The sequence below is a fragment of the Embleya sp. NPDC020886 genome, from assembly GCF_044333915.1.
GTDB lineage: Bacteria > Actinomycetota > Actinomycetes > Streptomycetales > Streptomycetaceae > Embleya.
Genome location: NZ_JBIRRX010000008.1, coordinates 226625 through 283814, shown reverse-complemented (window position 1 = coordinate 283814; position 57190 = coordinate 226625). Strand labels below are relative to the sequence as shown.

At 71.0% G+C, this 57190-nt stretch carries 53 protein-coding genes (2 of these 53 cut by a window edge); 15 read left to right on the top strand and 38 right to left on the bottom strand.

The window, feature by feature from the left end; all coding sequences use genetic code 11:
* Positions 1 to 13, bottom strand: the 5' portion of a protein-coding gene (locus ACH4U8_RS27470) for an AMP-binding protein (protein WP_360313176.1). The gene continues 1550 nt to the left of window position 1, outside the view; only the first 13 of its 1563 coding nucleotides appear in the window; it begins with the start codon at positions 11 to 13; its stop codon lies off the left edge, out of view.
* 199 nt (positions 14 to 212) lie between these two features.
* Between ACH4U8_RS27470 and ACH4U8_RS27465 the strand changes: the two genes are divergently transcribed.
* Entirely contained in the window at positions 213 to 587 is a 375-nt protein-coding gene (locus tag ACH4U8_RS27465) for a Rieske (2Fe-2S) protein (RefSeq protein ID WP_360313174.1), read from the top strand.
* A 2697-nt stretch (positions 588 to 3284) separates the two neighbouring features.
* Here the strand turns inward: ACH4U8_RS27465 and ACH4U8_RS27460 are convergent.
* From ACH4U8_RS27460 to ACH4U8_RS27450, 3 genes are all read right to left on the bottom strand, one after another.
* Complete coding sequence (locus ACH4U8_RS27460; protein ID WP_360313172.1) at positions 3285 to 3854, bottom strand: TetR/AcrR family transcriptional regulator; 570 nt, start codon at positions 3852 to 3854, stop codon at positions 3285 to 3287.
* Positions 3847 to 4284 (bottom strand): DUF4260 family protein, encoded by a 438-nt coding sequence (locus ACH4U8_RS27455; RefSeq protein WP_395780839.1) that lies wholly within the window; start codon positions 4282 to 4284, stop codon positions 3847 to 3849. Before ACH4U8_RS27455 ends, ACH4U8_RS27460 begins: the two co-directional genes overlap by 8 nt.
* 396 nt (positions 4285 to 4680) lie before the next feature.
* Positions 4681 to 5520 (bottom strand): alpha/beta fold hydrolase, encoded by an 840-nt coding sequence (locus ACH4U8_RS27450; protein WP_395780837.1) that lies wholly within the window; start codon positions 5518 to 5520, stop codon positions 4681 to 4683.
* A gap of 131 nt (positions 5521 to 5651) precedes the next feature.
* Here ACH4U8_RS27450 and ACH4U8_RS27445 point away from each other — a divergent pair, with 131 nt between their 5' ends.
* Positions 5652 to 6143, top strand: a complete 492-nt coding sequence (locus ACH4U8_RS27445) for a MarR family transcriptional regulator (RefSeq protein ID WP_395780835.1) — start codon at positions 5652 to 5654, stop codon at positions 6141 to 6143.
* 268 nt (positions 6144 to 6411) lie between these two features.
* Here the strand turns inward: ACH4U8_RS27445 and hemB are convergent, their stop codons facing one another.
* The 6 genes from hemB to ACH4U8_RS27415 form a co-directional block, all read right to left on the bottom strand.
* On the bottom strand, positions 6412 to 7410 hold the full coding sequence (gene hemB, locus ACH4U8_RS27440; RefSeq protein WP_360313164.1) for a porphobilinogen synthase: 999 nt from the start codon (positions 7408 to 7410) through the stop codon (positions 6412 to 6414).
* A 75-nt stretch (positions 7411 to 7485) separates the two neighbouring features.
* Positions 7486 to 9093: a bifunctional uroporphyrinogen-III C-methyltransferase/uroporphyrinogen-III synthase gene (locus ACH4U8_RS27435; RefSeq protein ID WP_360313162.1), complete on the bottom strand. Its 1608-nt coding sequence runs from the start codon at positions 9091 to 9093 to the stop codon at positions 7486 to 7488.
* A complete protein-coding gene (gene hemC, locus ACH4U8_RS27430) occupies positions 9090 to 10022 on the bottom strand; it encodes a hydroxymethylbilane synthase (RefSeq protein ID WP_360313160.1) in 933 nt (310 codons plus the stop codon). Before hemC ends, ACH4U8_RS27435 begins: the two co-directional genes overlap by 4 nt.
* On the bottom strand, positions 10019 to 11347 hold the full coding sequence (locus ACH4U8_RS27425; RefSeq protein ID WP_360313158.1) for a glutamyl-tRNA reductase: 1329 nt from the start codon (positions 11345 to 11347) through the stop codon (positions 10019 to 10021). Before ACH4U8_RS27425 ends, hemC begins: the two co-directional genes overlap by 4 nt.
* 58 nt (positions 11348 to 11405) lie before the next feature.
* Positions 11406 to 12149 carry a redox-sensing transcriptional repressor Rex gene (locus ACH4U8_RS27420; protein ID WP_355534206.1) on the bottom strand — a complete coding sequence of 248 codons (744 nt, stop codon included), beginning with the start codon at positions 12147 to 12149 and terminating at the stop codon, positions 11406 to 11408.
* Between the two features lie 291 nt (positions 12150 to 12440).
* Positions 12441 to 12710, bottom strand: coding sequence for a glutaredoxin family protein (locus tag ACH4U8_RS27415; protein WP_360313156.1), 270 nt, complete (start codon positions 12708 to 12710; stop codon positions 12441 to 12443).
* 163 nt (positions 12711 to 12873) lie between these two features.
* On the opposite strand from ACH4U8_RS27415, the gene ACH4U8_RS27410 reads away from it, so the two are divergent.
* The 3 genes from ACH4U8_RS27410 (at position 12874) to ACH4U8_RS27400 (ending at position 16251) form a co-directional block, all read left to right on the top strand.
* On the top strand, positions 12874 to 13779 hold the full coding sequence (locus tag ACH4U8_RS27410) for an HAD-IB family hydrolase (RefSeq protein ID WP_360313154.1): 906 nt from the start codon (positions 12874 to 12876) through the stop codon (positions 13777 to 13779).
* A gap of 311 nt (positions 13780 to 14090) precedes the next feature.
* Entirely contained in the window at positions 14091 to 14876 is a 786-nt protein-coding gene (locus tag ACH4U8_RS27405; protein WP_395780833.1) for an ECF subfamily RNA polymerase sigma factor, BldN family, read from the top strand.
* A 145-nt stretch (positions 14877 to 15021) separates the two neighbouring features.
* Positions 15022 to 16251 (top strand): DUF5667 domain-containing protein, encoded by a 1230-nt coding sequence (locus tag ACH4U8_RS27400; RefSeq protein WP_395780831.1) that lies wholly within the window; start codon positions 15022 to 15024, stop codon positions 16249 to 16251.
* Positions 16252 to 16356: 105 nt separating this feature from the next.
* On the opposite strand, the gene ACH4U8_RS27395 is transcribed toward ACH4U8_RS27400, so the two are convergent.
* The 15 genes from ACH4U8_RS27395 to ACH4U8_RS27325 all read right to left on the bottom strand — a co-directional run bounded on the left by ACH4U8_RS27395 (position 16357) and on the right by ACH4U8_RS27325 (position 30689).
* Positions 16357 to 17547 carry a lysophospholipid acyltransferase family protein gene (locus tag ACH4U8_RS27395; protein WP_395780829.1) on the bottom strand — a complete coding sequence of 397 codons (1191 nt, stop codon included), beginning with the start codon at positions 17545 to 17547 and terminating at the stop codon, positions 16357 to 16359.
* On the bottom strand, positions 17540 to 18574 hold the full coding sequence (locus tag ACH4U8_RS27390) for an NAD-dependent epimerase/dehydratase family protein (protein ID WP_360313146.1): 1035 nt from the start codon (positions 18572 to 18574) through the stop codon (positions 17540 to 17542). Before ACH4U8_RS27390 ends, ACH4U8_RS27395 begins: the two co-directional genes overlap by 8 nt.
* A 287-nt stretch (positions 18575 to 18861) precedes the next feature.
* Entirely contained in the window at positions 18862 to 18960 is a 99-nt protein-coding gene (locus ACH4U8_RS27385) for a 30S ribosomal protein bS22 (protein WP_012854759.1), read from the bottom strand.
* A 119-nt stretch (positions 18961 to 19079) separates the two neighbouring features.
* Positions 19080 to 19283: a helix-turn-helix domain-containing protein gene (locus ACH4U8_RS27380; RefSeq protein WP_020549639.1), complete on the bottom strand. Its 204-nt coding sequence runs from the start codon at positions 19281 to 19283 to the stop codon at positions 19080 to 19082.
* 146 nt (positions 19284 to 19429) lie between these two features.
* Positions 19430 to 20248 (bottom strand): phosphatase, encoded by an 819-nt coding sequence (locus ACH4U8_RS27375; RefSeq protein WP_360313143.1) that lies wholly within the window; start codon positions 20246 to 20248, stop codon positions 19430 to 19432.
* A 54-nt stretch (positions 20249 to 20302) separates the two neighbouring features.
* Positions 20303 to 21505 carry an acetoin utilization protein AcuC gene (locus ACH4U8_RS27370; protein ID WP_395780827.1) on the bottom strand — a complete coding sequence of 401 codons (1203 nt, stop codon included), beginning with the start codon at positions 21503 to 21505 and terminating at the stop codon, positions 20303 to 20305.
* Positions 21506 to 21537: 32 nt separating this feature from the next.
* Entirely contained in the window at positions 21538 to 22737 is a 1200-nt protein-coding gene (locus ACH4U8_RS27365; protein ID WP_395780825.1) for an MFS transporter, read from the bottom strand.
* Positions 22738 to 22802: 65 nt separating this feature from the next.
* Positions 22803 to 23486: an HAD family hydrolase gene (locus tag ACH4U8_RS27360; protein ID WP_360313137.1), complete on the bottom strand. Its 684-nt coding sequence runs from the start codon at positions 23484 to 23486 to the stop codon at positions 22803 to 22805.
* Complete coding sequence (gene proC / locus ACH4U8_RS27355; protein WP_360313135.1) at positions 23483 to 24292, bottom strand: pyrroline-5-carboxylate reductase; 810 nt, start codon at positions 24290 to 24292, stop codon at positions 23483 to 23485. The genes ACH4U8_RS27360 and proC overlap by 4 nt, the downstream gene beginning before the upstream one ends.
* Positions 24293 to 24376: 84 nt before the next feature.
* The gene (locus ACH4U8_RS27350; RefSeq protein WP_360313133.1) at positions 24377 to 25114 is read right to left on the bottom strand and encodes an ABC transporter permease; all 738 of its coding nucleotides are present in this window, start codon (positions 25112 to 25114) and stop codon (positions 24377 to 24379) included.
* Positions 25111 to 25869, bottom strand: coding sequence for an ABC transporter ATP-binding protein (locus ACH4U8_RS27345; RefSeq protein WP_395780823.1), 759 nt, complete (start codon positions 25867 to 25869; stop codon positions 25111 to 25113). Before ACH4U8_RS27345 ends, ACH4U8_RS27350 begins: the two co-directional genes overlap by 4 nt.
* A gap of 263 nt (positions 25870 to 26132) precedes the next feature.
* Positions 26133 to 27986: a dihydroxy-acid dehydratase gene (ilvD, locus tag ACH4U8_RS27340; protein ID WP_360313129.1), complete on the bottom strand. Its 1854-nt coding sequence runs from the start codon at positions 27984 to 27986 to the stop codon at positions 26133 to 26135.
* Positions 27987 to 28133: 147 nt separating this feature from the next.
* Positions 28134 to 28748 (bottom strand): TetR family transcriptional regulator, encoded by a 615-nt coding sequence (locus ACH4U8_RS27335; RefSeq protein ID WP_395780821.1) that lies wholly within the window; start codon positions 28746 to 28748, stop codon positions 28134 to 28136.
* Complete coding sequence (locus ACH4U8_RS27330; RefSeq protein WP_360313216.1) at positions 28741 to 29571, bottom strand: sugar phosphate isomerase/epimerase; 831 nt, start codon at positions 29569 to 29571, stop codon at positions 28741 to 28743. Before ACH4U8_RS27330 ends, ACH4U8_RS27335 begins: the two co-directional genes overlap by 8 nt.
* A 191-nt stretch (positions 29572 to 29762) precedes the next feature.
* On the bottom strand, positions 29763 to 30689 hold the full coding sequence (locus ACH4U8_RS27325) for a Ppx/GppA phosphatase family protein (protein WP_360313125.1): 927 nt from the start codon (positions 30687 to 30689) through the stop codon (positions 29763 to 29765).
* Between the two features lie 106 nt (positions 30690 to 30795).
* Between ACH4U8_RS27325 and ACH4U8_RS27320 the strand changes: the two genes are divergently transcribed.
* The gene (locus tag ACH4U8_RS27320) at positions 30796 to 31536 is read left to right on the top strand and encodes a hypothetical protein (RefSeq protein WP_395780819.1); all 741 of its coding nucleotides are present in this window, start codon (positions 30796 to 30798) and stop codon (positions 31534 to 31536) included.
* 38 nt (positions 31537 to 31574) lie between these two features.
* Here ACH4U8_RS27320 and ACH4U8_RS27315 read toward each other — a convergent pair whose 3' ends face one another.
* Together ACH4U8_RS27315 and ACH4U8_RS27310 are read right to left on the bottom strand one after the other, a co-directional pair.
* Positions 31575 to 33209, bottom strand: coding sequence for a hypothetical protein (locus ACH4U8_RS27315; RefSeq protein ID WP_395780817.1), 1635 nt, complete (start codon positions 33207 to 33209; stop codon positions 31575 to 31577).
* Positions 33210 to 33326: 117 nt separating this feature from the next.
* On the bottom strand, positions 33327 to 34814 hold the full coding sequence (locus ACH4U8_RS27310; protein WP_395780815.1) for a hypothetical protein: 1488 nt from the start codon (positions 34812 to 34814) through the stop codon (positions 33327 to 33329).
* Positions 34815 to 34947: 133 nt separating this feature from the next.
* Between ACH4U8_RS27310 and radA the strand changes: the two genes are divergently transcribed.
* Positions 34948 to 36339, top strand: coding sequence for a DNA repair protein RadA (radA, locus tag ACH4U8_RS27305; RefSeq protein ID WP_360313117.1), 1392 nt, complete (start codon positions 34948 to 34950; stop codon positions 36337 to 36339).
* 346 nt (positions 36340 to 36685) lie between these two features.
* Entirely contained in the window at positions 36686 to 37795 is a 1110-nt protein-coding gene (disA, locus tag ACH4U8_RS27300) for a DNA integrity scanning diadenylate cyclase DisA (protein WP_360313115.1), read from the top strand.
* Positions 37796 to 37871: 76 nt separating this feature from the next.
* Here disA and ACH4U8_RS27295 read toward each other — a convergent pair whose 3' ends face one another.
* A complete protein-coding gene (locus ACH4U8_RS27295; RefSeq protein ID WP_360313113.1) occupies positions 37872 to 38714 on the bottom strand; it encodes a hypothetical protein in 843 nt (280 codons plus the stop codon).
* 181 nt (positions 38715 to 38895) lie between these two features.
* Between ACH4U8_RS27295 and ACH4U8_RS27290 the strand changes: the two genes are divergently transcribed.
* Positions 38896 to 39849, top strand: a complete 954-nt coding sequence (locus ACH4U8_RS27290; RefSeq protein WP_360313111.1) for an A/G-specific adenine glycosylase — start codon at positions 38896 to 38898, stop codon at positions 39847 to 39849.
* Here the strand turns inward: ACH4U8_RS27290 and ACH4U8_RS27285 are convergent.
* Entirely contained in the window at positions 39773 to 41545 is a 1773-nt protein-coding gene (locus ACH4U8_RS27285; protein ID WP_360313109.1) for a hypothetical protein, read from the bottom strand. The genes ACH4U8_RS27290 and ACH4U8_RS27285 overlap by 77 nt on opposite strands.
* Before the next feature lie 489 nt (positions 41546 to 42034).
* Here ACH4U8_RS27285 and ACH4U8_RS27280 point away from each other — a divergent pair, with 489 nt between their 5' ends.
* Positions 42035 to 42271 (top strand): hypothetical protein, encoded by a 237-nt coding sequence (locus tag ACH4U8_RS27280; protein ID WP_360313108.1) that lies wholly within the window; start codon positions 42035 to 42037, stop codon positions 42269 to 42271.
* A gap of 4 nt (positions 42272 to 42275) precedes the next feature.
* Here the strand turns inward: ACH4U8_RS27280 and ACH4U8_RS27275 are convergent, their stop codons facing one another.
* On the bottom strand, positions 42276 to 42737 hold the full coding sequence (locus ACH4U8_RS27275; RefSeq protein ID WP_360313106.1) for a GNAT family N-acetyltransferase: 462 nt from the start codon (positions 42735 to 42737) through the stop codon (positions 42276 to 42278).
* A gap of 341 nt (positions 42738 to 43078) precedes the next feature.
* On the opposite strand from ACH4U8_RS27275, the gene ACH4U8_RS27270 reads away from it, so the two are divergent.
* The 3 genes from ACH4U8_RS27270 (at position 43079) to ACH4U8_RS27260 (ending at position 45919) form a co-directional block, all read left to right on the top strand.
* On the top strand, positions 43079 to 44209 hold the full coding sequence (locus ACH4U8_RS27270) for a DUF2382 domain-containing protein (protein ID WP_395780813.1): 1131 nt from the start codon (positions 43079 to 43081) through the stop codon (positions 44207 to 44209).
* Positions 44210 to 44387: 178 nt separating this feature from the next.
* Positions 44388 to 45248, top strand: a complete 861-nt coding sequence (locus ACH4U8_RS27265; protein ID WP_360313102.1) for a sterol desaturase family protein — start codon at positions 44388 to 44390, stop codon at positions 45246 to 45248.
* The gene (locus tag ACH4U8_RS27260; protein WP_395780811.1) at positions 45245 to 45919 is read left to right on the top strand and encodes a lysoplasmalogenase; all 675 of its coding nucleotides are present in this window, start codon (positions 45245 to 45247) and stop codon (positions 45917 to 45919) included. The genes ACH4U8_RS27265 and ACH4U8_RS27260 overlap by 4 nt, the downstream gene beginning before the upstream one ends.
* Positions 45920 to 45927: 8 nt before the next feature.
* Here the strand turns inward: ACH4U8_RS27260 and ACH4U8_RS27255 are convergent, their stop codons facing one another.
* The 4 genes from ACH4U8_RS27255 to ACH4U8_RS27240 form a co-directional block, all read right to left on the bottom strand.
* A complete protein-coding gene (locus ACH4U8_RS27255) occupies positions 45928 to 46278 on the bottom strand; it encodes a tetratricopeptide repeat protein (RefSeq protein ID WP_395780809.1) in 351 nt (116 codons plus the stop codon).
* A gap of 91 nt (positions 46279 to 46369) precedes the next feature.
* Positions 46370 to 47410 (bottom strand): NAD(P)-dependent alcohol dehydrogenase, encoded by a 1041-nt coding sequence (locus ACH4U8_RS27250; RefSeq protein ID WP_360313096.1) that lies wholly within the window; start codon positions 47408 to 47410, stop codon positions 46370 to 46372.
* Positions 47411 to 47551: 141 nt separating this feature from the next.
* A complete protein-coding gene (locus ACH4U8_RS27245) occupies positions 47552 to 48304 on the bottom strand; it encodes an SDR family NAD(P)-dependent oxidoreductase (protein ID WP_379988203.1) in 753 nt (250 codons plus the stop codon).
* Between the two features lie 74 nt (positions 48305 to 48378).
* Entirely contained in the window at positions 48379 to 49068 is a 690-nt protein-coding gene (locus ACH4U8_RS27240) for a TetR/AcrR family transcriptional regulator (RefSeq protein ID WP_360313092.1), read from the bottom strand.
* 143 nt (positions 49069 to 49211) lie between these two features.
* On the opposite strand from ACH4U8_RS27240, the gene ACH4U8_RS27235 reads away from it, so the two are divergent.
* Positions 49212 to 51389: an MMPL family transporter gene (locus tag ACH4U8_RS27235; RefSeq protein ID WP_395780807.1), complete on the top strand. Its 2178-nt coding sequence runs from the start codon at positions 49212 to 49214 to the stop codon at positions 51387 to 51389.
* A gap of 96 nt (positions 51390 to 51485) precedes the next feature.
* Here ACH4U8_RS27235 and ACH4U8_RS27230 read toward each other — a convergent pair whose 3' ends face one another.
* Complete coding sequence (locus ACH4U8_RS27230) at positions 51486 to 54008, bottom strand: ATP-dependent Clp protease ATP-binding subunit (protein WP_355542773.1); 2523 nt, start codon at positions 54006 to 54008, stop codon at positions 51486 to 51488.
* 460 nt (positions 54009 to 54468) lie between these two features.
* Between ACH4U8_RS27230 and ACH4U8_RS27225 the strand changes: the two genes are divergently transcribed.
* Positions 54469 to 55182: an SCO3374 family protein gene (locus tag ACH4U8_RS27225; RefSeq protein ID WP_360313088.1), complete on the top strand. Its 714-nt coding sequence runs from the start codon at positions 54469 to 54471 to the stop codon at positions 55180 to 55182.
* 112 nt (positions 55183 to 55294) lie between these two features.
* On the opposite strand, the gene ACH4U8_RS27220 is transcribed toward ACH4U8_RS27225, so the two are convergent.
* The 3 genes from ACH4U8_RS27220 to ACH4U8_RS27210 form a co-directional block, all read right to left on the bottom strand.
* Positions 55295 to 55636, bottom strand: a complete 342-nt coding sequence (locus ACH4U8_RS27220) for an Lsr2 family protein (protein ID WP_355542767.1) — start codon at positions 55634 to 55636, stop codon at positions 55295 to 55297.
* 230 nt (positions 55637 to 55866) lie between these two features.
* Complete coding sequence (locus tag ACH4U8_RS27215; RefSeq protein ID WP_360313086.1) at positions 55867 to 56376, bottom strand: amino-acid N-acetyltransferase; 510 nt, start codon at positions 56374 to 56376, stop codon at positions 55867 to 55869.
* Positions 56377 to 56630: 254 nt separating this feature from the next.
* Positions 56631 to 57190, bottom strand: the 3' portion of a protein-coding gene (locus tag ACH4U8_RS27210; protein ID WP_395780805.1) for a DUF11 domain-containing protein. Its footprint extends 166 nt past the window's final position; 560 of the gene's 726 nt are visible here — the last part of the coding sequence; the start codon falls outside the window, past its right edge; the stop codon is at positions 56631 to 56633.

The window sequence follows — 57190 nt, the reverse complement described above, 5'->3', positions numbered from 1 at the left end:
TCGGGTCAGACACGTGTCCTCCGCGCGGGAAGCCGGGGCCGGGGGTACGGCGCCGGGCATGGCAGAGCCAGAGCCTAGGCGCTGAACTGACGGTACGTCAGAAGCTTTGCGGGAAGAAAGACTTCCCGTGGTCACGCGCATCACAACCCGGTGCTGGCAAACCAAGGCAGTACTGCCTAACCTGAGGCGGTACCACCAACCCCGGGGGCCACATGTCGCCATTCCGCCGGGAGCGCCCACCGGTGTGCCTGGGTCCGCTCACGAGCTTCCCCGAGGACGTCCCGAAGCGAATCGCCACCAGCCCGCCGCTCGCCCTGCTGCGCCACGGCGACACGGTCCACATCTTCGAGGACCGCTGCCCCCACGCCGGCGCGATCCTCTCCCGAGGCACCCTCACCGGCGAACACCTGACCTGCCCCGCCCACGCAAGCACCTTCGAAATCGCCACCGGCCGCTCCCTGGGCCCCCTCACCTGCCGCCCCCTGCGCACCTACACCACCTGGCTACAAAACGACCTGGTCTACTACTCCCCCACCCCCCGCCCCACCCGAAAAGCCCAACGAACCCCCTGCCGACCGCCCACGTGACCCAGCGGGCAGCCGGCGACGGCGGAGCGGGTGGGTGGGTGGGTGGGTGGGTGGGTGGGTGGGTGGGTGGGTGCTTTCGTCGGATCCGCCGGGGAGCCTTTCCGGGTGGGTCGGGCGTTCGCGGCCGACGGTCGAGTGTTGGTCGGCAGCGGATGGCTTTGTGCTGAACGGTCGGCGTGGACCGGCGGAGATGGGCCCGGTCCCACGGTCACCGGCGGCCGGGAGCCTTTGGTTTCCGGCGAGAGGTGGGCGTTGCTCACCGCGAAAGGCGCTGGCAACGGCGCGGAGAGAGGGCAGCCCGGTGAGGTCCGCCGGGGAGCCTTCCCGAGTGGGCCGGGCCATTGCAGCTGGCGGTCGCGTCTTGGTGGGCAGCGGATGGCTCAGTGCTAAACGGTCGGCGTGGACCGGCGGAGATGGGCCCGGTCCCGGGGTCACCGGCGGCCGGGAGCCCTGAGTCCCCGGCGAGACCTGGGCGTTGCTTGCCAGAAAGGCGCTGGCAACGGCGCGGAGGGAGGGCGGTCCGGTCGGGTCCGCCGGGGAGCCTTTCCGAGTGGGCCGGGTGTTCGCGGCCGACGGTCGCGTCTTGGTCGGCAACGGGAGGCTCAGTGCTAAACGGTCGACGTGGGCTGGTGGAGATGGGCCCGGTCCCGGGGTCACCGGCGGCCGGGAGCCCTGGGTTCCCCGGCGAGACGCGGGTGTTGCTCGGCGGGAAAGGCGCTGGCAACGGCGCGGAAAGAGGGCGGCCCGGCAAGGTCCGCCGAGGAGCCTTCCCGAGTGGGCCGGGTGTTCGCGGCCGACGGTCGCGCCTTGGTCGGCGGCGGGTGGCTCAGTGCTAAACGGTCGACGTGGACCGGCGGAGATCAGCCCGGTCCCACCGTCACCGGCGGCCGGGAGCCCTGGGTCTCCCGGCGAGAGGTGGGTGTTGCTCGCCGGAAAGGCGCTGGCAACGGCGGAGCGGGAGGGCGGCCCGGTCAGGTCCGCCGGGGAGCCTTTCCGAGTGGGCCGGGCGTTCGCGGCCGACGGTCGCGTCTTGGTCGGCAGCGGGAGGCTCAGTGCTAAACGGTCGGCGTGGACCGGCGGAGATCGGCCCGGTCCCACGGTCGCCGGCGGTCGGGAGCCCTGGACTCCCCGGCGAGACCTGGGCGTTGCTCGGCGGGAAAGGCGCTGGCAACGGCGGAGCGGGAGGGTGCTTGCGTCGGGTCCGCCGGGGGACCTTTCCGAGTGGGTCGGGGCGTTTCGGCGGGCGGTGGGTGTGTGGTGGCGGAAGAGGAGAGAAAAGCGGGCCGGCAGTGGGCGGTTCCGGTCGCCGGAGTGCGCAACCCGGCCCCCGGCACGCGCTCTCGCCGCCCGGTCACGTAAAACCCCAGGTCGTTGGACCCCCGGGTCCGGGAAGCCGTCTCGGGATCCGGGTCGTGACTTTTCAGGCTCGCGGACGGCTCTCCGCCCGGCGGCTCCGACCCGAAACGCCCACCGAGAGTCACGACCCACGCGAAATCCGCCGCCGGAGTGCACAACCCCGCCTGCGGCACGCACTCCCGCCGCCCGGCCCCACAAAACCGCAGGTCAGCGAAACCCCAAGTGCGGGAAGCCGTCTCGGGATCCGGGTCGCGACCCTTCAGGGCTTGCGGACGGCCTTCCACCCGGCGGATCCGACCCGAAACGCCCACCGAGAGTCACTGCCCGCGTGGAATCCGCCGCCGGGGTGCACAACCCGGCCCCCGGCACGCGCTCGCGTCGGCCGGTCCCACCAAACCGCAGGTCAGCACGAAACAACGGACCCGAAGGCGTCCCGCGATCCGGATCGAGACCCGCCAAGCCCCCCGAAAGCCCTTCCACCTGCGCACCCACCCCGAAACCCCCGCCGAAACGCCCCGACCCACTCGGAAAGGTCCCCCGGGGGACCCGACGAAAGCACCCTCCCGCTCCGCCGTTGCCAGCGCCTTTCCCGGTGAGCAACACCCGCGTCTCGCCGGGAAACCCAAGGCTCCCGGCCGCCGGTGACCGTGGGACCGGGCCCATCTCCACCGGCCCACGCCGACCGTTTAGCACTGAGCCACCCGCCGCCGACCAAGACGCAACCGCCCGCCGCAAGCGCCCGGCCCACTCGGAAAGGCTCCCCGGCGAACCCGACGAAAGCACCCACCCGCTCCGCCGTTGCCAGCGCCTTTCCCGGTGAGCAACACCCACGTCTCGCCGGGAAACCCAAGGCTCCCGGCCGCCGGTGACCGTGGACCCGGGCCCATCTCCGCCGGTCCACGCCGACCGTTTAGCACAAAGCCACCCGCCGCCGACCAAGACGCGACCGCTCGCCGCGAACGCCCGGCCCACTCGAAAAGGCCCTCCGGCGGACCCGACGCAAGCACCCACCCACACCGCCGTTGCCAGCACCCTTCCAGCCGAGCAACACCCGCGTCTCGCCGGGAAACCCAGGACTTCCGCCATGCAAGGTCGGCAGTGACCATCAAGCTGCCCGCACCCCCACCGTCGCCCCGGCCCAGCCCAGCCCAGCCCGGCCCCACGCCGAGGTCGACTCGCCGCCCCCGGACACGTTCACGCGCTCCCGCCCGGGCCCGCCCGGCCCCGCCCGGCCGACCCGCGCCGGGCGGGGCTCTCGGGTCGATCCGTGTTCAGTCGCCCTCGTTCCGTCCGGCGCATAAACGCACCCGGCCCGCCCCCGCGCCTGAGCCACGCCACGGCTCAGTCCAGAGCCGGCTCCGCCGAGAAGGCCCCGCACCCCTTGGCCCACGCCCCCGACAGATCCGCCCCCGGCGGGAACCGCCCGGCCAACTCCAACACGACCATGCCGTGCGCGAACCCCCACACGGCCCGCGCCGCATCCGCATCCCCGCCCACGGCCCGCACCAGCGGGCCCGCAGCCCGGTCCTCCAGCCCCGCCGGCAGCGCCGCCCGATCCAAGGGCTGCCCACTCATCAGCCGATACAGGTCCGGATGCGCCAACGCATAAGCCCGATAAGCCCCCGCCAACACCGCAACACCCCCCGCGCGCCCCTCGCCCTCCGCACGCCCCGCCTCAGCCGCCTCCAACGCCGCCGCCAACTCGGCCATCCCCTCCGCGATCAGCGCGTTCTCCACCGCCGACTTGTCCGGAAAGTGCTTGTACAACGACGGCGCCTTGATCCCGATCCGATCCGCGATCCTCCGCATCGACACCGCTTCCGGCCCCTCCCCCTCCAGCAAGTCCCGTGCCGCAGCGACGATTTCACGGGCCCGGGCGCTGATCGGGGGAGGTGACGACACGTCAGACATGCTTGCGGAATCCTTCCGGAGTGCGCAGTCCGTACCCGGCGGCACGGTCCATCGCGATGTGGGTGAGCCAGCCGAGGCCGGCGGTGAACAGCGGCGGCCACACGACGGGCGAGACGGTGTACCCGACCAGGACGAACAACGGGACCCAGGCCCGATGCAGCGCGTTGTAGAACGGCACCGCCCGCGGCTGAAGCCGCCCCGGCTGATGCGAACCATCCCGCAGCGCGTCCTTGGCCCCGACGAACATCGTCAGATCGGGCAGGACAAAAAACAACAACGCCGCCGCCGACGTCGCGAGGCCGTACTTGACGCTCTCGAACACCGCGAAAGCCGCCAGGAACAACGTCAAAACGATCCACGCCGCACGTCGCATCCACCGGACCGCGGCCGAGCCGGCACCGCCGATTCCCGTCTGCGCGAAAGTGCTCATGCCGCCGCCCCCATCCGCCTGTGGCTAACCATGTTAGCCGCCTGCGTCCATCATCCGGCTAACACCGTTAGCCGTCAACCCCCGCAACCCCACCCCCGAGCCGATCGCAAGGTCGACCCAACACCGGGGGCTTGGGCACCGGCGGCTTGGGCGGCTTCGTCGTCGGCGGCCGAGGCGGTCGCGGATTGACCGGCTTGGTCGGCGGCTTCCCAGCACACCCACCCATCGAACACCGCACCGCAAATCGAGAGCCGACCATGGCGCAAGGCTGACGCCGCCCCACGACTCGCCCCGAAAGAACCCCCGGAATCCCCACCTTCGAGTGACCCGCGCCCCCGCCCGCACCTCGCCACCCGAACCCCGCTCCCCCAACCCCCACCCCATCGCCCGCCCCCGTCACGCGCCCCCCAGCACCTCACGAAGCCGCCGCGCGAACGCCCGAGGATGGGACAGATTGCCGTTGTGCCCCCCGGGAAATTCCGCCGCATCGACCCCCACCAACGCCTCCAACGCCACCGCGCACCGGCGAGTGAACACACGATGCAGCGTGGCGACCCCCCGCCCGGGAATGACGCGCGTCTCCGTGGCCCGCAGCGCCTCCAGCGGCAACACGTCACCGACCACCGCAGGGAACTCCCGCCCGATGAAGAAGTCGAAGTTGGCCATCCGTCGCCCGTTCATCGGCTGCGCCGTCAGCCCCGGCTCACGATCCTCGCTCCCCGGCTCGATGCCCAGGTGAGCCGCGATCGCGGGAAACGCGGCCGCCATTCCCTCCCGCGCGTGGATCCCCCGAATCGCCATCAACTCGGCACGATGCGCGTCGCCTTCGGCAGCGGTCAGCAGCCACGGCGCCACCGGCTCGTGCGCGATCAACGTCCGCAACGCCCCCGGGTGGGCCGCGGCCACATGCAGCCCGATCAACGCCCCCATGCTCATCCCGAGCATCGCCGCGGGCCGATCGCCGAGTTCGGCCAACAGTCGCGCCACATCGTCCGCGTGGTCCTCGATCGTCACCGGCGCGGCCGGGTCGGTCAACGTACTCCGGGAGAGCCCGCGCCGGTCGTACGTCACCACCGTGTAGTCCGCAACCAACCGCCCGACCAGGTCGACGCTGCGCCCCGCGTCGCCCTCCCCGCTCTCCCCGATCAGCAACAGCGGCCCGGAGCCCCGCACTTCGTAGTACAACTCGGCACCCGGCACGGACAACACAGCACCTGCGGCAAGACTCGCGACCATGACGCTCCCCCAAGAAGTCGTTCCGTGTCGTCCCGGGCCGGTCCGACAACCACAACCGTAATTCATCAAATCCGATACATCAATAACGATGCATCAGCAGAGATGCATCCATCTCGATGTACTATCCGCCCATGACGACCCCACCGCAGCCACCCATGACCCCGGTCGACCTCTTCCTCCTGGGCCGCACCCTCATGAAGATCGGCGAGGAAGCCCTCCCGGCCCCCCAAGCGCCCACGGACGGCACCGACCGCCACCCCGGCGGCACACGTTCCGTGCTGATCGCCCTGAGCGACATCGTCGCCCACCCCGACAGCGCCGTCGGCGAGATCGCCCGCCGTACCGGCCTGCCCCAGAGTCAGGTCTCCACCGCCGTGGCCCGGCTCAAGGAGACCGGCTCGATCGAAACCACCCAGGACCCCACCGACCGCCGCCGGCTACTGGTCCGCCCGGCCGCCGACCCGTCCCCAAGGGTCACCGAGGTCCGCGCCGCCGGCATCGAGGACGTATTGGCACGCGTGCTGGCCACCACCGACGAGCAGGTGGTCACCCGGGTCACCGAAGCACTGGCCCTGCTCGCCCGACACCTACCACCCACAGCCGTGGCGCGACTCGGGTCCTGACGCCCAATCAGCGAGCGGTGATCTCCGGCTCGATCGTGAAAGCCCTTGAGCGGTCCCACGTGCATGGAAACGGGCGTTCCCTGAGCAACCCGCGTCTCGGACGTGTAGTCACCTTTGGCGGGCTCGGGATCCGCAAGCACGGTCACCGTCGCAAAGCCGTCGAAGCCGTCGAAGCCGTCGAAGCCGTCGAAGCCGTTCCCGACGACCGCATGCCGCCCCCGGTCGAGCCGATCCGACTCGACCGCCCATCACCGGAACGAGTGATCCACTACCGCAACTTCCGCGCCACTTCGGTCGCCCAATACGTCAGAATCGACGACGCCCCCGCGCGCCGGATCGAGGTGAGCGTCTCCAGCACCACCCGGTCCCGGTCGATCCAGCCGTTCGCCGCCGCCGCCTCGACCATCGCGTACTCGCCGCTGACCTGGTAGGCCGCCACCGGCACATGCACCTCGTCGGCAATCCGCCGAATGATGTCCAGGTACGACATCGCGGGCTTGACCATCACCAGATCCGCGCCCTCGGCCACGTCCAACAGGACCTCGCGCACCGACTCCTCGGCGTTGGCCGGGTCCTGCTGGTAGGTCGTCCGGTCGCCCTGGAGCGTGGATTCGACCGCCTCGCGGAACGGGCCGAAGAAGCCCGACGCGTACTTCGCGCTGTACGCCAGGATCGACACGTCCAGATACCCGGCATCGTCCAACGCCCGCCGGATCGCCCCGACCTGACCGTCCATCATCCCGCTGGGCCCGACCATGTGTACGCCCGCGTCGGCCTGCACCACGGCCATCCGCGCATACGCGGCCAACGTCGCGTCGTTGTCGACCGAGCCGTCCGCGGCCAGCACACCGCAGTGCCCGTGGTCGGTGAACTCGTCCAGACACAGGTCGGACATCACCACCGCGTCGGCGCCCACCTCGGCCACCACGTCGCGGATGGCGACCTGGAGCACGCCCTCGGGGTCGAAGCCCGCCGAGCCGAGCGCGTCCTTGACCGTCGGGATGCCGAACAACATCAGCCCGCCGACCCCCGCCGCGACCGCGTCGTGCGCGGCCTTGCGCAGCGAGTCACGAGTGTGCTGCACGACGCCCGGCATCGAGGAGATCGGCACCGGTTCGCTCGCGCCCTCGCGCACGAACAGCGGCAGGATCAACTCGGCGGGATGCAGCCGGGTCTCCGCGACCAGGCGGCGCACCGCCGGGGACGTACGCAACCGCCGGGGGCGCTGCGTGGGAAACCCTGACGATGCGTCAGCCTGGTACGACATCAGAACTACTCGGCCTTCCTCATGGGCGGCCCGACACCCAATCGACCAAGCGTCGCGCCCGCCACTCCAGCAAACCTATTTGGCCTTCCGCCGCGACCCGGGCCGCCGTTCGCTCGGCCGAGTCACCGGGTCGCCTGCCTCGACCATAGCCGCGCGACGCGCCGTACCGAATTCCGCGAGTGCCTCGGCCAGCGCGGAGACCGACGGCTCGGGAGCCATCACGTCCACGCGTAGACCGTGCTCCTCGGCGGTCTTCGCGGTCGCCGAGCCGATACACGCGATCACCGTCACCGCGTGCGGCTTGCCCGCGATGCCGACCAGGTTGCGCACCGTCGAGGACGACGTGAACAGGACCGCGTCGAAGCCGCCGCCCTTGATCGCCTCGCGGGTGTCCGCCGGCGGCGGCGCCGCGCGCACCGTGCGGTACGCGGTGACGTCGTCGACCTCCCAGCCCAGCTCGACCAGCCCGGCCACCAGCGTCTCGGTGGCGATGTCGGCGCGCGGCAGGAACACCCGGTCGATCGGGTCGAAGACCGGGTCGTACGGCGGCCAGTCCTCCAGCAACCCGGCGGCGGACTGCTCGCCCGAGGGCACCAGGTCCGGCTTGACGCCGAACTCGACCAGCGCCCGCGCGGTCGCCTCACCCACCGCCGCGACCTTGATGCCCGCGAAGGCACGCGCGTCCAGGCCGTAGTCCTCGAACCGCTCGCGCACCGCGCGCACGGCGTTGACCGACGTGAACGCGATCCACTCGTAGCGGCCGGTGACCAGGCCCTTGATCGCCCGCTCCATCTGCTGCGGCGTGCGCGGGGGCTCGACCGCGATGGTCGGCACCTCGTGCGGCACCGCGCCGTACGAGCGCAGTTGCTCGGAGAGCGTGACCGCCTGCTCCTTGGTGCGCGGAACCAGCACCTTCCAGCCGAACAGGGGCTTGGTCTCGAACCACGACAGGGTGTCGCGCTGGGCGACCACCTCGCCGACGACCACGACGGCCGGCAGCGTGATCTTCGCGGACCGCACGTCGGAGGCCACCTGGGCGAGCGTGCTCACCAGGGTGCGCTGCTCGGTGGTGGTGCCGTTGACGGTGACCGCGACCGGCGTGGCCGGCTTGCGACCGCCGGCGACCAGTTCCTGGGCGATCTCGGCGATCGAGTCGAGCCCACCGCGCAGCACGAGCGTGCCGTCGACGGAGCCGACCGTGGCCCAGTCGATCGACGCTTCGGCCATGTCGAGGACACGCACGCCACCGCTGCCCTTGGCCGCGTGCAGCGGGATGCCCGCGTAGGTGGGCACGGCCGTGCTGACCGGGACGCCCGGCACGACCTCGAAGACGATCTTCGCCTTCGCCACCGCCGTGACCTCGTCGGTGACCGACTGGTCCACGCACGGGTCACCCGCCACCGCCCGGACGACCTGCCTGCCCGACCGCGCGGCGGCCACGACGACCTTGGCCCGGGCAACGGCGGACAGGAGTTCCCCGTCGTCACCGGTCACCGGGTCGAGGACCTCGACGCCGCTCTTGCAGTGGAACAGGACCTGGCGCAGTGTCGCCTCGTCGGCGACCACCACATCGGCCTCGGCCAGCACCTCGATGGCCCGCAGTGTGAGCAGTCGTGGGTCGCCGGGACCGGCACCCACAAAGGTCACGATGCCGCTGGGCTTCTTCTTCGCTCTGGGGCTCAAGGGACGCGCTCCCCCATCAAACCGGAGGCCCCTCGGGCGAGGAGTTCGGCCGCGAGTTCGCGCCCGATCTTCTCCGCCTCGTCGAGGGTTCCGGTGGCGGACAACCGTACGCTTTCGGTGCCGTCGACATTCGCGACTACGGCCCGCAGGTACAGCTCGGTGACCTGCTCGCCCTCGGCGACCTCACAGAGGGCGCCGACCGGAGCCGAACATCCGGCTTCCAACACGGCGAGCAGCGTGCGCTCGGCCAGTACGGCGGCTCGGGTGTCCGAGTCGTCCAAACCGGCGAGCAGTTCGACGAGGGCGACATCGTGTGCCGCACACTCGACGGCCAATGCCCCTTGACCGGGGGCAGGCAGCATGTGGAGCGGATCGAAGGTCTCGGTGACCTCCTCCGCACGGCCCAGGCGGCCGAGGCCGGCCTTGGCCAGGACGACGGCGTCGAGTTCGCCGGACGTCACGAAGCCGATCCGGGTGTCGACGTTGCCGCGGATCGGCACGATCTCGTGGCCGAGCCCGAGCAGCAACAACTGCGCGGCGCGGCGCGGCGATCCGGTTCCGATCCGGGAGCCGGCCGGCAACTCGGCGAGCGCGAGCCCGTCCCGGGCCACCAGCGCGTCGCGCGGATCGTGCCGCGGCGGGATCGCCACCAAGGCGACCCCTTCGGCGTCGCCGGTCGGCAGGTCCTTGAGCGAGTGCACGACGAAGTCGACCTCGCCGGCCAGCAGCGCGTCACGCAGGGCGTTGACGAAGACGCCGGTGCCGCCGATCTGGGTGAGCTGCTCGCGCGAGGTGTCGCCGTGGGTGGTGATCTCCACCAACTCCACGGCCCGGCCGGTCAGCCGCGTGACGGCGTCGGCGACGTGCCCCGACTGGGCCATCGCCAGTTTGCTGCGCCGGGTGCCCAGCCGCAACGGTGCTTCGGTCACGCCACACCTTCCACTGCGTCGGGGGCGTCCGCCCGGCGGACCACCTCGGGGGTGCCGGGGTCGAGGTCGAACAACATCCGCAGCGCTTCGGCGTACGACGAGCCGGCGGGCTCGCCGGCCAACTGCTTGACCCGCACCGTCGGCGCGTGCAGCAGCTTGTCCACCACGCGCCGCACGGTCTGCTCGACCTCGGCGCGCACCCGGTCGTCCATCTCCGGAACCCGACCGACCAGCCGGTCCAGCTCGGCCCTGACCACGTCCGAGCCCATGCTGCGCAGTGCGACCACGGTCGGCGCGACCTGCTGTGCCTGCTGGGCGGTCGCGAACGCCGCGACCTCCTCGCAGACGATCTTGCGCACCAGGTCCACGTCGGCCTCGCCGGCCGTGCCGGCGGAGACCTCGGCGAGCCGTTCCAGGTCGATGAGTACGACGCCGTCCAGCTCGCGCACGCTCGGGTCGATGTCGCGCGGCAGCGCCAGGTCGATCAACACGAGCGGCTGCTCGACGCCGCGCTCGCGGCGCACCGCGAGCACCGCCTCGATCTCGTCCCGGCCGATCACCAGACCGGCCGCGCCGGTGCAGGAGACCACCAGGTCGACCGAGGACAGCGCGTCCGGCAGTGCGGACATCGGCACGGCCCGGCCGGCCACCGACTCGGCCAGGTGTTCGGCCCGCTCGTAGGTGCGGTTCGCCACCACGATGTGCCCGACGCCCTCGCGGTGCAGCGTCTTGGCGGCCAGCGCGCTCATCGATCCCGCGCCCACCACGAGTGCCCGGCAACCCTCGACCGGGCCCATCGAGCGCTCGGCCTGGGTCAGCCCCACCGTCATCAGCGAGCGACCGGCCTGGTCGATGCCGGTCTCGGTGTGCGCCCGCTTGCCCACCCGCAGCGCCTGCTGGGTGAGTTCGTTGAGCACCCGACCGGCGGTGCCGTGGGTCTGCGCGAGCGCCAGCGCGGCCTTTATCTGGCCGAGGATCTGTCCCTCGCCGACGACCATCGAGTCGAGTCCGCAGGCGACCGAGAACAGGTGCTGGACGGCGCGGTCCTCGTAGTGCACGTACAGGCACGGGGTCAGCTCGGACACCGGCACGCCGGTGTGCCGCGACAACAGGTTGCCCAGCTCGGTGACACCGCCGTGGAAGCGATCCACGTCCGCGTAGACCTCGACCCGGTTGCAGGTCGACAGCAGCACGGCCTCGCCCACCGGTTCGGCCGCGATCAGGTCGTGCAGCAGCGCCTCCTGGGCCGTCCCGGAGACCGAGACGCGCTCCAGGAGACCGACCTCGGCCGTGCGGTGACTCAGACCGACCGCCAGGACACTCATGGTGTCTTCCTACCGTTGTTCGCCGTGTTCGCGGGCGCGACACCCACGCGACAGCCGGTCACGCGGGCATCACCTCGGGGAGATCGCCGCGTTCCCCCGGCTTCGAGGGTCGCGCCGGAACCGGTCCCGCGACGGGATCGAGACCGGACTTGCGCTGTTCGTGGAAGGCCAGGATCTGCAGTTCGATGGACAGATCCACCTTGCGCACGTCCACCCCCTCGGGAACCGAGAGCACGGTCGGCGCGAAGTTCAGGATGCTCGTGATCCCGGCGGCGACCAGTCGGTCGCACACCTCCTGCGCGGCCGGCGCGGGCGTGGTGATCACGCCGATCGACACGTGGTCCTCGCGCACGATCTGCTCGAGGTCGTCCATGTGCCGCACCGCCATGCCCGCGATCCGCTGACCGGTGACCGCCCGATCGGCGTCCAGGAGCGCCGCCACGCGGAACCCGCGCGAGGCGAATCCACCGTAGTTGGCCAGGGCGTGACCCAGATTTCCTATGCCGATGATGGCGACCGGCCAGTCTTGGGTGAGCCCGAGTTCACGCGAGATTTGGTACACGAGATACTCGACGTCGTAACCGACCCCACGGGTGCCGTAGGAGCCGAGATACGACAGGTCCTTGCGCAGCTTCGCTGAATTCACCCCGGCGGCAGCGGCGAGTTCCTCGGACGAGACCGTGGGAACACCCCGCTCCGACAGCGCACTGAGCGCCCGGAGGTACAGCGGAAGCCGCGCCACCGTCGCCTCGGGGATGCCACGTCCCCGTTGCGCCGGTCGCTCGGTACGCCCTGTAGCCACGCTGCTCCTGTGGGTGGGACCTGGGATTTCGATTGCCAGGTTAGGCTTTTGTGAACGTACGCACAAAGTAGGTGTCCGATTTGAGCGCCTGTCGTGATGCTCATCACGCCTTGGTTCCGAATCGGAGCGTGAACTCGGTCACACGAGGTGACGTCCGCGTGGTCCATGCGTAGTCGTGGTGGCCGATCGTGCACGACCCCCTACCGTACGTGTCGGCAAAATTTCCCTCCGGCGGCCCCCTGCGCCGCCCCGCCGCCGGCGTCGGGCCGAACGATTGGGGCGCGCGGACGGTCAGCCCCCCAGGGCCCGGCGCAACCGCCGCTCGTCCACTCGCCAGAAATCGTGCTGCCGGTCGTCCACCAACGTCACCGGGATCTGCTCCCAGTACTTGTGCTGGAGCTCCGGGTCCCCGGTGATGTCGACCTCCGTCCAGGTCACGCCCAGTTCCCCGGCCACCCGTTCGATGACGACACGGGCGTCGTCACACAGGTGACAACCGGGCTTGCTGAGCAGCGTCACGGTGTGGGTCGCGGCGTCGGCGCGGCGGCGGAAGAGATTCACGTCCTCGATTGTCACCCGTCGGGGGCGCCGGCCAGAAGGCCGCCCGCGCTCCGGGGCGCCGACGGCGCGGGCGAGTCGGCGCGGTCCCGGTTTCACCGACGCGGCGCGGCGCGGCAAGACAACCGCCACACAGTCGCAATACACGCCTACTACGCTCGACCACATGGTTCTCTTGCGCCGGCGATCGACGACCAAGAACACCAACGACAGCGCCGTGCGGGCGGGCGAGGCCGCTGCCGCCGCCGCGCACGCGAGCGCCCCGCCACGCGCCCCCGGCGAGGACGGCCTGCCCACCCCGATCGGCGCCGCGTTCTTCGACCTGGACAACACCGTGATGCGCGGCGCGTCGATCTTCCACCTGGCCCGGGGGCTGTACGCCCGCCGGTTCCTCGGCGCCCGCGACATCGCCCGGTTCGGCTGGCAGCAGGCCCGGTTCCGGCTCGGCGGCGAGCACATGGGCCACGTGGGTGACGCCCAGGAGGCCGCGCTGTCGTTCGCGAAGGGCCATACGGTCGAGGAGATCCGGGTGATCGGCGAGGAGATCTTCGACGAGTGCATGGCGGACAAGATCTGGCCGGGCACCAGGGGGCTGGCCCAGATGCACCTGGACGCGGGCCGACAGGTCTGGCTGGTCACCGCCGCACCGATCGAGATCGCCACCACGATCGCCGGCCGACTGGGCCTGACCGGCGCGCTGGGCACCGTCTCGGAGACGAGTGACGGCGTGTACACCGGTCGGCTGGTCGGCGAACTGCTGCACGGCGAGGCCAAGGCGGAGGCCGTGCGCGCGCTCGCGGACCGCGAGGGCCTGGACCTGACCGACTGTTCGGCCTACAGCGACTCGGCCAACGACATCCCGATGTTGACCCTGGTGGGCGATCCGTGCGCGGTCAATCCGGATCTGCGGTTGCGCCGCCACGCCCGGGCGTACGGGTGGCGCGTGAAGGACTACCGCACCGGTCGCAAGGCCGCCCGCATCGGGCTGCCGGCCGCCGCCGGCGTGGGTGCGGTCGCCGGCGCGCTGGTCGCCGGCACCGCCGTACGACGTCGGGTGCCCGGCCGCGTCTGAGCGGCCCACCGAAACCCCCGCGCACCCCCTGCGACCTGCGACGAGGGGGTTGTTTCGGGCTGCCCGGGGACGCCCGAACGGCGGCGAGTTGTCCGCATATAGCACACCTGACCCGGGACAACCCGGTAAACACGCAAAGAGCACACAACAGCGGTCGATCCCGGTAGCTTCACAACGCCGATGGGCACACTTGGTATCCCTTCCTTTACTAAGCGTTATTCTCGATCGGCGCACAGCGGTATCCAACTTCCCTACTATGGGTGATCGATTCCGCACCGAACGTAATTACCGCTGAAGCAACAGGGAGTCCCGTGCACCGAATCGTCCGGGTTGACGTGTCCGGGCTGGCGACACTGCGTGCGGCGGTGTGCGCGAGCTTTGCCCCTCCGTCCGTAGGCTTCGCCGCCACCGCCGGTTACGGAGCCGGGGTCTGTTACGCGACCTCGGGTCGGCCCGTGGGCTTCGCCCTCGCGGCGCGCGCCGGCACCACCGAACCGACCCGTCCGACCCGAGGCTCCGGATACACCCGGGGACCGGGTCCGGACGGCGAGGCCCGCCGCATCATGGCCCTCGTCGAACTCGCCCAGGACGGCGACGGCGATGCCTTCGCCCAGCTTTACGACAACTACTTCGACACCGTCTACCGGTACATCTACTACCGGGTCGGCGGCCGTGCCGTCGCCGAGGATCTGACCAGCGAGACCTTCCTGCGCGCGCTGCGCCGGATCGGCACCTTCACCTGGCAGGGCCGCGACTTCGGCGCTTGGTTGGTGACCATCGCGCGCAACCTGGTCGCCGACCACTTCAAGTCCAGCCGATTCCGCCTCGAAGTCACCACCGGGGAGATGCTCGACGCCAACGAGGTCGAGTCCAGCCCCGAGGACTGCGTCCTGGAATCGTTGTCCAACGCGGCCCTCCTGGACGCCGTGCACAAGCTCAACCCCCAACAGCAGGAGTGCGTGACCCTGCGCTTCCTGCAGGGACTCTCGGTCGCGGAGACCGCACAGATCATGGGTAAGAACGAGGGGGCGATCAAGACGTTGCAATACCGCGCCGTACGGACGCTCGCCAGGCTGCTGCCCGAGGACGTGCGGTGAATCACACTTCCGTAACCTTCGGGGCCGTCGGCTCGTTCTCCCGGATAGCGACCCCCTTCGGGGATCGTTGCGGCGGGGAGCCGCCCTGTGGCCCCCGACCCGGAGACTTCCCTGGACGGACATCCGGGGGGAGGAGGTGCGGCCAGTGAGCATTGCGGCCCTGGATCGGCGACCCGCGAACGCCTTCGCGCGGGCCCTCGACGAGAACGACCGCAACAACCGATCGGCAGATCCTCTGCCCGCGTTGGTTCCGCTGTTGCGGACCGCCGAGCTGCTGCGTGATCGGTCGGAGTCGGCGCCGGTGCCGAGCACGGACTTTCGAGCCGCGCTACGGCAACGTCTGCTGGACGAGGCCGCGGCACTGCCCGCGACCGAGGGCATGGCCACCGTGCCCGCTCCCCGCGGCGCCCATCGCCGCAAGGAGCCGACCGCCCCGCCGCGCACCGTGCGCTGGCGTCGGCGCGCGGCCATCGCGGGCGCGTTCGTGGTGGTCACCGGCGGCAGCCTCGGCGGGGTGGCCTATGCCAGCTCCGACGCGTTGCCCGGCGACATGACGTACGGCGTCAAGCGCACGGTCGAAGACTTCAAGATCTCGCTCGCCGACAACGATCACGAGCGCGGCGAGCGCTATCTCCAGCAGGCCGAGACCCGCATGGGCGAGGCCGAACAGTTGCTCCGGCGAGCCGGCCACACGCCCGCCGACAAGGCGACGGTGCGGCACCTGCGGCAGGTGCTCGACGACTGGCGCGACGAGGCCGACAAGGGTCGTGCGCTGCTCACCGACCACTTCCGCAAGAGCGGCAGCGACGGCTCGATGCGCAATCTGGCCGACTTCGCCCGCGCCGGCCACGAGCGCATGGATCGGATCGGCGACCGGCTCCCGCCGGAGTTGTCCTCCGAGCGCGACCGGGTCCGCACCCTGCTCACCGCGATCAACGAGCAGGTCGCCCCGATCGCGGGCACCGCCGGCAAGACCTCGGCCGAGCCCGCCGACGGTGGGCGCACCGACGGATCGCCGGCCGCTCCCGGCGCGAACCCGGGCGGCGCACCCGGCACCGGATCCCAACCGCTCGCCCAGCAGCCCCCGGGCGGCACCGCGGCGAACGACGCACCGCATCCGAACAGCTCGGCGGCGCCGGGCGGTTCCGCCCCCCGGCCACAACCGCAGCAGGACGGCGGCCTGCTGCCGGGGCTGAACATCCCGCTCCTGGGCGGCGCACCGGCGGAGAGTCCCGCCGCCCAATCCGGCGGCGCGGGCACCACCCCGACCCCGGCGAAGACGCCCAAGGGTCAGATCCTCCCGCCGCTGTTGCCCGGCCTGCCCGGCATCGGGCTCAACCTGCTCGGTCCCACCGAGGAGGATCCGCCCGGCTGAGTCGGCACCCCGGCTCGCCCCGGCGACAACGCGAGTGGCTCGTGGACGACGTCCACGAGCCACTCGCGTTGTACCGCGGAACGCTCCCGACCGTGCGGGACGAGCCTAGAAAAAGACCGACCGACGCTGCATCAGCAGCCGGTAGATGGTGTGCTGGATCGTCTCGCGCACCTCGTCGGTGAGGTTGAACACCACCATCGGGTCGTCCGCCGCCTCCTGCGCATACGCGTCGGTGCGAATCGGCTCGCCGAACTCGATCCGCCAGCGGGTCGGCAGCGGCACCAGACCGAGCGGGCCCAGCAGCGGGAAGGTCGGGGTGACCGGGAAGTAGGGCAGGTTCAGCAGGCGGGCGAGCGTGCGCACGTTGCCCACCATCGGGAAGATCTCCTCGGCGCCCACGATCGAGCACGGCACGATCGGCACCCCGGTGCGCAGCGCCGCCGAGACGAAACCGCCGCGGCCGAAGCGTTGCAGCTTGTACCGCTCGCTGAACGGCTTGCCCAGACCCTTGTAGCCCTCGGGCCACACGCCGACCAATTCACCCTTCGCGAGCAGGCGTTCGGCGTCCGCGTGGCAGGCGAGGGTGTGCCCGCTCTTGCGCGCCACCGACCCCACCAGCGGTAGCTGGAAGACCAGGTCGGCGGCGAGCAGTCGCAGATTGCGCTGGTCGGGGTGGTGGTCGTGCACCGCCACCTGGGTCATCAACGCGTCCACGGGCAGCGTGCCGGAGTGGTTCGCGACGATCAGCGCGCCGCCCTTGGCCGGGATGTTCTCCAGGCCGCTGACCTCGACCCGGAAGTACTGCTCGTACACCACCCGCAGCACGGCCATCAGCTTGTCGTTGAGCTCGGGGTCGAAACCGAACTCGTCCACCTCGTAGTCGCCGGTGATCCGCCGGCGGAGGAAGGCGAGCCCGTCCGCGGCCTTGTCCTCCCAGCCCGGCCCGGCCACCCCGTCCAACAACCCGGCGGCGGCACCGCCCACGACCCCGCCGACCGCGCCGGCGAGCGACCCGAGCAACGAACGCCCGGTCCCCGGTTCCCGTCCGCTCGCCGGTGCCCGCCTGGGCCCCGCACCGGCGTCCGCCCTCTCCTCGCCCGTGCTCTCCTCGCCCCGGCCGGCCGGCCGCTCCCGCGTCGGGCGCGCCTCGATCGACCGCACCGGCACCTCACCCTCGACCGGCTCGGGCACCCGGACCGCCCGAGCGGGTCGGGTGGGCCGTCGCCCCGACCGGGGCGCGGGGGTACGCGCGCCGGAGGTGGCACCGTCGAAGGGAATGATCCGGGCGTCACCCATCGGGGCTCCTCCTGGTGAGCAGCAACGTGGCGAGTCGATCGGGCACCTGTGCCAGGCGCCTGGGGTCGAGCAGGCCGGCCGAATGTCGACCCCCGGCATAGTCGGCGAACGTCTCGGCCGTGGTCCTGGCCGCGACGAAGCCCAATTTCTCCCGGGCACGCGTGGGGTCGACCACACGCCCGTGGGTGAGCAGCCGCACCTGCTCGGCGGACAGGTGCACCGAACCCGCGCGGCGCAAACCCTGATTGACCAGCCCGACCGCGGCGGCCGGGAAGGGCAGCACCGGTCGACCCAGCCGACGCGCGGCCTGGGACAGGAACAGCACCCCCTCGGCGGCGATGTTGTAGGTGCCGGGCCGATCGGCCGATACGGCGATCCGCAGCGCCTCCAACAGATCGTCCTCGTGCACGAACTGCAGGCGCGGGTCGTAGCCGAGCACCGTCGGCAACACCGGGAGCCCGAAGTAGGAGCCCATCGGCGAATCGGTCCGCGGCCCGAGCTGCGGCGCGAACCGCAGCACCGTGACCGCGACATCCGGCCGGCGCCGGGCGAAGCCGCGCACGTAGCCCTCGATCTCGACGGCGTCCTTGGCCCAGCCCCCGGTGGGCTGCACGCGCGGTTCGGTGTCCTCGGCGAACAGCGCGGGGTCGCGCGGCGAACCGCCGTAGACGGCGGTGGTCGAGCGCACCACCAGGCGGCGGATCGACGGGGCCTTCTGGCAGGCCGCGAGGAGCTGCATGGTGCCGATGACGTTGGTCTCCTTGATCGAGACCGCGCCGCCGTGGGTCGGCGGCACCTCGCTGGGGCTCAGGTGCACCACGGTGTCCACCGCGGCCGACGCGACCACCTTGGCGATCATCGGGTTGCGGATGTCGGCGAGCACGAAGTCCACCCCGTCGGGGGCGGACGCGGGTTCGACCAGGTCGACCCCGATCACGCGATCGACGCCGGGTTCGTCGCGGATCATCCGCACGAAATCGGCGCCCGGGTCGCCGGCCACGCCGGTGACCATGACGACACGTCCCATGTCGTGCCTCCCCCCGCCCATGTTTGCTCGCCAGGTGATCGCCGGGTGATCGGCATGCAGCCGAATGGTTACGGAACGCATACGCGAGACGACAAGTTCCAACGTATCCGTACCGACTACCCGCCGGGCGCGGGTTTACGAGGCGTTCACACGCGTTCCGCCCATCCGCGTGCCCGGGACATCCGCACGCAACACCCCGAAACGCACGACGACCGCCCGACGCGTCCCCCGAAGGGAACACGTCGGGCGGTCGCCCAAGGCTTCAGCGGCATACGCCGGTGGGATGCCTACTTCTTGTTGCGACGCTGCACACGCGTCTTCTTGAGAAGCTTGCGGTGCTTCTTCTTCGCCATGCGCTTGCGACGCTTCTTGATGACAGAGCCCACCGACAACCCTCGCTCACGTGACGTTCCTACCGCGCGGAGCCGGATCAGCCCGCACAACTGGGGGCCAGCCTACTCGCCGCCCCGGCCCACCTCTAAACGAGGCGGTCCGTAATGCCCCCCTACGCTGTTTCCACGTAGGAGTCTCGCAGGTAGTCGTGGACGGCCTGTTCCGGAACTCGGAAGGACCGACCAACCCTGATGGCCGGCATCTCGCCACTGTGGACCAGGCGATACACCGTCATCTTGGACACCCGCATCACCGCGGCCACCTCGGCCACAGTCAAGAAGTTGACCTCGTTGAGAGGCCTCTCTCCAGAAGCCATGACGCACCGAACCATTCAGCACGCGTCGGGCGCCGGCTTCCCCTCCGGCGACTGCCACACGCACGTGCGTCCCTCCAGAGTAGTGGCGTGTGGTACCAGTGGGGAAGAGGAGTAGTTATCCCACCTGAATCGCCCATCAGGCCGTTTTATGGATTGATTCCGGACAGTCCGGACCGATCGAGAACGTAGGCCATGAGCGGCTTGTACAGGTGCGGCGCGACGTTGTCGTCGAGCGGGACGACCACCTCGACCCGGCCCTCCTCGGCCGCCACGAACAACGCGGGATCGTTGCAGTCCGCGAAGCCGATCGCGGGAACACCCGCCTGACCTGCACCTCCGGCCCAGCCGTGGTCACCGATCAGCAGATCCGGCAGCGGTTCGCGGGCGGCGGCGAACTCGGCCAGCATCGCCCGGACGCCACGTGCGGAATGGGTGTGCCGGAAGTCTCCCTCGTCGTCGACGACCATCGCGACGTCGCCCCGATACCGGACCGTGCGGCTCTGCCCACCCTCGGCGGTCGGGGTGCGATAGGTCCATCCGGCGGCGGGGCGCAGGATCGTACAGCCGGCCTCGCGCAGCACCCGGGCCAGGGTGCGGTACCAATCCTGTAGTCCGTTCGGGTGACCGGTGGCCAGGATCACCCGCTCGCGGCGCTTGGCGGCCAGTGCCACCCGGTCCGCGTACGCGTCCAGGGCGGCGATGGTCAGATCCGGGTCGATGGTGTCCTGGCCGCTGCGGTGGGCCGGGTCGGCGACCACTCCGCACCGGCGCACCATCAGTGCCAACACCTCGTCCGGGTTCCACCGGCCGTCCGGTTCGAGGCCGAACAGATGGCCGGGGTGCCGCTCGCTCATCAGTCGGTAGTGCCGGAGGTTGTTCTCCCTCGTGGTCGCCACGTCGCCGGCGATCCGGCCGCGCACGAGGTGGGAGCGAAGCTCCGCGGGGGTGGGAACCGCAACGGTCACGCACAGCTCCTTGGGTCACGGGTCGAGGTCACGGCAGGCGTCGGGGGCGCCGGGTCACAGGTCGAACATCGGGTCGAGACCGTGCGCCGGGAAGACCGCACGTCGGGTGGCCAGAATTGATTGGTCGGTCCGGTCCGCCGGGTCGTAGCCCGCAGAGAATGGCCGAAAATCGCCGGTCCCGCCGTCGGTCATGCGTTGTGGTCCGGTTTCGCGGGTCAACATCCGCACCTCCTCGCGCCAGTCGAGCGGCACCTCCAGGGTGGGCTCGATCGGCGCTCCGGCCGCCTCGGCCACCAGGTGCGTCCAGGTGCGCGGGACCACGTCCACCGCCGCGTAGCCACCGCCGCCGGTGGCGATCCAGCGCCCGCCGGCGTGTTCGTGCGCGAGCGCGTGCAGTGCGGCGTGCGCCGTGCGCTGCGCGTCCAGGCTCAGCGCGAGATGGGCGAGCGGGTCCTCCACGTGGGTGTCCGCGCCGTGCTGGGTGACCAACACGTCCGGGCGAAAGGCCGCGAGCAGGGGCGGCACCACCGCGTCGAACGTGCGCAGCCAGGCCGCGTCGGCGATCCCGGGCGGGAGCGCGACGTTGACCGCGAAGCCCTCGGCGTCCGGGCCGCCGACCTCGTCCGGGAAGCCGGTGCCCGGGAACAGGAAACGCGGGCTCTCGTGCAGGCTGATGGTGAGCACGCGCGGGTCGTTCCAGAACGCCTGCTGCACACCGTCGCCGTGGTGCACGTCGACGTCCACGTAGGCGACCCGCTCGGCGCCGAGTTCGAGCAGCCGCGCGATCGCCAGCGCGGGGTCGTTGTAGACGCAGAATCCGGCCGCGGCGGCGGGCATCGCGTGGTGCAGCCCGCCCGCGAAGTTGATCGCGTGGTCGGCGCCGTCCGGGTGTTCCGGTCCCAGCCACACCGCGTCGGCGGCGGCGATCGAGGCGCCGGCGATCAGCGCGGACACCTCGTGCATGTCGGCGAACGCTGGGGTGTCCTCGGTGCCGATCCCGAACGCCGGATCGGCCTTTCGGGGATCGTGCGAGGCGGCCCGCACGGCGGCGACGTAGGCGTCGGCATGCACCGTGGCCAGTTGTCCGTCGGTGGCGATCGGCGGTGCGCACATCCGCACTTGCGGCAGCTCGTGCAGGCCGAAGGCGCGGATCAGGTCGATGGTCAGGCGCAGGCGTAGCGGCTTCATCGGGTGCCATGAGCCGAAGTCGTAACCGGTCATCCGGTCGTCCCACATCACCTGCACCGCTCGACTCATGCGGTCACGCTACCGCCCGGGCCGGCCCGCGATCATCGGTCGTGAGCGGGTTCACCGTGCGGGGCGAAGGCGCGGGCCAGGGGCACCACCGCGAGCACCAGGAACAGCGGCACCAGCATCGCGACGCGGAACGAGGCGAGGTCGGCGATCCCGCCCACGAGCGGGGTGCCGACCAGGAAGCCGACGTAGTTGAAGATGTTGAGCCGGGCCACCGCCTCGTCCGCGTCCTGCGGCGACTGTCGGCCGCCCGCGGCGAACGTCTGCGGGACCAGGACGCACAGGCCCACGCCCAGGATCACGAAGCCGAGCAGGCCCACCGCGGCGTGCGGGGCGGCCAGCACCACCGCGAAGCCGGCGGCGGCGACGACGGCTCCGCCGCGGACCACGTTGACCATGCCCCAGCGGCGCACGCCGAGGTCGCCCACGCTGCGGCCGATCAAGGTGGTGACCATGTACGCGATGTAGGGGACCACCGCGAACGCCTCGGAGCTGTCCAGCACCTTCTCCAGGTAGACCGCGCTCCAGTTGGCCACCGTCGAGTCGCCGATGTAGGCGAACGTCATCACCAGGCACAGCGGGATCAGCGGGCGCCAGGGCAGCTTGCGGGCGGCGCGGCCGGGGTCGGCGACCGGCATCGCGGCGTCCGTGCCCAGGTAGCCGGGGCCGATCACGAGCAGGGCCGGCACGGTGAGCACGGCGGCTCCCGCGTACATCCACCCCAGTGGGACGTCGCCCCACGCGCACAGTCCGGCGACCCCGGCGCCGGCCAGGCCACCGAGGCTGTACGAGGCGTGGAAGCCGAGCATGATGCTGCGACCGGCCCGGGCCTGGATCGCCACGCCCTGCATGTTCATCGTGGCGTCCACCGCGCCCAGCGAGAGCCCGAACACGAAGAGCACGAGGGCCAGTTGCCACAGTCGATCACCGGCGCCGACGCCGATCAGGATCGCGCAGACGATCGGCTGGGAGACCCGAAGCACCAACCGGCTGCCGAAGCGCTTGGCCAGCGCGCCGGCGATCACGCTGCCCACACCCGCGACGATCGGCACCACCGACAGGACCGCGGTCAGCGTGCCGTCGCCCATGTCGTAGCGGCGCTGGATCGCCGGGATCCGGGTCACCAGGAGGGCGAAGGACGCGCCCTGGATCAAAAAGCACGCGAGCAGGCTGAACCGCGCCCGGCGCAACATCTCGTCCTTGAACGGCTCCGCCGCCGGTTCGGTCACCTGCATGGGCGTGCACGCTACCGACGGGTCACTTCGACGGACAGAGGCCGGGAAGATCTTTTGATGAATCGTCAGATTCGGTGAGCGGACGAACCGTTCGAAAGTGGTCGAATATCCAGCAGTTCCGGCAGGTCGGCCATGTCCTTGAACAACGAGTCGGCGTCCGCCAACCGCTCCGCCGGAGTCATCGCGGCATAGCCGTACACGGTCATCCCCGCCGCTCGCGCGGCCTCGACCCCCAGCGGACTGTCCTCGATCACCACACAGCGCGCCGGGTCGACGCCCATCGTGGCCGCCGCGTGCAGGAACAGATCGGGCGCCGGCTTGCCCTGCGCGACGTCCTGGCTGCTGAAGCGCACCGGGTCGGGGAAATGCCCGATCAACGCGGTCCGGGTCAACGCGAGCCGGATGCGCTCGTGCGTGCCGGAGGAGGCCAGGCAATACGGGACACCCGCGAGGTCGAGGGCGGCGAGCACGTCGGCGACCCCGACCACGGCCTCCAACTCGGCCCGGAACCCGGCGAACACCCGCTCGTGGTAGACGTGATCGAAGTCGTCCGGCAGCGTGACGCCGTCCCGTTCGCGGACGATCGTGTGCACGCGGGCCATGGTGCCGCCGAGGTAGTCGCGCAGCGAGTCCTCGTAACTGGTGGGCACGCCCAGCTCGGTGAGCAGGCCGGCCAGCGCCCGATTGGCGATCGGTTCGCTGTCCACCAGCACGCCGTCGTTGTCGAACAGCACCAGGTCGGGCTTCACTTGAGGCCCTCGGCGATCTCCTGCGACCGGTTGCTCGCGGCTTCCAGCGCGGCCAGCAGCGCGGCCCGCACGCCGTGGTTCTCCAGCTCGCGGATCGCGGCGATCGTGGTGCCGGCCGGCGAGGTGACCGCCTCGCGCAGCAGCGTGGGGTGCTCGCCCGAGTCGCGCAGCATCACCGACGCGCCGATCGCGGCCTGCACGATCAGGTCGTGCGCGGCGGCACGCGGCAGCCCGAGCAGGATGCCGGCGTCGGTCATCGCCTCGACCAGGAAGTAGAAGTAGGCCGGGCCGGAGCCGGACAACGCGGTGACCGCGTCCTGCTGCTTCTCCGGAACACGGATGGTCTTGCCGACCGAACCGAAGATCTCCTCGACCCGCGCCAGGTGTTCCTCGCCGGCGTGCGCGCCGCCGGAGATCGCGCTCATCCCCTCGTCGACCAGCACCGGCGTGTTCGACATGACCCGCACCACGGGGGTGCCGGCGGCCAGGCGCGCCTCCAGGAAGGAGGTGGTGATGCCCGCCGCACCGCTGACGACCAGCCGGTCGGCGGGTACGTGCGGGGCCAACTCGTCCATCAGCGCGGCCATGTCCTGCGGCTTGACCGTCAGGATCAGGATGTCGGCCGCCTTGGCGGCCTCGGCGTTGCCGACCGCCTCCACGCCGTAGCGGCGGCGCAGATCCTCGGCTCGCTCGGCCCGGCGCGTGGTGACCAGGAGGTCGCTTGGGCTCTTGCCCGCCCGGATCATCCCGGACAAGAGCGCTTCACCGATTTTCCCGGTGCCGACGACGGCGACCCGCTGAGCCATGGCCCCACACTTTCTCGCGTTCGTTGCTCCACCGAAGGCACGCCCGGTGCCTCCAGTGGCCACCGTACGGTACGTACACGTGTCCTATGGGGTGCGCCGGCGCAGGGTCAGCGCACCGAGCGCGAGGGCCGCGAGCACGCAGCCGGCGATCACCGCGACATCGCGAAGCAGCAGGCCGGAGACCTCGCTTTCGGTGGTCAGCCGGAGCATCGCGTCCACCGCGTAGGACAGCGGGAACACGGCGGAGATCGCTTCGAGCACCGGCTGCATCTCGTCCCGGGGCACGAACAGCCCGCACAGCAGGAACTGCGGCAGGATCACCGCGGGCAGGAACTGCACGGCCTGGAACTCGGTGTTGGCGAAGGCGCTCACCAGCAGCCCGAGGGCGAGCCCGAGCAGCGCGTCCAGCACCGCGACGCACAGGATCAGCCAGGTCGGCCCGGCCACGTCCAGGTCGAGCAGCCCGATCGCCAGACCGGTGGCCACGACCGCCTGGACCACGGCGACCAGACCGAAGGCGAGCGCGTAGCCGCCGATCAGCTGCAGCTTGCCGATCGGCATCGTGAGCAGCCGCTCCAGCGTGCCGGTGGACCGCTCGCGCAGCGTGGCCACCGAGGTGACCAGGAACATCACCACGAACGGGAAGATCCCCAGCAGCGGCCCGCCGATCCGGTCGAACTGCTGCGGTCGGTCGTCGTAGAGCCAGTACAGCAGGGTGAGCAGCACGCACGGCACGAGCAGCATCAGCGCGATGGTGCGCGGATCGTGCCGCAACTGGGCGAGCACGCGGCGTGCGGTGGCGGCGGTGGCGGCGGTGGTCATGACGCGCTCCCGGAGGCCGAGGGGGCGGTCGAGGGGGCGGCGTCGACCAGCGCGAGGAAGGCCGACTCCGCGTCCCGCGTCCGGGTGCGCTCCAGCAGCGCGGCCGGGGTGTCGTCGGCGAGCAGCACACCGTCGCGCAGCAACAACAACCGCTCGCAGCGCTCGGCCTCGTCCATCACGTGGCTGGACACCAGCAGCGTGACGCCACCGGCGGCGAGCCGATGGAACAGCCCCCACAGATCGCGCCGCAACACCGGGTCGAGGCCGACCGTGGGTTCGTCCAGCACCAGCAGCTCCGGCGCGCCCAGCAGCGCGGCGGCCAGCGAGACCCTGGCCCGCTGCCCGCCGGAGAGCCGGGCCACGGCCGCGTCCTGGCGATCGGTCAGGTCCACCTCGCCGAGCACCCGGTCCACCTCGCCCGCCCCGGCGCCCAGGATCGAGCCGAAGTAGCGCAGGTTCTCCCGCACGGTCAGGTCCGCGTAGACCGACGGCGCCTGCGTCACGTACCCGATCGCGCTGCGCAACCTCCGATGCCCGGCCGGCCGGCCCAACACCTCCAGCCGCCCGCCCACCTGTGCCTGCACCCCGACGATCGCCCGCATCAGCGTGCTCTTGCCGCACCCACTCGGCCCGAGCAACCCGGTGACGCTCCCGCGCGGCACCCCGAACGAGACGTCGTCGAGCACCACGCGCCCACCACGCACGACCCGCAGCCCCTCGGCCCGGATCGCGTCGCCCCCGACGTAATTCATCATGTGTTGAATATGCGCTTCCCGCCTCCCCTCGTCAAGCGATCGCCCACGTTTTCCCCCGGTCGGCGACGAGGGCACCCCACGTGACGCGCAGCGGACCGTGCGAGGTGCTCGAACGGCTCGGCGGGGGCGGAACGGGCGAGGTCTCCCGGGGCCGGAGCCGTCCGGCAAGTCCGTGTTCACCGCGACGGTGGGCCGATAACGCGTCAGGGCGCCCCGGCCGTGGCCGGGGCGCCCTGTGCGGTTGATCGGTGCGGCGTGAGGGGTCAGTCGAACATCGAGACGTCGCGCACGGCGCCCTTGTCCGCGCTGGTGGCCATCGCCGCGTATGCCTTCAGGGCGGTGCTGACCTGGCGGTCGCGGTCGACCGGGCGGTACTTGCCCAGGTCGTGCAGCAGCCGCTCGCGGCGCTCGGCCAGCTCCTCGAAGGAGACCTCCAGCTCGATCCGCCGGTTCGGGATGTCGATGGTGATGATGTCGCCGTCCCGGACCAGCGCGATCGTGCCGCCGGCCGCCGCCTCCGGCGAGACGTGCCCGATGGACAGGCCCGAGGTGCCGCCGGAGAAGCGCCCGTCGGTGATCAGCGCACACTTGGCGCCGAGCCCGCGACCCTTGAGGAAGGACGTCGGGTAGAGCATCTCCTGCATGCCCGGACCGCCCTTGGGACCCTCGTAGCGCACCACCACGACGTCGCCCTCCTTGACCCGCTTGGTCAGGATCGCGTCGACGGCCGCCTCCTGCGACTCGACCACCACGGCCGGGCCGGAGAAGGTCCAGATCGACTCGTCCACGCCCGCGGTCTTGACCACGCAGCCCGCCTCGGCGAGGTTGCCGTACAGGATGCCCAGGCCGCCGTCCTTGCTGTACGCGTGCTCGACGTCGCGGATGCAGCCCGCCGCGACGTCCAGGTCGAGCGAGTCCCAGCGCTCGGACTGGCTGAACGCGGTGGCCGAGCGCACGCAGCCGGGCCCGGCGTGGAACAGCTCGACCGCCTCGGCGGAGGGCGAACCGCCGCGCACGTCCCAGGTCTTGAGCCACTCGGCCAGCGAGTCGGTGTGCACCGAGCGCACGTCCTCGTGCAGCAGCCCGGCGCGGTACAACTCGCCGAGCAGCGCGGGCACACCGCCCGCGCGGTGCACGTCCTCCACGTGGTACGGCGCGTTGTTCGGCGCCACCTTGGCCAGACACGGCACGCGCCGCGAGAGCGCGTCGATGTCGGCCATGGTGAAGTCCATCTCCGCCTCCTGCGCCGCCGCGAGCAGGTGCAGGATGGTGTTGGTCGAGCCGCCCATGGCGATGTCCATCGACATCGCGTTCTCGAACGCCTCCCGGGTCGCCACGTTGCGCGGCAGCACGCTCTCGTCGTCCTGCTCGTAGTAGCGCTTGGTGATCTCCACCGCCGTGCGGCCCGCGTCCTCGTACAGCGCCTTGCGCGCGGTGTGCGTGGCCAGCACCGAGCCGTTGCCCGGCAGTGCCAGGCCCATCGCCTCGACCAGGAAGTTCATCGAGTTGGCGGTGAACATGCCCGCGCACGAACCGCAGGTGGGACACGCGGCGTTCTCGATCCGCTCCAGGTCCTCGTCGGAGACCTGGTCGGACGCGGAGTCGGCGATCGCGGTGATCAGGTCCAGGTGCGGGCGCACCCGGCCGTCGACCATGACCGCGGTACCGGCCTCCATCGGACCGCCGGAGACGAACACGGCCGGGATGTTCAGCCGCAGCGCGGCCATCAGCATGCCGGGGGTGATCTTGTCGCAGTTGGACACGCACACCATGGCGTCCGCCTGGTGCGCGTTGACCATGTACTCCACCGCGTCGGCGATCAGCTCGCGCGAGGGCAGCGAGTAGAGCATCCCGGAGTGGCCCATCGCGATGCCGTCGTCGACGGCGATCGTGTTGAACTCGCGCGGGATGCCGCCTGCGGCGGAGATCGCCTCGGACACGATCCGGCCGACCGGCTGGAGGTGGGTGTGCCCCGGTACGAACTCGGTGAAGCTGTTGGCAACCGCGATGATCGGCTTGCCGAAGTCCTCACGCTTGACGCCTGCGGCCATCAGGAGCGCGCGAGCGCCCGCCATTTCGCGACCGTGGGTGACCGTCCGAGACCTGAGTTGCGGCACTGCACACACCCTCTCAGCAATTCACCGGTGGATCCGGGGTGCTTTCGAGCTTACGTCCGCGACCGCGACGGGCGGCGCGGACGTCCACCATGCGACCCGTCGCCGGCCTGTTCGGATCCGCCCGAAGGCCACCCGACCCGGCCGCGCTCAGCCGCTCAGGTGGCGCTGGAGGATCGGCGCGAGCCGGTCGATCAGCTCGGCCGACGACGTCGAGGCGATCGGCTCCAGCCCCAGCACGTAGCGGGTGAGCGCGACGCCCAGGAGTTGACTCGCGCACAGATTCGCCCGCAGTGCCCCGTCGTCGCCGCCGATCCCCTCGGCCAGACGTGTGGTCAGTTCGGCGCCGACGAACTCGCGAAACGCCGGGTTGCCCCCGTCGGAGACCGCGGTGCGCAGGATGGCCAGCAGCCGCGGACCGGTGTCCGGGTGGTCCCACAGCGTCACGAACGACTCGGCCAGCCGCTCGCCGGCCTGCTCGACGCCCGCCGCGAACACCCGGGCGACCAGCGCCTCGGGCTCCAGCGGCAGGTCCATCGCGGCGATGAAGACCCGGTCCTTGGGGCCGAAGTAGTGGTGCACGAGCGCCGGATCCACCCCTGCGGCGCGGGCGATCGCGCGCACCGAGGCACCGGCGTAGCCGCGCGCGGCGAACTCGACCCGGGCCGCGCCCAGGATGCCCTCGCGCGTCGCCGAGGCGTCACCGCGCCGGCCGGGCGGTCGGCCCGGACCACGCCGCGAGCCGGCGGTTCGTGCCTCAGCCATGCCGCCGCTCCACCCCGGCCTCGGCCGCCAGGTGCAGCCGGGTGTACGCGAGCGCCTCGGCCAGATCCGCCTCGCGTTCGGCGCGCGAAGCGGCTCGGCGGGTGTTGACCTCCAGCACGATGGCCCCGGCGAACGAGGTGCGCGCGAGGTGTTCGAGCAGTTCCGCGCACGGTTGGGTGCCGCGGCCGGGCACCAGGTGTTCGTCCTTGAGCGAACCGCTGCCGTCGGCCAGGTGCACGTGCCCGAGCCGGTCGCCCATCCGGGCCAGCATGTCCAGCGCGTCCGAGCGCGAGGTCGCGGTGTGCGACAGGTCGAGGGTGAAGTGCCGGTAGTCCTCGTCGGAGGGATCCCAGTCCGGCGCGTACGCCGCGACCTCCTTGTCCCGGTAGCGCAGCGGGAACATGTTCTCCACCGCGAACAGCACGTCGGTCTCCCCCGCCATGCGATCGATGCCGCGCACGAAGTCGCGGGCATAGCTGCGCTGCCAACGAAACGGCGGATGCACCACGACGGTCTTCGCGCCGAGCCGCTCGGCCGCGTCCCGCGCGCGCACCAGCTTGGTCCACGGGTCCGTCCCCCACACCCGCTGGGTGATCAGCAGGCAGGGCGCGTGCACGGACACGATCGGCACGCCGTGGTGATCGGACAACCGGCGCAGCGCCTCGACGTCCTGGCTCACCGGGTCGGTCGAGACCATGACCTCGATCCCGTCGTAGCCCAGCCGGGCCGCGATCTCGAAACCGTCGGCGGTGGACTCCGGGTAGACGGACGCGGTGGACAGGGCGATCTTCGCGTCCGGCACGCGCAACACCGCGTCGGGCACGCGCGGAACCGCGTCCGGCACCCGCGCCTCGGACGTGTCGGCCCCCGTACCGTTGAGTATGTCGTGGTCGTCCACGTCGCCCAGAGTAGAACCATCGGCCGCCGACCCGGCGGTATCCCACACATCGGTGCGGGTGATCCGGGTGGCGGCCGAGGCATCCGAGTGAACGCACGACCCGGGCCGGACCGGGCCTAGTCCATCCAGTCCAGCCGACGCAGGATGATCCCCTCGCGCAGCGCCCACGGGCACACTTCCAGCGCGTTCACGTTGAACAGGTCCAACGCCGCGTCGGCCACTATCGCGCCCGCGACCAGTTGCGGGGCCCGGCCCACGGACACCCCCGGCAGGGCGGCCCGCTCGCTCGCGGTCATCGCCGCGAGCCGGGGCAGCCAGTCGGCCAGCCCGGCCCGGCTGAGCGAGCGCTTGACGTAGGGGCCCTCGCCCGAGGACGGCGCGCCGGCGATCCGGGCCAATTGCTTGAACGTCTTGGACGTGGCCACCACGTGGTCGGGCCGACCGAGCCGGCTGAACTCGGCGACCGTCCGGGCGATCTCCGCGCGTACGTGCTTGCGCAGCACCCGCATCTCGTCCGGCGAGGGCGGGTCGGTGTGCAGCCAGGACCGGGTCAGCCGACCCGCGCCCAGCGGCAGCGAGGCCGCCGCGTCCGGCTCCTCGTCCACGCCGGCCGCGATCTCCAGCGAGCCGCCGCCGATGTCGAGCACCAACAGGCGTCCGGAGGACCAGCCGAACCAGCGGCGCACCGCCAGGAAGGTCAGCCGGGCCTCGTCGGCGCCGGTGAGCACCTGGAGGTCCACGCCGGTCTCGCGGCGCACCCGATCGAGCACCGCCTCGGAGTTGGCCGCCTCGCGCACCGCGGACGTGGCGAACGGCAGCAGGTCCTCGACGCCCTTGTCCTCGGCCACCTCCAGGGCGGCGGCCATCGTCCGGACCAGCAGATCGACCCCCTGTGGGGCGATGCTGCCGTCCGGCTCCAAGAGCTCCGCCAGGCGCAGTTCGCGCTTGTGCGAGTAGGCAGGAAGGGGCCGAGCACCCTGATGGGCGTCGACCACGAGCAGGTGGACCGTATTGGAGCCCACGTCGAGAACACCGAGTCGCATGGTCACGAAGGTAATCCGTCGCCCCCGGCGCGCGAGCGGGGGCGTTCCCTCGGTTGCCACACCTTTGCCCGACGGATCACCCGGCGCCGAGCCCTACCCTTGTCCCGTGCCTGAGGTAGACCTGGATTTTCCGCGTGCTTGGTTCGAGTTCCCCGACCCCGATGACGCCGATCAGCTCTTTCGCTGCGACCTGACCTGGCTGACCTCGCGTTGGCAGTGCATCTTCGGCGCCGGTTGCCACGGCGTCGTGGCCGGCCGCGCGCCGGACGGGTGCTGCTCGCTGGGCGCGCACTGGTCGGACGAGGACGACGAGACGCGGGTGCTGACGTGGGCCGAACGGCTGACGCCGCAGACCTGGCAGTTCCACGACCTGGCCATGGAGCAGGGCGTCAGCGAGTTCGAGGACGGCGACAAGCGCACGCGCCTGGTCGACGGAGCGTGCGTGTTCCTGAACCGGCCCGGGTTCGCCGGCGGCGCCGGCTGTTCGCTGCACGCCCTCGCGCTGCGCGAGGGTGTGCACCCGCTGGAGACCAAGCCGGACGTGTGCTGGCAGTTGCCGGTGCGCCGGACGTACGACTGGATCGACCGCCCGGACGAGACCCGCGTGCTGATGGTGACGATCGGCGAGTACGACCGCCGAGGCTGGGGCCCCGGCGGCCACGACCTGCACTGGTGGTGCACCGGGAGCACCGAGGCCCACGGGGCGGGCGAGCCGGTGTACGAGTCCTATGGGCCCGAACTTCGCGAATTGATGGGCGCGGCGGCTTACGCGGTCTTGGTCACGGCTTGTGAGGCCAGGTTGGCGGGTGGGCGGGTGGTTGCACCGCATCCGGCGGATCCGGGCTGAGGGTGTTGGGGGGCGGCTGGGGGCTCGGCCCGTCGGACTCATCCCGTTGGCTTCTGGGTGGGACGGGTCGGGGGCGGGGTCGTGGGTGGGGTGGAGGGGGTTGGGGTGCCTGTGGTGCCTGTGGTGCCGTCGATGGTGATTACCGTGGCGCCGGGGGCGATCAGGACCTTGGCTGTCCAGGAGCCGTGTGGGGCTCGTTTCGGATCGACCGAGACGGTGATGGTGTCTTGTTGGCCCGGGGCCAGCGTGCCGTGGGTGGGGGTTGTTCGTAGCCAGGGCGCTGACGGGTGGACCTGCCAGTCGATCGGGGTGGAGTCGATGTTGCGCAGTGTGATGAGGGTGTGGTCGCCGGTGTGGGTGGCGGTGACCAGTAGGGGCTGGGGTGTGGGCGGCGGCAGCGGGATGATGCCGGGCGCGACGACCTCGGACGCGCGCGAGGCGGGGGCCGCCGCGGAGGGGGGCGGGGCGAAGCCGTGGGCGTGTGGTGCTCCCGAGGCGGCGGGGCTGCCCGTCGTGGTCGGCGACCTGGCCGGCTCGATGGGAGGCGAGGCGACCGCGCGACCGCTCGGGCTCTCCACCCGCGCGGAGGCGATGGTGACCACCCTGATGTCCGACTCGCCGGCGGATCCGCCCGATGCCTGCCACAACGCCAGCGCGGGCGCGGCGACCACCGCGGCCACCACGACCGCCGCGATCACCGTGGCCCGGCGGCGATTGCCCCGCTCGACCACGCCGGCCCGAAAGACCGGGAAGCCGGCCCGGTCGAACTCGGCGACCCGCCGGGCGATCTCCGGCGGCCGCTGGGCCGAGCGCCCCTTGCCGACCTCGCCCAGCACCTCGATCCGCAGTGCCGCCGGCGGCGCGATCAGCGCGAGCCCGACCGGCACCGCCGCCGCGCCCGTGGTCGGCGCCAGGTAGGTCACCGCGCGGCGCACCTGCGGTCCGCACCGCCGACACGTCTCGACGTGCCCGATCAGGCGCTCGCGCAGCATGGAGGTGAGCCGCCCGGTGGCCAGCTCCTGGCCCTCGGGGCAGTCGGCCGAGGTCTCCGCGCCCGCGATCGCCGCCCGGGTCCGGTCCACCTCCCGGCCGGCCGCCAAGAGCAGGCTGCGCGCGTGCTGTTCGTCGCAACCGAGGACGGCGGCCAGGCCGCGCGGGGCGAGCCCGTGCCGGACGGACAGTTCGAGCGCCTCGCGCTGCTCCGGCACCAGCCCCACCGCGTCCGGCCAGGCCAGTTCGTCCAGGTCGCCGCGCCGGGCCGGAGTCCGCCCCGCCTCGGTGCCGGGGAACAGGTCGGCGTCCGCGGCCAGCGGCGGCAGGCTGCGCTCGTGCGCCCACACCACCCGCACGTCCTCGGGCCGCGCGGGCCCGGTGCCCACCCGCACGTGTGCGTCCAGCCGGACCAGGCACTCGTACCGGGCGAGCGCGTACAACCACGGTTTGAGCAGATCCAGGTCGGGGAGCCGGCCGATGTGACGATCGGCCAGCACGAAGGTGCTGCGCAGCGACTCCGCCGCCGCCTGGTGATCGCGAAGCACCGAGAGGCAGTAGGTGTAGAGCCCTTCGGCGTAGGCGTCGTAGGCGGCGCGTCCCCACGAGAGCACCGCGGTGGGGGACGCGAAGCGAGGAGCCCCTCCGGGGGCGGTTGCCGGGCCGGTTACCGAATCCGTCACGCTCGTGAACGTAGGTGTCCGAGACCCGTCGACTCAGGCGATTTGCACTTTCATACGCCTTTCGAGGTCGACAATCATACTTTCGAGTGAATGTCCGTCACCTTTGGCCGAATTCGTTCATCGAACATCCACGCGATCGACGGCCCAACGCACCACGAGCGAAGCACCCGTCGGATTCGCCGTGAGGGTTACCGCCCTCGTGGCAGCCGGTGCCTTGTCGGAATTCGCCGAGATCGTGATCGATATCGACTGGCCATTGGCCAGCGTCCCCGATTTCGGACTCACCGTGAGCCAATCATTTTCCGACATGGCCACGGTCCACGTCACCGGTCCACCGGTGGCGGTGAGCCGGACGGTCCGCGTGGCACCGGCCGCGTCGAGGTCCACCGAGGCGAGAGACCACGCGAGCGTGCCCCGCGGCGCCGGATTGCCCTGTGTCCCCTCCACCGACCGCGGCCGGGTCACCGGCACCGCGGCCGCCGACACGGGGCCGGCCGCCGTGGGCTTGGCGCTCCTGGTGCCGCGGGTGGTCGGCTTCGCGCTGCCCACACGCGTACTCGGCGCCGCCGAGGTCGGCCTCGACGTGGCGACACCGGGCAGGTGCGAGGCAGCCGTGGACGGATGCACGACCACCGGCTGTTCCGGCAACCGGGCCGGGCCCCGCGCGACCGGCGAGCCCGCGTCCCCGTCGCCCGGTCGCACCACCACGGCCAGGCCGAGCGCCAGCGCCACGACCACCGCACCCGCCAGCACGACCGGCACCCGCGAACGCGGCCGGCCCATCCCCTTGGGGAAGCCGCTCCGATCGACCGGCTCCGCGCCGTCCCAGCCACCCGCACCCGCCGGCCCGGCCGCGAGCAACTCGGTCCGAATCGAGTACGGCGCCGCGGCCGGGAGCGCGGCGGCCAACACCGCCCGCGCGTCCACCTCCCCCGGTCGCAACACCAGGCAGTCCGGGCACGAGTCGACGTGCAGGTACAAAGGCGGGCGCAGCGACGCGTCCACCGCCGCACCCGCGTCCGGCAGCAGCAGCGCGAGTTCGGGGCAGTCCCGGCGCGCGTGGGTGGCCACCGCGTAGACCGCGAGCGCGTGCTCGAACTGCTCCCGGGCACGGGCCGGCACGCGTTCCACCCGCCGCTCGGACAGCGCCAGCACATCGGCCAGTTCCCGATCCCGCAGACGATGCCGCACGGACAGGTCCAGCACGATGCGCTCGACCTCGTCCACCGCCCACAGCGCGTACGGCACCAGCGGCACCAGTCGTTCCCGATCGGGCACGCTCCAGGACGCGCCGCCCGCGGCCAACACCTGCCGGACCACGCCCGGGCCGGGCCGGTCGGCCGCCGTACGGGCACACTCGGCCCGGGCCAGTGCGTACAGCAGCGCCCGGGCCCGGCCCGGCTCGCGCAGCACCCGGATGCGCTCGGGCGCCGCCGCCAGCGTCGCGCGCACCGCCCGCGCCGCGACCCCCGGCCCGTAGCCCAGCGCCACGCAGAACCCGAACAGGGCGTCGCCGTGCACGTCGTACAACGCGACGGCGTCGGGCACCGCGCCCGTCACGTCCGTCGTACCGGATCCCTGCCCCGCAACGTCCCCACCCGCCATGCCGCCTCACGGTAGGGAGAACGCCCCATGGTCACCATCTCTTTGCCGGCTCGGTGACAGGATCAAGACATTCCGACCATGATCGATCGGCGGCCGGCGATCGATGTCGGCGCGGGCCGTTAACGTTCCTGGCATGGCCAGGACCACCACGAAGGATCGCCCGTCGTACCGCTGCACCGAATGCGGCTGGACCGGGCCGAAATGGCTGGGCCGCTGCAACGAGTGCCACGCCTGGGGCACGGTCGAGGAGTTCGGCGCGCCCAAGGCCCGTTCGATCGTCGCCGGCCCGGTCACCACCGCCGCGCTGCCGATCGGCCGGATCGACGTCCAGACGGCCAAGTTCCGCTCCACCGGCGTCGAGGAGCTGGACCGCGTGCTCGGCGGCGGCCTGGTCCCGGGCGCGGTCGTGCTGCTCGCGGGCGAGCCCGGCGTCGGCAAGTCCACCCTGCTGCTGGACGTGGCCAGCAAGTCCGCCTCGCCCGCCGGGCGCACGCTCTACATCACCGGTGAGGAGTCCGCCGCCCAGGTCCGCCTGCGCGCGGGCCGGATCGGCGCGCTCAACGAAGAGCTCTACCTCGCCGCCGAAACCGACCTCGCCGCGCTGATCGGCCATGTCGACGCGGTCAAACCCGCGCTGCTCGTGGTCGACTCGGTGCAGACCATCGCCTCGCCCGCGATCGACGGCGCACCCGGCGGCGTGTCCCAGATCCGCGAGGTCACCGGCGCGCTGATCCGCATCGCCAAGGAACGCAACATCGCCACCGTCCTGGTCGGCCACGTCACCAAGGACGGCTCGATCGCCGGCCCGCGCCTGTTGGAACACCTGGTCGACGTCGTGCTGCACTTCGAGGGCGACCGACACGCCCGACTGCGCCTGGTCCGCGCGATCAAGAACCGCTACGGCACGGCGGACGAGGTCGGCTGCTTCGAGCTGCACGACGAGGGCATCACCGGCCTGACCGACCCCAGCGGCCTGTTCCTGACCCAGCGCCAGGAGCCGGTCTCCGGCACGTGCGTCACGGTGACCCTGGAGGGCAAGCGCCCGCTCGTGGTCGAGGTGCAGGCGTTGGTGGCGCCGTCCCAGATCCCCACCCCGCGCCGGGCCACCTCGGGGCTCGACTCGGCCCGGATGGGCATGGTGCTCGCGGTCCTGGAGCGGCGCGGCGGGGTGCGCCTGGAGAAGACCGAGATCTACACCGCCACCGTCGGCGGCGTGAAGCTCACCGAGCCGGCCGCCGACCTGGCCGCGGCCCTCGCGCTCGCGGGCGCCGCCGCCGACCACCCGCTGCCGTCCAAGCTGGTCGCCATCGGCGAGGTCGGCCTCGCCGGCGAGATCCGCCGGGCCACCGGCGTGCAGCGCCGACTCGCCGAGGCGTTCCGGCTCGGCTTCACCCACGCGCTGGTGCCGCCGGACCCGGGCAAGATCCCCAAGGGCATGAAGGTGATCGAGGTGGCCGACATCCGCGAGGCGTTGCGCGCGTTCAACCTGGTCTCGCAGCGCGAGCGCAAGTCCGACCGCGAGTGAACGAGCCCGCCGCGGCCCGCCCGGAGCGGACGTCCAGGGGACGCCGGCGGGACGGTTTCCGCACCGTCCGACAACTTTCCGTGCCCCGTGGAGTGACCAAGCGTCGCCTCGGAGATACTCGACAAGCGGAACGGCATGCGCGACCTGTGCCGAAACACGGCTTCGGGCCGGATAAGGCGACCGGTCGGCGGCCGGGAGGCACTAGACTTTTCCACCGATCTTCCGACGTAGCGGCCGACCTGTGTCGACCGCAGGTCCTGAGGCGCTCCCGGCCGTGCATACCGGAGCAAATGCCCGGGTGACGGCCGATGGCCGGCCGAGGATGGCAACGACCACGGGGAGTTCTGTGGCTACGAATGACCGGACCGACAAGGGCACGAGTGCCGACGCGGCCCTCGTGAGGGCCGCGCTGCAATCCGTGGCCCCGGGCACCGCCCTGCGCGACGGCCTGGAGCGCATTCTGCGGGGCAACACGGGCGGCCTGATCGTGCTTGGTTTCGACAAGACGGTGGAGGCGCTGTCCACGGGCGGCTTCGTGCTCGACGTCGAGTTCTCCGCGACCCGACTGCGCGAGCTGTGCAAGCTCGACGGCGGGGTCGTGGTCGACCGCGAGTGCACGAAGATCGTCCGGGCGGGCGTCCAACTCGTCCCGGACCCGTCGATCCCGACGGAGGAGACCGGCACCCGACACCGCACCGCCGAGCGGGTCAACAAACAGACCGGCTTCCCGGTGGTCTCGGTGAGCCAGTCCATGCGCCTGATCGCGCTCTACGTCAACGGCAGGCGACACGTGCTGGAGGACTCGGCGGCGATCCTGTCCCGGGCCAACCAGGCGTTGGCCACCCTGGAGCGGTACAAGCTCCGGCTCGACGAGGTGTCCGGCACGCTGTCCGCGCTGGAGATCGAGGACCTGGTCACCGTGCGGGACGTGTGCGCGGTGTCCCAGCGGCTGGAGATGGTGCGCCTGATCGCCCGCGAGATCGACGGCTACGTCACCGAGTTGGGCGTCGACGGCCGGCTGCTCTCGCTGCAACTCGAAGAGTTGATCGCGGGCGTCGAGGACGACCGCAAGCTGGTCGCCCGCGACTACGTGCCCGAGCGGGCGATCAAGCGTGGCCGCACCGAGGCCGACGTGCTCGCCGAGCTCGACGGTCTCGCGCACGCGGATCTGCTCGACCTGCAGACGGTGGCCCGCGCGCTCGGCTTCACGTCGGGCCACGAGGTGCTCGACTCCGCGGTCAGCCCGCGCGGCTACCGACTGCTCGCCAAGGTCCCCCGGCTGCCACCCGTGGTGATCGAGCGGCTCGTGGAGCACTTCGGCGGCCTGCAGAAGCTGCTCGCGGCCAGCGTCGACGACCTCCAGGCCGTGGACGGCGTCGGCGAGGCGCGGGCGCGCAGCGTGCGTGAGGGCCTGTCCCGACTCGCCGAGTCCTCGATCCTGGAGCGCTACGTGTAAGAGCGGTCGCACGACACGAGAAGGGCCCCGGCGCGTGCGCCGGGGCCCTTCTCGTGGTCGAACGCGGGTCGTCCCGCTACTTGCCCACCGTCGCGGTGAACACGAACTCGCCGGACGGCTCCAGGCCCGCCAGCGTGCCCTTGGCGCGGTAGGCGGCCTTGTCCGCGGGGGCGGCCTTGGTCTGCCCGCCGTTGGTGGCGCACTGTCCGGCGTTGGAGCGGGTCCAGGACCAGTCGCGGGTGATCGAGACGGCCTGCGCGTCGCCCTGCTGCAACTGGCGCACGTCGGTGGCCGCACCGGCGGCGCAGTCGGCCGAGCTCCACAGCCGGTCGTTGCCGGAGAGCACCTCGATGTAGGCGTGGCCCGGCGCGAGGTCGACGAAGCAGGTGGGGCCGGTCTGGTTGGTGACGATCAGCTTGAGCGCCACGTTCTGCGAGGCGTTGTACGCGCTCTTGCCCGACTCCACCGGCTGGATCTGCACCCGGATCATGCTCGGCGTGCACCAGGTGCCACCGGCCGGCGCGGCCTTGCCGCCTCCGGGCGTGGTGCCGCCGCTGCCGGCCGTGCCGCCGGGCTGTCCGGCGCTCTGGCCCGCCTGCCCGCCGGTCTGGCCGGACGTGCCCGCCGACGCACCGGAGGTGCCCGCCCCGGGCGTGCCGGAACCACCGCCCGGGATCGGCGGATTGGCGCCGTTGGTCGGGTTGGGCCCCGGCGTGATGGCGCTCGGATCGGGCGAAGCCGTTCCGGTCGCGATCGGCTTCTTGTCCGAGGCGTTCTTCTTGTCGTCGGAGTCCCCACCGGCAGTGCATGCCCAGGCCACCAGCGCGATCAACAGCGCGAGGGCGAGCAGCACGAAGACCCGCCGTCGCCAATACACGGTTGACGGCAGGTGACCCACGGGACGGCGCATCGAGTCCACGGGCAAACTCTAGGGGAGATCGTTACGCCGTCCGGTGTAGCCACACCGTCCGAAGCGTTGGAATTTCGTGGCGTGTCGCGACCGAAGAAGCCCTGGTCGCAGGCTTATTCCGGCATTTGCGGGCAGAAGCCACCGTCACTCGCCCGAGTGATCCGCCGTAACGTGCGAGGATCGGGGAGAGATGTCACACGCACTGCACGAGCCGATCCTCGACTGGTACTCGGCCAATCAACGCGATCTGCCCTGGCGCACCCCCGACGCATCCGCGTGGGCGGTGGTGGTCAGCGAGTTCATGCTGCAACAGACCCCCGTGGCGCGGGTGTTGCCGGTCTACCGGGCCTGGTTGACCCGCTGGCCCACGCCGGCCGCGCTGGCCGCCGACGAGCCGGGCGAGGCGGTGCGGATGTGGGGCCGACTCGGCTACCCGCGCCGCGCGCTGCGGCTGCACGGCGCGGCCGTCGCGATGGTCGAGCGCCACGCCGGCGATGTCCCGTCCGCACACGCCGATCTGCTGGCCCTGCCGGGCGTCGGCGAGTACACCGCCGCGGCCGTCGCCTCGTTCGCGTTCCGGCAACGGCACATCGTGCTGGACACCAACGTGCGCCGAGTGATCGGGCGGGCGGTCACCGGCGTCGAGTACCCGCCGCAGGCCACCACGCCGGCCGAGCGGCGCACCGCGACCACGCTGCTGCCCGCCGACACGGAACGCGCCGCGACCTGGGCGGTGGCGATCATGGAACTCGGCGCGCTGGTGTGCACCGCGAAGTCGCCCAAGTGCGTGGGTTGTCCGATCGCCGCACTGTGCGCCTGGCGGCTGGCGGGCAAGCCCGCGTACGAGGGCCCGCCCCGACGCGGCCAGACCTACGCGGGTACCGACCGCCAGGTCCGCGGCCGCCTGCTCGCGGTGCTGCGGGAAAGTGCCGAACCGGTGTCCCAGGCCGCGTTGGACGCGGTATGGGACGAGCCCGTCCAACGCGCACGGGCACTGGACGGGCTGGTCGCGGACGGGCTGGTCGAGCCGTTGGCGGCGGGCGTGTACCGGTTGCCCGCCGGCCCGCTCAGCGGCAGTACTTCTTCTCCGCCTCGATCGGATTCGTCGGAATCCGCATCGAGTTCCGTTCCGGCGACCCGATGAGGTTCTTCCAGAATCGCGATACCGACATGGGCTCGCGGGTCGCTTCCTGAAGTTCGCGAATACCGCCGCAGTTCAATGCCCGCCGGGCCGCCTCGACCTTGGCCGGATCGACATTGCGCAGGTCCAGTGGGGTACCCGGCTGGGTGAAGTCGGCCAGAATCCATTCGATGTAGGTCAGCTTGTCGTGCCCGGACCGGGTCCGATAGTCGAGGTCCAGGTGTGCGCCGAGCGGATTCGCCAGGCCGAAGATGTCGATCGCCAGACCCGAGGTCGGCACCAGCACCGCGGGTTGCCCGAGCGCGCCGTAGACCACCGAGTCGGTGATCGGGACGTGGTACTTGAGCGGCGCGGAGCGGAAGTCGAAGTTCAACATCCAGAACTTGTCGGGCTCGTGGTAGTAGGTCAGGTAGACGAACTGCGCACCGGGCGTCGCGGCGTCCTTCTTCCACTCGACGCCCACGCCCTCCAGCCGCTTCACGAACGCGTCCCGATAGGACTTCGCGGTGACCGGGTTCCGCTCGCCGGTCCAGGTCACGTACCACGAGCGGGTGTCCTCGATGTTCTGCGGACCGAAGCCCTGGTACGGCACCCGCATCGAGGCCGCGCAGACCACCGACCACACGGCCAGCCCCGCCGCGGTGCTCGCGTACAGCCGCTGCAACGGCAACACCAGCACCGGCAGCAGGAACGCGAACGTGCCGGGCAGCAGCAGCCGGGCGTGCATGAAGTCGCCGCCGACCACGATCACATAGCCGAGCAACACGCTGCCCACGACCAGCGCGGTCGCGGTCAGCACCCGGATCCGGTAGCGCTCGAAGTCGCCGACCGAACGGCCCACGGTGACCAACAGACCGACCGCCACCACGGTGAGCAGCAGCGGCGCCCAGATGTTGTACGGGCTCGCGTAGTCCTCGAAGTAGGTCCAGCCGCGACCGATGTCGGTCTTGGTGCCCTCCTTGGCTATCGCCGTATTGGGCAACAGGACGCCGTAGTAGCCCATCCGGAAGATCTGGTAGAGCACCGGGAGCAGGCCGCCGCACAACGCGAGCAGGGCCAGCCGCTTCGGGGTCGGCCGCAGCAGCAACCACGCCGCAACGGCGAACACGATCGTGCCCAACGCGAGGTCGGGCCGCACCAGCACGCCCATGCCGAGCGCGAACGAGGTCCACGCCTGGCGGGCGAGGGAGCTGTCCCGGTCCAGCCGGGCCAACAGCGTCCAACTCGTGCCCAGCCAGACGAAGATCAGCCCCATCTCCAGACCGGACGTGGCGAAGTCCCAGAACGGCGGCAGTGCGGCGATCACCAACGCCCCGGCGGGCAGCGGCCACCCGCCGCCCGGGAGATCGCGGTACAGCCGCCGGGTGCCCATCGTGGCGATCGCCAGACCGACCACCGCGCACAGCAGTGAGCCGTAGACCGCGACGGCGACCAGATCGATCCCGGTCACCCCGCCGACCAGCGCGAGCAACCACGGCCACAACGTGGACGTGGCCGCCTCGGCCCGCTCGCCGACATTGAAGTTGGGCCCGTTCCCGTCCAGGATCTGCTGCGAGACCCGCACGAAGATCAGTCCGTCGTCACCGATCCAGCGGCGCCGGAAGGCGGCCAGTCCGAGCAACAGCGCCGGAACCAGCACGACGGCCAGGGCCCATCCGGTCCGCGCGTCCGGCCGATACCACGGTCTTTTTCGCGACATTTCGGGATCGGTATTCCCCGTGACCTCGGTCGCATTATTTTCGACCAAGGCGCTTTCTACGCCCATCGCCCTGCTCCCGAGCTGTTGTCGTCCCGCACACCGATCGGCCGCAATAATATCATCGTTGAAATAGTCGATCGAATTGCCCCTCATGATCGTTCGACAATTCGATCGAAAACTGTATCGCCAAGCCGCGCAGCGCGTGACATTTCGGCAATAATTCTTTTCCAACGTAACGAAACCACCGGGCAAAAGCATTGCAATGCGCGCCCCGGCGACCCCGATCCCGACCACCGCACCCTGCGGGCGACGACGCCCCCGACGCTCCGCCGTGCCCGCCCCACGCGCACTCCCGCACCCGACCCGACAACCTTTGCGTCCCGAATCCCGGCGCCGGGCGCACGGCCCGCGAATACTGGGTGTACACGCGCCCACTACGGAACGCGATACGGCTCGATCGCGGGCGCACACCGATCGAAGGGGGACCCGGTGACGGAGGAAGTCGGACATCACGAGTCCGCGGCGGGCGACGCGATCCGATGCATGGGTTGCCAGGGCACCGGCCTGGACACCTCCGGCCGGGTGTACCGCAGTCGGCATCGCGAGGTGTCGACGATCTGGGCCGGCACCCGCTGCCCGCACTGCCGAGGCACCGGCTGGCTGCACAACGGCCCCACCGACCCACCGGAAGGCTCCCTCGGCGGCCCCTGGCGCACCGGCAGGTGACCGGCTAGCCCCTGTCCGACGAGACGGGTCGCAGGTAGCGGCGGAAGCCCCGAGCCGGGCTCTCGAAGCCGCAGGCCCGGTAGAACTCGTGTGCCTCGGCGTTGTCCGCGGCCAGGATTTGCAGCTTGTAGCACCCCGAGTCGGCGGCCAGCGTGCCTGCCGCGGCCAACAACCGGCGACCGATCCCCAGCCTGCGACGCGCCGCCGCCACCACGACGTTCTCCACGAACATGATCGAGTGCCCGCCTCGGGTGAGATTGGGCAACACCACGCAGTCGGCGGTGCCGACGACGGTCCCGTCCAGATCCGCGACCAGCACCGTACGACCGCGCTGCGTGGCGATGTCCGCCCAGATCAGGTGTGCGTCCTCGATCGGCAGTGGCACATCGCGGGGATGGAACTCGGCGTAGAGCGCGAGCACCCCGGACAAGTCCCGAGCCGTCGCCGGGCGGATCGTCATGGTCATGCCGAGAGCCTACAAATCCCGACCGGCCCACCCCGGGATACGCGCCGGCCCGACTCCTGCGCGAGGTTGCCGCGAACAGCCCGAACAGTGCGCTCGATATCCGGTCGAGCGCCGCCCGTCACTCACCCACTCGGGTGAATCCGGCCGGCCCCGCCGCAGGTCGGCACCGGTTGCATTCCCGCTGATGACAGCGCCGCGACGGGCACCGGACGGACACCGTCCCGGCCGCCTCCGGTTGTCCCCTCGGCCGATTCGCCGTCTGCTGGTGAGCGGAGCTCCCACACGACGACCGCCATGTCGCGACACCCTCGCCGCGACGCCGGGAACAGGAGCGTTGGCTCGTGAAGACGAATGTCACTCCACAGGAACTGATCGGCCGCAAGATCGTCGATTCCGAAGGCAACAAGATCGGGACCATCGGCCAGGTGTACCTGGACGACCGCACCGGCGAGCCGGAGTGGGTCACCGTCAAGACCGGCATGTTCGGCGGACGCGAGAGCTTCGTGCCCCTGGGTCCGGCCGACATGCAGGGCGACGACCTCCGGGTGCCGTTCGACAAGGAGCTCGTCAAGGAGGCGCCGAGCCTGGGCACCGACGAGCACCTCTCGCCGGAGGAAGAGGCTCGCCTCTACCGCCACTACAGCGTCACGCCGTCCGGCGGCATGACCCGCACCGAGACCGCCCGAGGCACCGGGACCGACACCGGCACCGCCGCGGCTGCCGGAGCCGCCGGTACCGCGGGAGCGGCCGGGGCGGCCGGCACCCACCGGCGCGAGGACATGTCCAAGTCGCAGCTCGCGGGCTCGGACGACGGCTTCGAGGAGCTGACCGGCAAGCACGATCCGTCGGTGCGCACCAACGACCCGCCGGCGGCGAGCGCGGCGGCCGGGATGGCCGGCACCGCGACGCACGATCGGCCGGCGATGGGGCCGGACTCCAAGGCGGGCATGGCGACCTCGGCCCCGACCCGCATGCCCGCGGCCGGCACCGCCACGGGCACCGGCATGGGCACGGGCACCGCCCGGACCACGTCGACGTCCGGCGCGGCCGGTACCGACAACGTGATGACCCGCTCCGAGGAGCGACTCGACGTGCACGTGGAGACGATCGAGACCGGGCGCGTGGCGCTGCGCAAGGTGGTCGAGACCGAGCGGGTGGAAAAGGTCGTCCCCGTGACGCACGAGGAGTGGGAGATCGTCCGCGAGCCGATCGACGGCTCCAACCGCGGCGCCGCGCTCGACGCCCCGGACATGCGCGACAGCTCGCGCGAGATGGTGCTGCACGCCGAACGGGTCGTCGTCCGCAAGGAGGTCGTCGCGGTGGAGCGCATCCGACTGGTGGCCAAGAAGGTGCAGGGCGAGCAGCGGGTGACCGAGGAGGTCCGGCGCGAACGCATCGAATTGCACGATGGGGACAAGGTGCAGGTCCTCGACGGCAAGGGCGAGCGACCGGACAAGAACAAGCACGGCTAGGCCCGCTCCGCTCCGCTTCCCGCGAAGCCCCCGATCGCCCCCGGCTCATCCCTCCGAGGGCGGCCGGGGGCTTCGCCCCGTGTCGGGCGGACGATCGGCGCGGCCACGGGAAACCGGTGGAAAATCAGCGGCAAATCACCCCTTCCGCCCGGCGTTACTCGCCAGTAGGGTCCGAGGCATGGACCTCACGGTGTTCGCCGTTCCGGTCTTCACCCTTCTCCTGGTCGTCGAGTGGGTGTCGTACCGATTCGCCCCCGACGACAACGAGCGCGGGTACGCGGTGAAGGACACCGCGACGAGCCTGACCATGGGCCTCGGCAGCCTGGCGGTCGGGCTCGGTTGGGGGCTGCTCACCGTGCTTGCCTGGGACGGGCTGCACGAGCTGACCCCGCTGCGGCTGGGGTACACGTGGTGGGCCTGGGCGCTGGTGATCCTCGGCGTGGACTTCTTCTACTACTGGGAACATCGCGCCGGACACGAGATCCGGTTGTTGTGGGCCAGTCATGTCGTGCACCACTCCAGCCGGCACTACAACCTCTCCACCGCACTGCGCCAGACCTGGACCGGGGCGCACCACATCGTGTTCATCGGGCCGATGTTGCTGCTCGGTTTCCCGCCGGCCATGGTGATCACGTCCTTCTCGATCAACCTGCTGTACCAGTTCTGGATCCACACCGAGCGGATCGACAAGCTCTGGAAGCCGATCGAGTACGTCTTCAACACGCCCTCCCACCACCGCGTGCACCACGGTTCGAACCGGCAATACCTGGACCGCAACTACGGCGGCATCCTGATCCTGTGGGACCGGCTGTTCCGCAGCTTCGAGCCCGAGGGCGAACCGGTGGACTACGGGCTCACCAAGAACATCGGCACCTACAACCCGCTGCGGGTGGCCTTCCACGAATACGCGGCCATCGCACGCGACGTCCGGGCCGCGAGCACCTGGCGGGTGCGGTTCGGCCGGGTGTTGCGCGGGCCGGGCTGGCAGCCCGCGACCGAGGCGATCGCCCCGCCCGCCGGCGCCCGGGCCGGCGCGTGAGGGCACGCGCGCTGCTCGCGGCCTACCTGACCCTGGGCGTCGCCGACACGGTTTTCGCCGCGAGTGGCGTGGACGGGCCGCGCTGGGTGAGCAAGACGCTGCTGATGCCGGTGCTGATCGCCTTCGTGTGGGTGGCGGCACGACCCGGTGCGGGGCGCGCGGGGCTGCCGATCGGCGCACTGGCGGGCGGGTTCGTCGGTGACGTCGGGCTGCTCGTGGACCACGACGCGGCCTTCATGATCGGGATGGCCGGGTTCGCGGTCGGGCACGTCTGCTACCTCCTGGCCTTTCGGCGCCTGGGCGGCACGCTTTCGCCGCGTCGGGCGCTCGGGTACCTGCTCGCGTGGGGCGCGATGATGGCGCTGGTGTGGCGCGGGCTGGACGAACTGCTGGTGCCGGTGCTCGGCTACAGCCTGCTGCTCACCGCGATGGCGGCGTACGCGGCGGGAGTGGGCCGGCGTACCGGGCTCGGCGGCGCGTTGTTCCTGCTCTCGGACGCGGTGATCGCGTTGGGCATCGCCGACGTGGACCTGGTGCCCGGTCAGGACGCGGTGGTGATGCCCACCTACGTGGCCGCCCAGTTGCTCCTCGCGCTCACCTGGGCGACCTGGCCGTTCGCGCGCCCGGACGCCGAAGAGGCGACGGATCGCTCCGCCGCCTCTTCGAGCTGAGTCGTCGCTCAGTCGGCGTGCCTCGCCGCTGCCGCGGTGTACTCCGGCTCCGGGTTCATCGCCGCGGCGAGCCGCAGATACGGCGCGGCCTCGGCGCCGCGGCCGGCCCGCTCCAGGGTCCGGCCGAGTGCGTGCGTGGCCCATGCGTCGCACGGGTCGAGCTCGACCACCCGCCGCAGCGTCGCCTCGGCCCGGCCGAGCCGGAGCGCGAGGAAATACGCCCGGCCGGCCAGTTGCTGCACGGCCACGTTGTCGCGCTCGTCCTCCAGCACCGGCTCCAGGATGCGCAGCGCGCCCAACGGGTCGCGTTGCTCGACCAGTTCCTCGGCTACTCGGTAGTTCTCCAGGGTCAGCGTCACGGTGGCTCCCTTCGCGATGCTCGTGACGGTGTCGGACACCTCGCAGAACCGCATACCCCGTCCAGGTATTCCGCAGCCGGTCGCGCGCCGGTCAGGTCCCGGGGACCAGCACCGCGCGGCCGTTGATCCGGCCGTGGTGCAGCCGGTCGTAGACGTCGGCGGCCTGGTCGAGCGGGAACTGCTCCACGTGCGCGCTCACCCCGCCGTGCCGGGCCAGCTCGATCAGCTCGATCAGTTCGGTGCGGGTGCCCCAGTAGGGCGTGCTGACCGAGCACTCGTACGGGAGCAGGCCGAAGCCGACCGGGAGGGTGCCGCCGCCGATGCCGACGATGGTCAGGTCGCCCTCCGTGGCGGCGCACTTCGCGGCCAGGTCGACGGTGGGCTGCACACCGGCGAAGTCGAGCACGAGCTGCGCGCCGAGGCCGTCGGTGGCCTCGCGGACGATCCCGGCGGCCTTGTCGTCGGACCTGATCGCCAGATGCGCACCCGAGGCGCGGGCCAGCTCCAGCTTGTCCTCGCTCACGTCCAGGGCGATCACCCGGGTCGCGGACAACGCGCGCAGGAGCTGCACGCCGATGTGGCCCAGGCCGCCGACGCCCAGGACCACGGTGGTACTGCCCGCGTAGAGCTTGTCCAGCGAGCGCTTGATCGCGTGGTACGGCGTCAGCCCGGCGTCGGTGAGCGGCACGGTCTGCACCGGATCCAGGTCACCGATCGGGACCAGGTGCCGGGCGTCGTCGATCAGCACGTAGTCGGCGAGCGCGCCCGGGGCGCCCAGGCCGGGCGGTCGGATGCCCAGCTCGCCGGCGCGCGTGCAGTAGTTCTCCTTGCCCTGCGCACAGGCGTGACAGGCACCGCAGCCCCACGGCCCGTAGACGACGACCGCGTCGCCGAGCGCGAAGCCGGTGACCCCGTCGCCGAGCGCGGCCACGATGCCGGCGCCCTCGTGGCCGAGGGTGAGCGGGGCGTCGGGACCGAAGGTTCCGGTCGGTTGACTCATCACGAAGATGTCGGAGTGACAGACACCGCCGGCGGTGACCTTCAGCAGCACCTGCCCGGGGCCCGGTTCGGGCGCGGGGATCTCCCGCACCTCGACCGGCTTGCCGAACTCGACGTATTGGACGGCCTTCATGGGTTTCTCCCTTTCCGGCGTACCGGCCCCGTGTGATACACGAGTGATGCCCGGGTGGCACGGTGGGCCGGCGACGTCAATGGTGAGGCTATTACTCACCAACCGAATGGATTACCCGGGCGGGGTATCCGCGGAGCCGCGCTACGGCGCGGTGTAGCCGCCGTCCACCAGGTGGTAACTGCCGGTCACGAAGGCGGCCCGATCGGAGAGCAGGAAGGCGACCGGCTCGGTCACCTCCTCGACCGTGCCGAGTCGGCCCATCGGGTGCAGCCTGGCCAGCGCGGCGTGCGCCTCGGCGTCGGATTCCTTCAGCAGCGGGGTCTCGATGAAGCCCGGGCCGACCGCGTTGACCCGGATCCCCTGCTGCGCGTACTCGATCGCGGCGGTCTTGGTCAGGCCCAGCACGCCGTGTTTGGCGGCCACGTAGCCGACCGCGTTCGGGAAGCCGACCGAGGACAGGATCGAGGCCATGTTGACGATCGCGCCGCCACCGGACTCCAGCATCGCCGGGATCTGGTGGCGCATCCCGTAGAAGACACCGCTCAGGTTGATCTCGATCACCTTGCGCCACCCGTCCGTCGGGTACTCGCCGGTGTGCGCGTGCGGGCCGGTGATGCCCGCGTTGTTCACCGCCAGGTGCAGCCCGCCGAACGCCTCCACCGCCGCGCGCACGAGCGCCGCGCAGGACTGCGGTTCGGCCACGTCCACCCGCATCCCCCGGGCGGTGCCGCCGGCCTCGGTGATCTCGGCGGCGACCCGGGCCGCGCCGTCGTCGTCGAGGTCGGCGACCACGACGTTCGCGCCGTCGGCGGCGAGTCGGCGGGCGATCGCGGCGCCGATGCCCGAGGCGGCTCCGGTGACGATGGCGGTCCTGGTCGCGAAGTCGGCGCTCATGCCTTCGATCCTGCGAGCGGGCGAGCGCCGGCGCCCGTCGGACGGGACCTAATGGGGGACGGCCGCGACCGGTCTCACAGGCCGTTCAGGGCCACGTCGATGCCGCGCCGGACGATGTCCGCCTTGGTCTCGTCCGGGAGATGGGCCAATTCGGTGTCCAGCAACAACACGCTCAACCCGTGCACGGCGGACCACATCACCACGTCGGAGTACTCGCGCCGTTCGGCCGGGAGACGACCGAGCACGACCAGTTCGTCCAGCGCCTGGGACATCAGCGAGTAGGACTCCTCCGATTCGTCCGGCGTGCCGGGCAGATGCCCGTCGTCCTCGCCCGCCGCCCGGGCCGCCTGCCGACGGCCGATCAGCGGCTCGCCCTCGGCGGCACCGTGGAAGATGGTCCGGAACAGGCCGGGCTCGGCGAACGCGAAGCGCACGTAGCCCAGCCCCGCCGCCCGCAGCCGACGCAGCGCCTCGTCGCCCGGATCCGCACACGGCTCGCCTGCGGCCAATTCGGCCCGCATCGTCGCCGCGAGCATCGCCAGACCGCGATCCTTGACCGCCACGACCAACTCGTGATGGTTGGCGAAGTGCCGGTAGGCGGCGGTGGAGGACACCCCCGTCGCGCGCGCCGCCTCGCGCAACACGATCGCCTGCGGGCCGCCGGCCCGGGCCCGTTCCACCGCGGCCTCGGTCAGCGCGTTGCGCAGGTCGCCGTGGTGGTATCCGCGACGACCCGAGGTGCCGGCGGCTTGCTCGCTTGCCATGGTTCTCCGTTCGATCCAGCCCCATGTTGACACTGCGCACATTCAATGCCAAGTTATCAATGCAAACATTGTTATCGCCGTCAACATGATGTCTCCGGCTCCGGCACCCGTCTCCCCACGGGCCACATGGAAGGTCGATGATCATGCTCGAACGACTAGGGGATCTCGTATTCCGCCGAGCACGCGCCGTGCTCGTGGTCGGCACGTTGTTGTTGCTCGTCTCGGCCGGGGTCGGCTTCGGTGCCTTCGGCAAGCTCCAGTCGGGCGGGTTCGACGCACCGGATTCGGCCTCCACCCGGGCCCAGGACGAGATCAAGCACACCTTCGGCGGCCGACCCAACCTGGTGGTCGAGGTCCGCGCCAAAGACGGCTCGAACGTCGACGCACCGGCCGTCGCGGAGGCCGGCCGGCGCCTCACCGCGTCCCTCGCGGCCGCCCCCGGCTTCGACCAGGTGGTCTCCTACTGGACCACCAACGCGCCCGGACTCAAGGCCGACGGGGGCCGCGGCGCACTGCTCGTCGCCCATTCGGTCGAGGACGACGTCAGCGAGTTGCCCAAGGCCGCGCAACTGCCCCCGGACAGCCCGCTCAAGGTCCGGATCGGCGGTGAAGCCTCGATCGGACCGGCCGTCAACGGACAGGTCGGCAAGAGCCTGGCGATCGCCGAGTCGATCGCGATACCGCTGACGATGCTGCTGCTCGTGCTCGCCTTCGGCAGTCTGATCGCGGCCCTGGTCCCGCTCGTGATCGGGTTCATCGCGATCATGGGCACCTTCGCCGAGTTGTTCGTTCTCGGCAGCCTGACCGACGTGTCGATCTTCTCGATCAACCTGACCACGGCCCTGGGCCTGGGCCTGGCGATCGACTACGCGCTGCTGATCGTGGCCCGACACCGCGAGTTGCTGCACGCGGGGCACGATCTGCACGACGCGGTGGTGGGCACACTGCGTACCGCCGGGCGGACCATCCTGTTCTCCGCCGCGACGGTGGCCGCCGCGCTCGCCGTACTGCTGGTCTTCCCGCAGTACTTCCTGCGCTCGTTCGCGTACGCGGGCATCGGCGTGGTGATCATCTCCGCGCTCGCCGCGCTGATCATCGCACCGGCCCTGCTGACCGTGCTCGGACCGCGCGTGGAGTCGATGCGGATCAAGGGCGTGCGAGGCGTCCAGGGCGGCGAGGCGCCGGTGTGGTCGCGGCTGGCCGGCTTCGTCACCAGGCGGCCCGCGCTCACCGCGCTGCCGGTGCTGGCGGTGCTGCTGGTGGCCGCCTCGCCGTTGCTCGGGGTCAAGTTCGGCACGCCCGACGAACGGGTCCTGCCGACGAGCACCGAGGCCCGTCAGGTCGGCGACACGCTGCGCGCGGACTACAGCCTCGACGACACCCGCTCGTTGGACGTGGTACTGCTCGGCACCGGCGCCCAGGCCCCGGTGGACGCCTACGCGGGCCGGCTCGCCGCGCTGCCGGGCGTGACCCGGGTGGACACCGCCGGGCCGGACCGGATCCGACCCGACGCGCGCCTGCTCTCGGTGATCACCACGCTGCCCGCCAAGTCGGACGCCGCCCAGGACCTGGTCCGCGACGTCCGGGCGGTCCCCGCACCGGACCGCACCGAGGCTCTGGTCGGCGGTACGGACGCGCGCCTGGTCGACACCAAGACCTCGATCGGCGACCGGCTGCCGCTCGCCTTCGGGCTGATCGTGCTCAGTACGTTCGTGCTGCTGTTCCTGTTCACCGGAAGCATCCTGCAACCGCTGCGCGCGTTGCTCCTGAACGGGATCAGCATCATGGCCGCGGTCGGCATCACCGTGTGGGTCTTCCAGGACGGGCATCTCGCCGACCTGCTCGGCTTCACCCCGCTGCCCATGGACACCTCGATGACGGTGCTGCTGTTCTGCATCGCGTTCGCGCTGTCGATGGACTACGAGGTGTTCGTGACCAGCCGGATCAAGGAACTGCACGACGCCGGGGCGTCCGACGAGGACGCGGTCCGGCAGGGGCTGGGACGCACCGGACGGATCGTCACCACCGCCGCGGCGCTGCTCGCGGTGACCTTCGTGGCGTTCCTGACCAGCAGCGTGAGCTTCCTGCAGCTCTTCGGCTTCGGTGCGGCCCTGGCGATCCTGCTGGACGCGACCCTGGTCCGGGGCGTCCTGGTGCCGGCCGCGATGCGCGTGCTGGGCCGGCACGCTTGGTACGCGCCGCGGTTCCTGCGCCGGGTGCACGCCCGGGTGGGCCTGCGCGAGTCGGCCGAGTCGGTGCCGCTGGCGCGATCCGAAGCGGCAGGCCGAGCCGACGAGCAAATCACCGACGGCGTGCACTGATCCGGCGCCGAACCGCCACGACGAAGGGGCCGCCCCCGGGAATCACTTCCCGGGGGCGGCCCCTTCGTCGTCGTGCGCGGTCTCCCGCGAACCCGACTACTCCTTGGTCAGGTTCGGGCCCGAGCCGGTCGCCTCGATGGGCGGTGCGTCCGGCAGCGGGGCCTTCTCCATGCCCTCGAAGGTGAACTGCTCGTCCTTGCCCTCACCCTCGGTGTCGACCACGATGATCGACCCGGAGCGCAGCTCGCCGTAGAGGATCTTCTCGGAGAGGTTGTCCTCGATCTGGCGCTGGATCGTCCGCCGGAGCGGACGGGCACCCAGCAGCGGGTCGTAGCCCCGCTTGGCGAGCAGTGCCTTGGCGGCGGGACGCAGCTCGATGCCCATGTCCCGGTCGCGCAGCCGCTCGTCCACCTTGGCGATCATCAGGTCGACGATCTGGATGATGTCTTCCTCGGAAAGCTGGTGGAAGACGATCGTGTCGTCGACACGGTTGAGGAACTCGGGACGGAAGTGCTGCTTCAGCTCTTCGTTGACCTTCGCCTTCATCCGGTCGTAACCGGTCTTGACGTCGGACGATCCGGAGAAACCGAGGCCGAAGCCCTTCGAGATGTCCCGCGTGCCGAGGTTGGTCGTCATGATGATGACGGTGTTCTTGAAGTCCACCACCCGACCCTGGGAATCGGTCAGTCGACCGTCCTCCAGAATCTGCAGCAGCGAGTTGAAGATGTCCGGGTGGGCCTTCTCGACCTCGTCGAACAGAACCACCGAGAAAGGCTTGCGACGGACCTTCTCGGTGAGCTGGCCACCCTCTTCGTAACCCACATATCCGGGCGGCGAACCGAACAGCCGGGAGACCGTGTGCTTCTCGGAGAACTCGCTCATGTCCAGCTGGATGAGCGCGTCCTCGTCGCCGAAGAGGAACTCGGCGAGCGTCTTGGACAGCTCGGTCTTACCGACGCCGGACGGGCCGGCGAAGATGAACGAACCACCGGGACGCTTCGGGTCCTTGAGTCCGGCGCGGGTGCGCCGAATGGCCTGGGAGAGCGCCTTGATGGCGTCCTTCTGGCCGATGACCCGCTTGTGCAGCTCGTCCTCCATGCGGAGCAGACGGGCCGACTCCTCCTCGGTCAGCTTGAAGACCGGGATGCCGGTGGCGGTCGAGAGAACCTCTGCGATCAGTTCCTCGTCGACCTCGGCCACGACGTCCATGTCGCCGGCCTTCCACTCCTTCTCCCGCTTCGCCTTGTCGGCGAGCAGCTTCTTCTCGCTGTCGCGCAGGGACGCGGCCTTCTCGAAGTCCTGCGCGTCGATCGCGGACTCCTTGTCCCGACGCACGTTGGCGATCTTCTCGTCGAACTCGCGCAGGTCCGGCGGCGCGGTCATGCGCCGGATGCGCATCCGCGAGCCGGCCTCGTCGATGAGGTCGATCGCCTTGTCCGGCAGGAACCGGTCGGAGATGTACCGGTCCGCGAGCGTCGCCGCGGCCACCAGGGCCTGGTCGGTGATCGACACGCGGTGGTGCGCCTCGTAGCGGTCGCGCAGACCCTTGAGGATCTCGATCGTGTGCGGCAGTGACGGTTCCGCGACCTGGATCGGCTGGAACCGGCGCTCGAGCGCCGCGTCCTTCTCCAGGTGCTTGCGGTATTCGTCGAGCGTGGTCGCGCCGATCGTCTGCAGCTCGCCTCGCGCCAGCATCGGCTTGAGGATGCTCGCCGCGTCGATCGCGCCTTCGGCGGCACCCGCACCGACGAGCGTGTGCAGCTCGTCGATGAACAGGATGATGTCGCCTCGGGTGCGGATCTCCTTGAGCACCTTCTTCAGCCGCTCCTCGAAGTCACCGCGGTAGCGGGAACCCGCCACCAGCGCGCCGAGGTCCAGCGTGTAGAGCTGCTTGTCCTTGAGCGTCTCGGGCACCTCGCCCTTGACGATCGCCTGGGCCAGGCCCTCGACGACGGCGGTCTTGCCGACGCCGGGCTCGCCGATCAGGACGGGGTTGTTCTTGGTGCGGCGGGACAGCACCTGCATGACCCGCTCGATTTCCTTCTCGCGCCCGATGACCGGGTCGAGCTTGCCTTCGCGCGCCGCCTGGGTCAGGTTGCGCCCGAACTGGTCGAGCACGAGGGACGTGGAAGGCGTCCCCTCCTGGCCGCTGCCGCCCGGCGCGGCGGATTCCTTGCCGGTGGAGTAGCCGGAGAGCAACTGGATGACCTGCTGGCGGACCCGGTTGAGGTCGGCGCCCAGCTTCACCAGGACCTGGGCGGCGACGCCCTCGCCCTCGCGGATCAGGCCGAGCAGGATGTGCTCGGTGCCGATGTAGTTGTGGCCGAGCTGGAGCGCCTCGCGAAGCGACAGCTCGAGGACCTTCTTCGCACGGGGCGTGAAGGGGATGTGACCGGACGGGGCCTGCTGACCCTGACCGATGATCTCCTCAACCTGCTGACGCACTGCCTCAAGCGAGATGCCGAGGCTCTCCAGGGCCTTCGCAGCGACGCCCTCACCCTCGTGGATGAGGCCGAGGAGGATGTGCTCAGTACCGATGTAGTTGTGGTTGAGCATCCGGGCCTCCTCCTGAGCCAGGACGACAACCCGCCGCGCGCGGTCGGTGAACCTCTCGAACATCGTTATCGCTCCTCAGAGCGGTCGTGCAGATCGGGGACGGTCCCCTCCCTGTCCTTCCGCATGCTAGTCCTGCACGCAGGACCGCTCGATTCGTCCGTGAAGACGTGCGACCCACGTGTTGCGGACCGCTTTGGACAACTAGTCAAACCCGATGGTGCGTGTCGGTGTTCCCGCCGGCCACGTCCTGAGGCCGATTCCGAGTACGCCAGAAGCGAACGCGGTATTTTCCGATCCCGTCGCGACCCGGCGACGGCACCGATCACACCTCCCCGAGTCCCCTCCATGGTCGGGTCATACCCAGGACGACACCCGCCGTATACCGGCAGGTCACGACCGCTGTGCGGGCATCCACACGGGCACTCGGGCAGGCCCGGTGCGACCGGCCCGCCCGACATGTCACTCATCGCGGTTGGCATATCACCTTTCGTAACCTCGCTGTCGTCCCGGAGTTGAACACGTTATGGCAGCCACGCTTGTTTTCGCGTCCCGTTCGGCGCCCGTCGTGCCGGGCCCGTTGGACGAGGCCCTCTGGTACGCGCGTGCCCTGGGCTGGCCGGCGGGTCCGGGATCGGCCGACGCGAAGGGCGGGCTCGCGGTGGCGACCACCGATCCGCAGGTGCTCTCGCGACACTGGGCGGCCGACCCGTCGGCGTCGGTCCGGCTGGCCGCCGGGGTGCGGTTCGACGTCCTGGACGTTCCCGGGGCGGCGGGCGTCCGGGCCCTGGACCGGGCCGAGCGGCTGGGCGTCCCGGTCGGGCCGGTGGCCGCGACCGGGACCGGCCGGATCCAGTTCTTCGTGGCCCCCGGGGTCGCGGACGATCTGCCCGCCCTGCTGGACTGGCTGGACTGGGCCGACCTGGACCTGGACCTGCGCGCGTACGGCGAGGGCGACACGGTGGCCGCGCCGTCGCCGTGGCCGGCCACGTGGCGGGCGCCGTGGCCCCGGTCGTGGGAGCACGCGCGCTGGTTGCGCCCGCCGGTCGACGCGGGCCGAGTGCGCCCCGTCGAGCACCTCGCCGCCCTCGGCGCCGTGCTGCACGTGGATGTGCGCTTTCCGGACGTCACCCGGCTGCTGAGCACGTTGGCGCACGCGTGCCAGCATGTGCGGCTGTTCCCCCGGCCGCGGGCCACCGAGCCGAGGCCGCTGACCCACCACCGCCCGGTACCGGCCTGAAGCACGGCCGGGCCGGCGCTCCGGGGCCGCCCCGGCCCCGGAAAAACGACATGAGCGGTGCCCTCCCCCGGTTCGTTCGGGGGAGGACACCGCTCGATGATGGCGTCGACGATCAGGCGTGGGCCTTCTCGTAGGCGTCGCGAATGTTGCCCGGCACGCGACCGCGCTCGCTCACGTCGTAGCCGTTCTCCTTGGCCCAGGCGCGGATCTTGGCGGTGTCGCCGGAGGCGGCACCACCCTTGACCACCTGGCGGACGCCGCGGCGCGCGGCGACCCGGCCACCGGTCTTGCGGCCGGCCTCGACGTAGGTCGTCAGGGCCGCGCGGAGCTGCTCTGCGTGCGTGGCGCTCAGGTCGATCTCGTAGGAGACACCGTCGAGCGCGAACGTCACCGTCTCATCGGCCTTGCCGCCGTCGAGGTCGTCAACGAGAAGAATCTGGACCTTCTGTGCCACCAGGATTCCCTTTCATCGGGAGGGTTCAACCAACTCAAGAAAAGGAAACCGCTTTCTGCGGGAAAATACAAACCCACCCGCGCGGAACCCGTCCGGCCGGCAATACGTTACCGGGTTTGTGGTTGCCACTTCACCGCACACCACACCGTCATCGGCAAGAAGCGTCAAGGGGTTCGCCGGCATGGGTCACGCGATCTCCACCACACTCGCGCGGTCTACGCGGATCGAGATCACTGCCAGAGATGGAGCAGCATCCGCGTGTTGCCAAGGGTGTTGGGTTTGACGCGTTCCAGATCCAAAAACTCGGCGACGCCCTCGTCGTACGAACGCATCAGTTCACTGTAGACATCGCGGTCGATCGGCGTCTCCTCGATCTCGACGAAGCCGTGCTTCACGAAGAAGTCGACCTCGAAGGTCAAGCAGAATATCCGCCGAACACCGAGCCAACGCGCGGTCTCCAGGAGTTTGCTGAGCAAGAGGTGGCCCACTCCGTGGCCGCGGCACACCGGATCCACCGCGAGAGTGCGCACCTCGGCGAGGTCTTCCCACATCACGTGCAGAGCCCCGCAGGCGACCACCTCGCTGTCGGTGTCCCGCTCCGCAACCCAAAACTCCTGCACATCCTCGTAGAGGGTGACCGTGGGTTTGTCCAGAAGGATACGCAGCCCCACGTACCCATCCACAAGGCGTCGAATGGCCCGCACATCGGACGTTCTGGCACGTCGGATCGTCACTTCCATGGGGTGACGCTATCGCGATCACGATAGTCGTCGCCGCTCCGCCCTGTTTACCACCGATCTGCCCCGCTGGTAGCGGAAACACCCCAACCGACGACGGCGGGCCGGACGGCGTTTCGCACCGTCCGGACCTCGCGTTCTTCATACATCCGGATACATCCGGCACCGGATACCCGAGGCCCGCGGCACGGCCGCGGAGTCATCGGGCGCAGTGATCGGATCGAGCGATCGGGTCGGATATGGCCGGATTCCCCCGGTCATTTCCGGGTCGCGGAATCGGCCACGCGCGTGCTCGCACAGGCCGCCTCGGCGTCGTCGCCGCACGCGTCGCGGATGACCGGCTCGGCACCCGGCGCGCTGATGAAACTCGATCGAGCGGTCATCTCGGTTCCGGCCGCACCTTGCGGGACCCGGAGTACGAGAATCAGGACGACCTCGGAGCCGGCCTTGATCGGGCCGGTCTTCCACAGCGCGGTGGCCGGGTCGAATTCACCCTGGGACGGCTTGGATTCCATCGGTTTCACGCCTGCCGGCAACGTGTTGCGCACGACCGCGGAGTTCGCCTCGCCCTTGCCCGAGTTTCGCACCGTCACCGTGTGGGTGACCGCGTCACCCGGCTCGGCCTGCGCGTGGTCGGCCGTGCGGCGCAATTCCAGCCTGGCCGTCGGGGCCGGGTCCACCTGCCGGCCGGGCGGCCCGGTCGAGGTGGGCGGCGTGGGCGGGAACGGCGGCCGGTTCGGCGGCTTCGCCGCGGCGGTGCCCACCCCGAAGTCGGCCGGGCCGGGCAGGTCCGGCAATGCGATACCCGGCGACGACG

What these genes read in the sequence shown, in the direction of transcription:
- ACH4U8_RS27465 (WP_360313174.1), top strand. Translation starts at nt 213, where the DNA reads ATGTCGCCATTCCGCCGGGAGCGCCCACCGGTGTGCCTGGGTCCGCTC.
- ACH4U8_RS27460 (WP_360313172.1), bottom strand. Translation starts at nt 3,854, where the DNA reads ATGTCTGACGTGTCGTCACCTCCCCCGATCAGCGCCCGGGCCCGTGAA.
- ACH4U8_RS27455 (WP_395780839.1), bottom strand. Translation starts at nt 4,284, where the DNA reads ATGAGCACTTTCGCGCAGACGGGAATCGGCGGTGCCGGCTCGGCCGCG.
- ACH4U8_RS27450 (WP_395780837.1), bottom strand. Translation starts at nt 5,520, where the DNA reads ATGGTCGCGAGTCTTGCCGCAGGTGCTGTGTTGTCCGTGCCGGGTGCC.
- ACH4U8_RS27445 (WP_395780835.1), top strand. Translation starts at nt 5,652, where the DNA reads ATGACGACCCCACCGCAGCCACCCATGACCCCGGTCGACCTCTTCCTC.
- hemB (WP_360313164.1), bottom strand. Translation starts at nt 7,410, where the DNA reads ATGTCGTACCAGGCTGACGCATCGTCAGGGTTTCCCACGCAGCGCCCC.
- ACH4U8_RS27425 (WP_360313158.1), bottom strand. Translation starts at nt 11,347, where the DNA reads ATGAGTGTCCTGGCGGTCGGTCTGAGTCACCGCACGGCCGAGGTCGGT.
- ACH4U8_RS27410 (WP_360313154.1), top strand. Translation starts at nt 12,874, where the DNA reads ATGGTTCTCTTGCGCCGGCGATCGACGACCAAGAACACCAACGACAGC.
- ACH4U8_RS27395 (WP_395780829.1), bottom strand. Translation starts at nt 17,547, where the DNA reads ATGGGTGACGCCCGGATCATTCCCTTCGACGGTGCCACCTCCGGCGCG.
- ACH4U8_RS27390 (WP_360313146.1), bottom strand. Translation starts at nt 18,574, where the DNA reads ATGGGACGTGTCGTCATGGTCACCGGCGTGGCCGGCGACCCGGGCGCC.
- ACH4U8_RS27380 (WP_020549639.1), bottom strand. Translation starts at nt 19,283, where the DNA reads ATGGCTTCTGGAGAGAGGCCTCTCAACGAGGTCAACTTCTTGACTGTG.
- ACH4U8_RS27370 (WP_395780827.1), bottom strand. Translation starts at nt 21,505, where the DNA reads ATGAGTCGAGCGGTGCAGGTGATGTGGGACGACCGGATGACCGGTTAC.
- ACH4U8_RS27365 (WP_395780825.1), bottom strand. Translation starts at nt 22,737, where the DNA reads ATGCAGGTGACCGAACCGGCGGCGGAGCCGTTCAAGGACGAGATGTTG.
- proC (WP_360313135.1), bottom strand. Translation starts at nt 24,292, where the DNA reads ATGGCTCAGCGGGTCGCCGTCGTCGGCACCGGGAAAATCGGTGAAGCG.
- ACH4U8_RS27350 (WP_360313133.1), bottom strand. Translation starts at nt 25,114, where the DNA reads ATGACCACCGCCGCCACCGCCGCCACCGCACGCCGCGTGCTCGCCCAG.
- ACH4U8_RS27345 (WP_395780823.1), bottom strand. Translation starts at nt 25,869, where the DNA reads ATGATGAATTACGTCGGGGGCGACGCGATCCGGGCCGAGGGGCTGCGG.
- ACH4U8_RS27335 (WP_395780821.1), bottom strand. Translation starts at nt 28,748, where the DNA reads ATGGCTGAGGCACGAACCGCCGGCTCGCGGCGTGGTCCGGGCCGACCG.
- ACH4U8_RS27325 (WP_360313125.1), bottom strand. Translation starts at nt 30,689, where the DNA reads ATGCGACTCGGTGTTCTCGACGTGGGCTCCAATACGGTCCACCTGCTC.
- ACH4U8_RS27310 (WP_395780815.1), bottom strand. Translation starts at nt 34,814, where the DNA reads ATGGCGGGTGGGGACGTTGCGGGGCAGGGATCCGGTACGACGGACGTG.
- radA (WP_360313117.1), top strand. Translation starts at nt 34,948, where the DNA reads ATGGCCAGGACCACCACGAAGGATCGCCCGTCGTACCGCTGCACCGAA.
- ACH4U8_RS27290 (WP_360313111.1), top strand. Translation starts at nt 38,896, where the DNA reads ATGTCACACGCACTGCACGAGCCGATCCTCGACTGGTACTCGGCCAAT.
- ACH4U8_RS27285 (WP_360313109.1), bottom strand. Translation starts at nt 41,545, where the DNA reads ATGTCGCGAAAAAGACCGTGGTATCGGCCGGACGCGCGGACCGGATGG.
- ACH4U8_RS27275 (WP_360313106.1), bottom strand. Translation starts at nt 42,737, where the DNA reads ATGACCATGACGATCCGCCCGGCGACGGCTCGGGACTTGTCCGGGGTG.
- ACH4U8_RS27265 (WP_360313102.1), top strand. Translation starts at nt 44,388, where the DNA reads ATGGACCTCACGGTGTTCGCCGTTCCGGTCTTCACCCTTCTCCTGGTC.
- ACH4U8_RS27250 (WP_360313096.1), bottom strand. Translation starts at nt 47,410, where the DNA reads ATGAAGGCCGTCCAATACGTCGAGTTCGGCAAGCCGGTCGAGGTGCGG.
- ACH4U8_RS27245 (WP_379988203.1), bottom strand. Translation starts at nt 48,304, where the DNA reads ATGAGCGCCGACTTCGCGACCAGGACCGCCATCGTCACCGGAGCCGCC.
- ACH4U8_RS27240 (WP_360313092.1), bottom strand. Translation starts at nt 49,068, where the DNA reads ATGGCAAGCGAGCAAGCCGCCGGCACCTCGGGTCGTCGCGGATACCAC.
- ACH4U8_RS27235 (WP_395780807.1), top strand. Translation starts at nt 49,212, where the DNA reads ATGCTCGAACGACTAGGGGATCTCGTATTCCGCCGAGCACGCGCCGTG.
- ACH4U8_RS27230 (WP_355542773.1), bottom strand. Translation starts at nt 54,008, where the DNA reads ATGTTCGAGAGGTTCACCGACCGCGCGCGGCGGGTTGTCGTCCTGGCT.
- ACH4U8_RS27225 (WP_360313088.1), top strand. Translation starts at nt 54,469, where the DNA reads ATGGCAGCCACGCTTGTTTTCGCGTCCCGTTCGGCGCCCGTCGTGCCG.
- ACH4U8_RS27215 (WP_360313086.1), bottom strand. Translation starts at nt 56,376, where the DNA reads ATGGAAGTGACGATCCGACGTGCCAGAACGTCCGATGTGCGGGCCATT.